The organism is Legionella septentrionalis (assembly GCF_003989745.1).
GTDB classification, from domain to species: Bacteria; Pseudomonadota; Gammaproteobacteria; order Legionellales; family Legionellaceae; genus Legionella_A; species Legionella_A septentrionalis.
Genome location: NZ_RZGS01000015.1, coordinates 1 through 55,468 on the forward strand (window position 1 = coordinate 1; position 55,468 = coordinate 55,468).

Genomic DNA, 55,468 nt, shown 5'->3' on the forward strand with positions numbered 1-55,468 from the left:
CAAAGATATTTATAAAGAACGCAACCTTATCGAACGCATGTTTAATAAACTCAAACATTTTAGAAGAGTGGCAACACGATATGATAAACTTGCTCAATCTTTTTTATCGTTCATTTATATTCCTGCAACCGCCCTTTGGTTAAGATAAATGTCGACAGAACCTAAATTTTTTCTAAATTCATCAAAACATATTGGTTGAGCCATTTGCTTATGCTTGGTGGCAGAGCATAATGTGATGCTCTAGAGTGCTCTTTTAGCCCATCTATACCTGATTCTTCAAATTGGCTTCACCTCCTGATAGCCGTCTTTCTACTGAGTCCATAAAACACATGGATATGTAAATTAATAAAGCTCTTTTCCATAATAATTAGATATAAACTTATTTTCTCTCACAGATACCCCATATTCCTTTTGAGGTATGCGTAATTACCAGGTCGACCATTTTAAAGCTAATAGCGCAGAAGAAGCAGCGAAGTGAATAAAACTCTATTCTCAATTCTTGCTTAAGTACTACTTATAAAAATTAAGGACCTTTGCTAGGTTTTGGCAGGTGGATAAGAAATTTAATCGGTTGGAAACTTTGAATTTACATAAACTTAGATCAGAGACTTACTCTCGAACTGCTGCAAATACCACGGCATGCATAAGCAAGGCAAAATTACCGCTATAAATCCTGCATCCTGTGGTTTGCTCACAGAATGCAGGGCTCACAATCTTTAGACACCAAGTCAGATGCCTGAAGCCTTTACCCTAAATAAGGCGACCATGCAGGTTCCTGAACATCACCATCGCGTGATGGCAGCCGCGTGCGTGCGCGCCCATCCACAGACACCATGGCTAGCACGCCTTTATCCTGGTAACGAGTTGCATACAATATTAAACGGCCATTGGGAGCTATGGATGGAGATTCGTCCATGGGTGAAAAAGTAAGTTTGGTGACTTGCCCTGTATCCATATTCTGCACACCAATATTAAAATGTCCATCTTCACGATGCAGCATCACCATTTGCCGTTGATTGGGTGTATAAGACGCCCGGGCGTTGTAGTTACCTGTAAATGTCATTCGGCTTATTTTCCCATCCGCTAAAGAGAGACGGTACACTTGCGGGGAACCACCGCGACCAGAGGTAAATAATAAAGAACGCCCGTCAGGTGAATAGCGAGGTTCGGTGTCGATCGCTTCCCCAAAAGTCAATTGCTTCATCGCCCCCGAAGACAAATCAACTGTATATATCTTGGGCGTGCCCGCTTTCGACAATACAACTGCTAACTCCCGTCCGTCTGGCGACCAAGCTGGGGCACCATTAATACCCGGAAAATCCGTCACTAAACGTCTTTTGCCCGTTTCCACTGAAACCGTAAAAATTTGCGCGCGCTTCTTTTCAAAAGAAACATAAGCAATTTGCCGGCCGTCTGGCGACCAGCTTGGCGACATGATCGGCTCAGAAGAAACCAATAAACTTTGCGGATTGTGTCCATCTACATCAGCAACTTCCAAAAAGTAGCGGGCATTTTTGCCATTCCGTTGCACCAGTACGTAGGCAATGCGGGTTGAGAAAACTCCCCGCTCCCCAGTCAGTTTTTGATAAACTTCATCGCTGATGTGATGAGCCAAAGCACGTAAGTCCTCGCTTCTTACCTGGTAACTTTTGCTAAGAAGCAACCTGCCATGAGCCGCTGCATCTGCCAATTCATAGTTGACATCATAATAATTGGAACCAATTTGATTCATGCGCGCCGATAAGACACTATCGGCTCCTGCCTCGCGCCACATGGCAACTGGGGCCGGATTACTGGTACCTGGCGTCTGGATGATTTTAAATTGTCCTGAAAAACGCAGATCTCCCTCAATAATGTCTTGCAACTGCGCAACCTGCTGCGCGCCTGAGAATGCATTGATCCCTATTGGCAAGGCGGCATTTACACCCTGCGTCAATTCAAGATCAACGGCTGCCAATGCAATTTGCGTGCATAAAAATAAAAATAAGCCACATAGTCGTTTAATCACAATCACCCCCTAACGTTCTCGGGTCTTACCGTTAAACTAATTTCTCGGAATACATTAAATGTATCAGGATCACTAGGCACAGGTAATGGCGAAGCTTTATAGATGGCAGATTGAGCCGATCGGTCCAGAACAGGATCACCACTACTGCGGGTCAAACTGACTTCAAGTACCGCACCGTTTGGAGCCAAACGGATACGAAATTGACTGGATAAACTGCTGTCTACATTTTCCGGTAAAATCCATTGTCGGCTGATTGCATTAATTATTAAAGCCTTATATTTATCAACCTCACCAGCAATCCGCGCATTTCTTTCAGCTTCCATCGCCGCCTGTTGTTGTGCAGCAAGACGTTTCTGTTCAGCTTCGGCACGAGCTTTTTCTTCCTGTTCTTTTTTCATGCGCGCCGCTTCGGCTGCTTTTTGTTTTTGCAATTCTGCTAATTTGGCTGCTTCTTCTTTTTGCTGCTTTTCCAATTGCAGCTGCTTCTTTTTCATCTCAGCCAATCTTTTTTCTTCCTCTTCCTTTTGTTTTGCCAGTTGCTTAAGGCGTTTTTGCTCCTCAGCAAGTTGCTTTTCACGCGCCAAAGCAAGTTTAGCAGCTTCATTTTTTAAGCGCTCTAAACGCTGCTGTTCCTCTATGCGGCGTTTGCGAGCGGCTTCCGCTTGTTGCGCAAGAGCACGCTGTCTGTTTTCTTCCGCCTGTTTTTCACGCAACCGCTCTGCTTTAAGTTGATTCACTGCCTTCGTTACTTCTTGTTGGTCAACACTTACGGCTTTTATAGCCTGCTCTTCCGGCTTGCTTTCTTGTACTGCAGTCTGGGGTAATGCAACTTCATTCTTGGCAGAAAGTTCTAATGTGGGTTGGGTGTTAGAGGGTTCTGCCAACAATAAAACGACAATGAGCAGATGCAATAAAATAGCACCGATAAAAGCGCTTTTGTAGCTTTCAAAATTCATCATGCCAAATCCTCCTGCGCCATGCCGGAAGAATCGGTTATTAACCCAACTTGTTCGGCACCTGCCTGTTTCAGCAAACTCATGGCAAGCACCACTTTACCGTAGGGAACCCCCTGATCACCTTTGACTAAAACATGCAGAGCCTGCTTTGCTTCCTGGGCCAATTCAAGCTGCGCCGCTACTTGCACCATCAAAGCCTGTGGCGCAATCGGAGTATTGGGTGTTGCACTGACATTTAGAAAGTATTCTCCATCACGGTTCACCGAGACAATGATCGGTTCACGATCTGCGGATTTAATGGTGTCACTGGCAGCTTTGGGTAAATCAACGGTTACTCCTTGAGTGAGCATGGGGGCGGTAATCATAAAAATTACCAGCAATACCAACATCACATCGATGTAAGGAACCACATTAATTTCAGCCACAGGGGCTGAGCGACGCATATTTTTTTTCATCTTTTATCCTCTTGCAGGCAACACCGTTTGCTGTGCAATCAGAGCAATCAATTCCTCCTGGAATAAATCATAACGATCAAGCAACGTATTGGCCCGCGTGCTAAAACGGTTATACGCAATAACCGCAGGTATGGCGGTAAAAAGACCCAACGCTGTTGCAACCAATGCTTCCGAAATACCTGGCGCCACCATGGCTATAGTAGCTTGCTGAGCATGCCCTAAAGCCTGGAACGAAGTCATAATCCCCCAAACCGTGCCAAATAACCCTACATAAGGAGCAATGGAGCCAATCGATGCAAAGAGGGAAAGATGCTGTTCCAAACGCTCAGCCTCTTTTGCATGACTGATTTGCATGACGCGCTGAATGGGTTCCAGTAATACACTGCCGTGTTTGCGCAAACGCAGGAATTCTTTAAAACCTGAATAAAAGATTGCCGTTAAACCCTGCCGTTCTTCATTGCGATTATCCAAGTCAGAATAAAGCTTGCTTAAATCAGAAGAATCCCAAAAGCGGTTGCTGAATGCCTCGTACTGTTTTTTTATCCGTTTAAAATACCAGGCGCGCTGCAGTATTAATGTCCAGGAAATGATGGACGCTGCCAGCAAGATAAGCATCACCGTTTTGACTACTAATCCTGCTTGAAAAAAATAACCCAATACATTTGCGTTACCCACGTTTTACTCCTCCAATCCACTCTGCAGGGATGCGTTTCGGCTTTAAGGCTTCATTAACGCAAACCACTTGTACCTTTACTTCGCTTAATAAAATACCCGATTGATTGTGCATAACTTGATTAAATTGTAAAACTGCCGCACTTTTAAGTACGCAGCAAGTTTTAATTTCTAGAGAATCCTCAAGACGAGCTGGAGAAAAATATTGTATATGCACATCATGAATGGCGAAATATGTATCATGTCTTGCCATCGTAGTCAAAGATAATCCATGCTCACGCAGCATTTCCGTGCGTGCTCTGTCAAAAAACTCTAAAAAGCGGGCATGATAAACCACTCGCATGAAATCGGTGTCTGCAGCATAAACCCGCAGGTTAAGTGTGTGTTCGCTATTCAAAAGCATGAGTTAACCATTTTCCATGATTAAACCAAAATGCTGGTAAGCCAGCTGCGTTGCAACCCGCCCTCTCGGGGTACGCATTAAAAAGCCTTGTTGAATAAGATAAGGCTCCAAGACATCTTCGATGGTTGTTTTTTCTTCGCCAATGGCTGCGGCAATGCTGTCAATTCCTACCGGACCGCCGCTGAAACGCTCAACGATGGCTAACAATAGCTTTCTATCCATCACGTCAAAACCATTCGCATCGACGTGCAGCATTTCCAGAGCCATCCGGGCAGTTTCCTGACTTATAACCCCATTGCCTTTTACTTCCGCATAATCGCGCACACGGCGCAGCAACCTGTTGGCTATCCGCGGGGTACCGCGTGCACGAATGGCGATTTCGCGCGCACCTGCAGGTTCAGTTTGCACGCCAAGCAGCCTGGCTGAGCGAGTAACGATATACGTTAACGCGTCGACCGTATAAAACTCCAAACGTTGCACAATACCAAAACGATCGCGCAAAGGCGAAGTCAACGATCCAGCCCGGGTCGTTGCACCGATTAATGTGAAAGGCGGCAGCTCAAGTTTAATGGAACGCGCTGCCGGTCCTTCCCCGATCATAATATCCAGTTTGTAATCTTCCATGGCCGGATAAAGTATTTCTTCAATGACTGGGCTTAGACGATGGATTTCATCGATAAATAACACGTCATTTTCTTGCAGGTTGGTAAGAATAGCGGCGATATCACCAGCGCGCTCCAGCACAGGGCCTGAGGTTTGTCTAAGATTAACCCCCATCTCATGAGCGATGATATTAGCCAGGGTGGTTTTCCCTAAGCCTGGCGGCCCAAAAATGAGTACGTGATCCAACGCATCGCGCCGCTTTAGCGCGGCGTCAATGAAAATCCGCATTTGGGTACGCACTTCATCCTGACCAATGTACTCGTCAAGATTTAAAGGCCTAATCGCTCTATCGATAGCTTCCTCAGAAGCAGCGGCTTGCATGCTGATTAAACGGTCACTTTCCAGCATAAGAATATGGGATTTGAAGATGATAAGAGATTTTAACATAGCTTTTGTGGAATGGCTGCACAAAAGTAGTGAGGCAAAACGTAAGAGGTAGGCAGTAGACTGTCAGTGCGAGAAACCAGAACTTACTCATCGTTTAATCTTGCTTATAATTTTTAAAGTTTTCGCCTCAGTTTTTTGTAATTGATCGTTAAAAACAAGCACAGTTTTTCTCATGTTGGCCGCAGGCGTTGAGAAAACCAGCAACATAAAGAATTGTCCATCTACCCGCAAACTCACCTGCTCAAATTGATAGGGTTCACCAGAATAATTTTCCAGAAGCCATTGTTTGCCGCGATAAGAAATTTTGTGGATATTCGGCATGGCGGTACCAAGTTTTGCACAACACAAAAAAATCAGCACCAGCATGAGGAACACACAATAAATAAAAGGCAGCATAGACTGCCACAAGGAAATGAGTGCACCCAGATGGATAAGAAAAAAAAGCTTGTAAAAATCCTTAGAGGGGTTAAGGGTTACTGTGAAATCGGATGAGGGAAACAATTTCGCTGAACTCCTCTGCAGGCTGCATTTGTCCCATCAGGCATGCATACAATTCGGGATCAGAATAATTAAGTAATTGCTCAAATAAATCTACTTGCTCTTCAGTTAAGCGATCAAATCCGTTTGCCAGAAAGCGGGTCAATAACAAATCCAATTCCAGCATGCCACGCCGGCAATTCCAACTGATTTTAGCTTTTCTAAACGACGTTTTCATGAAACTCCAAACATCTAACTCATTTGCTCATAATGACTAACTCTCATAAAGCAGGTAATGCTACACTAACTATTTTTGAACAGCAAACGGTGGCTTTCGCTATGGTTTACATCAACAATCGTGCACTGACTGTTTTTTCCCCCCTTGCAGAGGAACTGAAGTTTTCCCCGGGTAAAAACTATCTATTTGATTTGTCTTATTTACACATCATGAAGGTCAATGGCATCCAGGCAGAGACATTCCTGCAGGGACAATTGACGTGCGATGTACGCCAAGTAACTGCCCAACAAATGCAGCCAGGGGCATCATGTGATTTGAAAGGTCGTGTTGTGGCCTTACTGGATGTAGTAAACTGGCATGGATTACATTTAATCCTGCCAGCTGATCTTTTTAAAACAGTGCAGGGGGCATTAGCTAAAGTTGCCTTGTTTTCCAAGGTTAATTTAGAAGATGCCGAGCTTATGCATGCCTTTGGTTTTTATCATCAAAACCCGGCGGATCCCATTCCTTTTAACATACAGTTGCCCGGTGAACGGCTGCATATGACACAAACAGAATCTTATTGCTGTTACTCGCTAGGGAATGGTTTATATATTTTTTTACTAAATCATAATGAAGCTGAGTTAATTTCTTCTTTATTCAAGGCACAGCACCAATGGCGAGGCTCATTAGCATGGCACTTCTTACAATTGCAGCATCGACAATTTGAAATTTATCCCGAATCGAGCGGTCTCTTCCTGCCACAACGCCTGGGCTTACAACATTCAGGACACATCAGTTTTAATAAAGGCTGTTACAAGGGACAGGAAATCATTGCACGCATGCACTACCGCAGTAAACCTAAACATGAAATGAAGCTGTTTCAAATTACTGTGGATCCCTCATTGTTACAGTCCGGAAAAAAACTATGGACAGAAGATGGTAAAAGCGAAATCGGAGAAATTGTCGATTTTTGCCCTACAGCAGATGGTAAATTCTTAGTATTAGGCAGTGTTGTCTTTGAGCACCCGGACATGGTTTTGCTTGCCGAAACACAAATCAGCATGCGCCTGCTTCCCTATGATGAAACTTAAGTTTCTTTAGATACAGATTTTTTCCAGCACCACAGCATCTTCAATGCCTTGTTCATCACAGTAATAGGCTGTTTTTGTTCCAACTTTCTCAAAGCCCATTTTTTGATATAAACTAAGGGCTGCCGTGTTGCTGGGCCTTACCTCCAGCACTACCTTACTGACTTCAATTTCATTCAGTGATTTGATGAGTTGCCCCAATAAGAAGCGCCCATAATGTTTGCCTTGCTGAGCAGGAGTTATGCATAAATTTAATACATGACATACATTGCCATGATAACGGGCGATAATGTACCCAACAATTTCTTTTCGTTCTGTAGCAAGCAACTCAAGTACACGACAATCATACCCTACCAGAACGCAGTCGCTCAGGATATTACGGCTCCAAGGAGCCCGATGTGCCATGAGCTCAATCGCATACACTTCGTCAATATCGTCAGTTTGCATGGGACGCACATGGGGTCGCATATCTTATCCTTTGACAGTGGCGCATCAAAACGCAACCGGCACCTAGTATCCTTGGATAAAGCGGGCGTGTAGCAGGCAGGCGTGATTCGTGCAGCACTAACCACGCTTACCTATTGCCACCGCCATCCAAGGCAGCACATTAATCCTTTTTCTTCTTTTTAGGCATGTACAGATCGGTAATAGAACCTTCAAATATTTCCGCTGCTTGTGCAATGGTTTCTGAAAGAGTCGGATGCGGATGGATGGTTAACGCAATATCTTCTACATCACAACCCATTTCAATAGCCAATGCAGCCTCGGAAATAAGATCGCCCGCATTAATGCCCACGATTCCAGCTCCGAGAATGCGACGGGTTTCAGGACAAAACAACAGTTTGGTTATTCCCTCTTCACGTCCCATACTTAAAGCACGGCCACTGGCCATCCATGGGAAAGATGCTTTCTCAAATGAAATGTTTTGCGCTTTAGCTTCTTTTTCAGTCAAACCTACCCAGGCAATTTCCGGATCAGTATAAGCCACGCTGGCAATGCATTTCGGATCAAAGTAATGTTTTTTGCCCGCGATGACTTCTGCAGCAACTTTTCCTTCTGGGATGGCTTTATGTGCCAGCATGGGTTGACCGACCACATCGCCAATAGCAAAAATATGCGAAACATTGGTGCGCATTTGCTTGTCAACAGGAATAAATCCGCGCTCATCGACCTTCACGCCAGCCTCTTCAGCTGCAATGGTGTGGCCATTGGGTTTACGGCCAACCGCAACTAAAACCTGCTGGAAACATAACGGTTTGCCGGTAGCATGCTCGCCTTCCATAGAAACATAAATACCATCTTGTTTGGCATCAATTTGGGTCACTTTTGTTTTGAGCAGGAATTTAACACCTTTTTTGCTCATGCGTTTTTGCAAGACATGAACGAGATCAGCATCTGCACCTGGAATAAGCTGATCCATAAACTCAACGACAGTGACTTCTACACCCAAGGCCGAGTATACGGTTGCCATTTCCAAACCGATAATACCGCCACCTAAAACGAGCATATTTCCCTTAATATCTGCCAATTCCAAAGCACCTGTTGAACTGAATATGCGCTTATCTTTCGGAATAAATGGCAGATTTACTGATTCGCTTCCCACAGCAATAATAGCGTGTTCAAAAGCGATTTTAACATTACCTTCTTTACCTTCTACGCTTAACTCATGAGTACCTGAGAATTTTGCATTTCCAGTGACTACCTGAACTTTACGTTGTTTAGCCAAAGCGTTTAAACCACCTGTTAACTTGCCAACAACCGAGTTTTTCCAAGCCACCAGCTTTTCACTATCAAACTCAGGTTTGCCCAAATTCACACCTAATTCTGCCATTTCATGCGCTTCATCCACTACTTTCGCAACATGTAATAAAGCTTTGGAGGGTATGCAACCAACATTCAAGCAAACGCCTCCCAACGTATCAAAACGCTCGACCAAAACCACACTTTTTCCCAAATCCGCAGCACGGAAGGCTGCCGTATAGCCTCCTGGACCACTTCCAATTACCACTACATCAGTTTTAATCTGTTCTGTCATGTTAAAGCCTCATAGCACTACTACAATAAAATTTTGCGGATATCGCCCAAACTGTCGCTGATGAAGCGGGTAAACCGCGCAGCCTCAGCCCCGTCAATGACCCGATGATCATAAGATAGGGATAATGGCAGCATCAATCGAGGCTTGAACTCACCATCCAGATACACCGGTTTAATGCTTGCGCGGGATAAGCCAAGAATTGCGACCTCAGGACTGTTTACAATAGGTGTAAATGCCGTGCCCCCAATACCCCCCAGGCTTGAAATCGTAAAACAACCACCACTCATATCCGCTGGCATTAATCCTTTCTCCCTGGCTTTGCTGCTTAACCGCCCCATTTCTTTGGCAATTTCAATCACAGACAAGGTATCCACTTGTTTAATCACAGGAACAACCAAGCCATTCGGCGTTTCAACCGCGACACCGATATTGAAATATTGTTTGTAAATTAAATTTTCACCACTCGCATCCAAAGAGGCATTAAATTGCGGATACATCGTTAATGCTTTGCTTACGACTTTGCATACGAAAGCCAATATCGTCAATTTAACATCAGCATGCTTGCTATTGTTTATTTCGGATTTACGGAAAGCTTCCAACTCAGTGATATCAGCTTCGTCAAATTGCGTCACATGCGGGATGGTGATCCATGAGCGATGCACGTTAGCACCGGTTAAGCGTTTAATTTTATTTAGAGGTTTAACCTCAATGCTACCGAACTTAGCAAAATCAATGCTTGCCGCGGGTGGAAGCGTAAAACCACCGGTAGATTTTTCTTGTAATTTGGTTTTGACAAATTGCTGTACATCTTCTTTAGTAATGCGAGACTTGCGTCCACTGCCTGCAACTTGCTGTAAATCCACCCCTAATTCTCGCGCCAAACGACGCACTGCAGGACCTGCCGCAATGGAGCCGCCATTTTCGGCAGCAGCTTCGCCATCTACGCCTTCACTTTGTTTTTTATCTTCAGTTTGAGGTGCTGCTGGTGAAGCTGCTTCAGTTGGGGCAGTTTCCTGCGCCTGTTCTCTGGCAGGAGCTTTCTTAGGCTCTGCTTCTTGCTCCGCTTCTTCTTTTTCAGTCGGTTCAGCTTCAGCAGAAGTTAGCGTCAAGATAACATCGCCCTCGGACACTTTATCACCCACCTTAATGCGTAATGCTTTAACCACGCCAGCTGCGGGTGAAGGGATTTCCATACTTGCCTTGTCTGACTCCAAGGTAACCAAAGAAGTATCGACGCTGATTTCATCGCCTTCTTTGACCAATACTTCAATTACATCGACATTGGCGGCACCCCCAATGTCCGGGATTTTTATTTCTTTTTCGTTCGCCATACATTTCCTCATCTCATTGCGTACCTGTAGCACGCATCAGCTTCCAGGTCTTAACCGCTGGATGACTAATGAATCATCCAGATTGAAGCCTTGTTATTTAATTTAAGGTAAATAACCCTGCAAGTTAACTGATTGCCGGATCTATTTTCTCTGCATCGATGCCATAACGTTTTTGTGCCTCTGCCACTACAGATTTGGGCAACTCGCCTTGCTCAGCCAAAGCATCCAGTGCAGCCAGGGCAATAAACTTGGCATCTACTTCAAAAAAGTGCCGTAATTTTGCACGGGTATCACTGCGCCCATAACCATCTGTTCCCAATGTAACGTAGTGATTTTGCACAAAAGGTCTGATTTGATCAGCGTATAAACGCATATAATCCGTCGCAGCAATGATTGGACCCTTGCGGCCGTCTAATAATTGATTGACATAGCTTTGCTTTGGAGCTTGTTCAGGATGCATGCGGTTATAGCGCTCAACTGCTAATCCATCACGGCGCAGCTCTGTGAAACTGGTAACGCTCCAGATGTCAGAAGAAATGGAAAAATCCTTTTCCAACATTTCGGCTGCTGCAATCACTTCACGCAAGATCGTACCGCTGCCCAAGAGTTGAATATGCTGTTTTTTAGGTGCTGAAGTTTCTTTCAAGAGGTACATGCCTTTTATGATCCCTTCTTCCACACCTTCCGGCATATCCGGGTGATGGTAATTTTCATTCATAAGGGTAATGTAATAAAATACATTTTCCTGTTTTTCATACATACGGCGTAAGCCATCCTGAATGATTACTGCCACTTCATAGGCATAAGTTGGGTCGTAAGCCACGCAGTTAGGTATCGTTGAAGCCAATAACAGGCTATGCCCGTCCTGGTGTTGCAGACCTTCCCCGGCCAACGTAGTACGGCCGGCAGTACCACCTAATAAAAAGCCGCGCGCACGCATGTCGCCAGCTGCCCAAGCCAAGTCCCCAATGCGCTGGAAACCAAACATGGAATAATAAATGTAAAAAGGGATCATTGGCAGTTTGTTTGTGCTGTAGGAAGTGGCTGCTGCTATCCAAGAACAGAAAGCACCTGCTTCATTAATCCCCTCTTCCAAAATTTGCCCATCGCGTGCTTCGCGGTAATACATCACTTGCTCGCGGTCAACAGGAGTGTATAGTTGTCCCACTGGTGAATAAATACCAATCTGCCGAAATAAACCTTCCATGCCAAAAGTACGGCATTCATCAGGAATAATGGGCACGATGCGTTGGCCAATTTCCTTATCTTTTAATAACGCCGTTAAAAGACGCACAAAAGCCATGGTGGTAGAAATTTCACGCTCCCCTGAGCTTTTGGTTATCACGGAAAAAGCAGACAAATCCGGAATTTGCAGAGATTCGCATTCCGTATTGCGTGCCGGCAAATATCCGCCTAATGCCTCGCGCTGTTTGCGTAAAAATTGCACTTCCGGGCTGTCTTCACTGGGTCGATAAAACGGGATTTGCGTGATTTCCTCATCCGAGATGGGGATGCTAAAACGATCGCGAAAAGCACGCAGTTGTTCAATGCTCATTTTCTTTTGTTGATGGGTAATGTTCATCCCTTCGCCGGCAGCCCCCATCCCATAACCTTTAATGGTTTTAGCTAAAATAACAGTGGGATTGCCTTTATGCTCAACTGCTTGGGCATAGGCAGCATAAACCTTCTGGGCATCATGGCCACCGCGATTCAAGCGCCATATTTCTTCATCAGACAGGTGTTCAACCATTTTTTTCAATTCGGGATATTGGCCAAAGAAATGCTCGCGAACATAAGCTCCATCGTTGGCTTTATAACTTTGATAATCCCCGTCCACGCATTCTTCCATGCGTTTTTGCATGATGCCATTTTTATCGCGTGCAAATAAAGGATCCCAGCGTCCGCCCCAAATAACTTTAATGACATTCCAGCCCGCACCACGGAATAAACCTTCTAATTCCTGAATAATTTTACCATTGCCACGCACAGGTCCATCCAAACGCTGGAGGTTACAGTTCACCACAAAAATAAGGTTATCTAATTTCTCCCGGGCAGCTATGGACAAAGCTCCTACGGATTCTGGCTCATCCATTTCCCCATCGCCTAAGAAAGCCCAAACTTTCCGCCCTTCTGCCTTGATTAGACCACGATTTTCCAAATACTTCAGGAAACGAGCTTGATAAATAGCTTGTAAAGGCCCTAATCCCATGGACACCGTTGGAAACTGCCAGAAATCTTTCATTAGCCAAGGATGCGGGTAAGATGACAAACCATTTACTTCCACTTCCTGCCTAAAATGATCAAGTTGTTGCTCAGATAATCTGCCTTCCAAAAAAGCACGCGCGTAAATACCAGGAGAAGAATGCCCCTGTATGTACACTAAATCGCCGCCATTTTTATGCGGGCCTTTAAAGAAGTAGTTAAAACCGACTTCATAAAGGGTGGACGCGGAAGCATAAGTGGCAATATGCCCGCCTAACTCCGGCTCATATTTGCCAGCACGAAGCACCATGGCTACTGCATTCCAACGGATTAAAGCATTAATACGTTTAACTATGCCTTCATCCGGCGGCATTTGTTTTTCTTCATAAGTTTTAATGGTGTTACGGTAAGGCGTATGGATGGTCGTACTTCCGAGTTGAACTCCCTCTGCCATTGCCTTATTTAATAATTCTTTTAATAAAAAAGTTGCGCGTTCATTGCCATCCTGAGCAAGCACATCCTGCAGGGCATCCAGCCACTCTTTTGTTTGGATAGGATCAATATCGTTTATTTTTTCATTTGCCATTGGACTTTCCCCGCCTCTACAGACTCTAACAGCAAGCCGGTGCAACTTGCAGACGTTTATGAATAACTCCAGAGCATGCTTTTAAGCATACTCGATAATCCGCACCGCATTCACAGGTCGTTTTGCGGCATTGTAGTGGATCGCGGTAGGATTTCAACTCGCGCGTGATAATGCCGCCCCGCAAACATTCTTCTTTTTTGTATTGGTTATAACTCCTTTCGGCAGCCCGATTTGCGCGTGCTGCACATTGTCGGCAACTATTATCGCATACTTGTTGACAGATACTAAGGCGCTCCAGGCAAGCGTTTTTACAAGCAACAGGAACTTGCACATGACGGGATGCATTGCATCCCGTCATGAAAATAAACATAAGACAAACAAGAAAACGGGTAATAGGCATCATAACTCTTCTCAGGGGGTTAATAATGGATTATAGCCAAGCGACCAAAGTAAAAAAGGCCAAAAAAACCAATAGCACGATAACCGCATGCTCCACCAGCATTTCGGCATGTGGCATTGGTGTCTGCTCATTCTTTTCAAAACCCACAGCCTGCAAGCCACAACCGCTTAACATGGTTTGATTTTTCTCAGGAGAAGCAAAAAATAGCTCGGAAAAACAACTAAAACCCGCTTGAAAATTGCCTACTAACAAATAAAGTAAAGAAGTTAACTTGGCTGGTGCCCAATCTAGGATGCCGGTCAGCCAAGCTGCTTGTCTTTGGACCGTTTCATCTCGCTGGCATAAAGAAATCAAGCGGTAAATCACCACACCCACTGGACCTGAAACAATGTACCAAAAAATGACTGCAAACAATTGTCCATTGACTTGCGCTAAGTAATCGCCTACTTCAATAGAAGTAATTTCTTTTTCCTTTTCCAATCGCTTTGCATAAAAAGGGTTATCTGGGCCAAGGCAATAATAAAATACGAAGATATTCAATATTAACCCAACAAAACCAAATACCTTATCCTCAACCAGATAGAATAGCGCAAAGACTGCAAGCGCGATCGGTAATATGAGACTGGCAAGGATACCCCAGGCATTTATCCCTGTTTTGGATAAATTCAGCTTCATTGCATTTGCGTAACGGCTAAACCAATAAAACCGCGAGTGGGCACTTGCGTGCATTAAATAACGCTCACTTAAAAGACAAAGTACAATAACCAAAAGTTTCATCATGAACCCCTACTAATATTTGCAGCTTCCAATCGCAATCTGTAATTTCTGCAAAAGTTTGCTTGGTTAACAATAGAAGAAATCTGTCTTCTTAATCCTTGCGCATGCCTTCGGATAAAGACATGGGCGTAGGATACTTTAATACCACCACATAGGACGAGACAATAAATGTTAAAATTGTAGTGGCTTGGATTAAATTGGATGCCACCTCGGAAATTAATTTGCTGCTCAACGCAAGACTTGCCACGAGCAGGGAGAATTCGCTTGCTTGCCCTAAGCGGATACCAACTTCCTTGGAAACCTGCTTTTTTTCCCCGGCTTTTACCAATAATAAATAAAATCCCAAAGGCTTTAGGATTAAAATAAGCGCGGCCAGGATACAGGCGGGGATGACTACTTGCGCTGCAAAACCAAAATTGAACGTAGAACCTACCGAAAAGAAAAACATCACCAGGAAAAAATCACGCAAAGGCTTCAGGCTTTCTGCAATAAAAAGTGAAATCGGACTTGCTGCCAAGGCAACTCCAGCGACAAATGCACCAATGTCTTCGGATAAACCCATTTTCTGCCCCAAAATGGACACCCCCAAACACCAACCAATGGATAGCAAGAATACATATTCTTGCGTGCGATCAAATCTTGCCAGCAATTTGACTAAGACATAGCGTTCTGCTGCAAACGAAAAAAATATCAACGCTGGAAGCGCAACTCCTACCAAAATTAAATTGTCCCAAGATAAACCATTGCCTTGCTGTGCCCCATTGATCAAAATTAAAACTACGATAGCAATTAAATCTTGCATCAACAACACACTTATCATTACTTCCCCGGTATGTTGATGATGAAGTATTGTAGTGGGCAATAATTTCAGGCCGATGATGGTACTTGAAAACATCATAGCGGCGCCAAGTATCCAGGATTCTGCCTCTGTTAAACCAAACCATCTTCCGATCAAGTAGGAAATAAAAGCAAAAAATATCGAACTTAATACAGCAACCCAAGTGACTTTTTTAAGCATGTGCAGCAAATTTTGCGGCTGCAGGTGCAAGCCTAGCAAAAATAAAAGAAATACGATTCCCATATCGCCCACTTGCTGAACGGTGCTTAAGTCTGTAATTAATTTTAAACCCCATGGACCTAATGCAGCCCCTAGCAAAATATAAGCCACCAACAAGGATTGTTTGGTGTAGAGCACAACGGTGGAGAAAATGGCAGCGCCAGCAAAAATGAGAAAAATAGTGTAAAAAACCGAACCATCATGCATATAGTCAATACCCCACAATAAATATAGCTCCCTCCATCTTAAGGAAGTCAGCTGCCGCTTAAACAATGGCCATGTATTGTAAAATACAAAAGAAGATACTCGATTCGTATTAAGGAAGAAAGGGAAAAGAGTCACACATCTAAAATAAGAATCTTAGCGCGTTCCTCTCGAATAAAAAATAAACTAATGGTATCCCTCATGTCCCGCTTTTCCCCAAAACACACGATAAGCGTACACAGTATACCCTAATAAAACTGGTAACATAATTACCACGCCAATCAAAATAAAAATAAGTGTGGAATCCGGGGCTGCAGCTTCCCAAATCGTCACTTCATGCGGAATTAAATACGGATAAACACTGATCCCTATACCGGCATAGGCACATAAGAATATAATAATACTGTAAACAAAAGGCTTATGCTCATTCCCGTTAGCAAGATTTCTCCAAACCAAAATGATCATCCAAGCCGTTAATAAAGGCAACGGCATTAAAAAAAATATATTCGGTACGCTATACCAGCGCGCGAATATTTCCGGGTTATGCAAAGGGGTCCAAATACTCACAAACAATAAAAATATACTGACAAGAATTAAAAACCCTTTTGCGAAATGCTTCATCTTTCTTTGCAGCTTCCCTTCACTTTTTATGATCATCCAGGAAGCCCCCAGTAATGCATAACCGCAAACTAAAGCAAGCCCTGTCAGCAAGCTAAATGGGGTCAACCAATCGGAAGTCGATATGCTTAGGGCAGCTTCATCAATGACGAAACCCTGTACAAATGCCCCCAGGATTACCCCTTGCAAAAAAGCAGCCGTAATCGAACTGATGGCAAAAGCCCAATTCCATAAAGGTTTGCTTCGTTCGGCCTTGAAGCGAAATTCAAAACACACCCCCCTGAAAATCAAGGCAAGAAGCATATGCATGATGGGCACGTATAAAGTAGGTAAAAGCAAACCATAAACGATTGGAAAAGCAGCATAAAGCATTGCCCCGCCAAACACTAACCAAGTTTCATTTCCATCCCAGACGGGTGCTATGGAATTCATCATTAAATCACGTTCACGCTCACTATGGGTAAATGGAAATAAAATACCGATGCCTAGATCAAAGCCATCCAAAATCACATACATGATGATGATGAATCCAAGCAGACTTGCGAAAATGAAGGGTAGCATTATGGTTTATCTCCGCGTGGCTCTATCGGGTGTTGATCCGTCATATACTGAAATGTGTGATGTTCCACTTCATCAGCATCCATGATAAGCGGGCCTAGGCGGATCGTCTTAAACAAATAATAAAGATAAAAGCCAAAAACAATGCCATAAGCCAATACCAATAATACAAAAGAAGTAAAAACTTCCTCCTCTCCTACGGCTGAAATCGCCTGTTTGGTACGCAATAAATTGTAAACCACCCAGGGTTGGCGGCCTATTTCAGCAGTTAACCAGCCAGAAATTGCAGCAATAAATCCCATGGGTGACATGATAATGCACCATTGATGAAAGCGTTGGCTAAAATATAATCGACCATCTCGACGCAATAGCAAGGCGAGTAGAGCGGTGAATAACATCAGTAAGCCTATGCCCACCATAACCCGAAAGGAAAAAAAGACTGCAGCAACGGGTGGCTGTTCACTTTTCGGTACTGATTTCAATCCGACAAGTTCTCCATTCCAATCGTGTGTGTTAATCAAACTGGCCATTTTCGGAATAGAAATACTGTATTGGTTTTTTTGCAAAGATTGAGATGGCCAAGCCAGGAGTATGAACGGGGCGCCACGCTGTGTTTCCCAAACTCCTTCGATGGCAGCAGTCTTTAATGGTTGATGATGATGGATATCCAAACCGACTTTATCACCTATTAAAATTTGGGTAGGCACTAAAATAAGCGCTCCCCACATCGCAAGAGATAATGTTTTTTTACCCATTTCCACATATTTTATTTTCAAAAGAAAGTAACTGCCAATGCCAGCAAGCACAAAACAAGTTGTAGTGTACGAAGCCATCAACATATGCAGCAAGCGTGGGATAAAGGATGGATTAAAAACAATCTGCCACCAATCCGCCACTAAATATTTTCCATCGGCCAGGGAATAACCTGTTGGCGTTTGCATCCAGGAATTCGCAGACATGATCCAAAAAGCTGAGATGGTCGTGCCAACGGCCACAAAACAAGTGGCCGTAAAATGGATGCTGCCAGGAACGCGTTGCCAACCAAACAACATAACGCCTAAAAATCCGGCCTCCAGAAAAAATGCGGTCAACGTTTCATAAGCAAACAAGGCACCCAATACATTGCCAAATTGTGCAATAAAAGGACCAAAATTAGTGCCTATCTGGTAGGCTAAAACAATCCCTGACACCACTCCCATTCCAAAGGTAAGGGCAAATATTTTCCCAAAAAATTTGCACATACTCAGATATAACGGGTTTCTGCTCGATAACCACAAGGCTTCTGTCAGCACCAAAAAAGCGGCTAAGCCCAGATTTAAAGTCGGGAATAAAATATGGAATCCGATGCTGAAACCAAACTGTGCCCTTGATAGTAATTCAACCAACGTCAGCTCCTGTGCAATGAAACTATAAACGTAGCACAAGTAAAAAAATATGTTGAAATCTTCAATTTATGCCGAAAACACCCACAATTGAAATACGTCTTAAAGCACTTATACTTTATTTAAGAATTGGAAAAGTAAGTCCACTTATCTGTCTTGAGCAGCTAAAGACAAAAGTCGGCAATGGCTAGAAAGGCTTCATTTTTATGATCAAGACATTACAGGATGCGTTAAATAAAATTTTATTGGGTAAAGATGAGGTCATTAAGCTAGCCATAACCTGTTTACTGGCTAACGGGCATCTACTCCTTGAAGACATCCCGGGGATGGGTAAAACCACCTTAAGCCATGCGCTGGCGCATTTTACTGGAATGAAATATAGAAGGATTCAATTCACCAGCGATCTTTTGCCCAGTGATGTGTTAGGGATTTCTGTATTGGATATAACTAAACAAAAATTTCATTTTCATCCTGGCCCAATTTTTTCTCAACTTATATTAGCGGATGAGATTAATCGTGCGACGCCAAAAACACAAAGTGCCTTGCTGGAAGCCATGGAAGAAAGACAAGTGACCAATGACACCGGCACGCATGCTCTCCCTATTCCTTTTTTTGTCATTGCCACGCAAAATCCAGCACACCAAACGGGTACTTATCCCTTACCTGAATCGCAATTGGATCGGTTCTTAATGCGGCTTTCTATAGGATATCCATCGCCCGATGCGGAGCGACGGTTGCTTATGGACGAAGAAAAACGCCGCTTGTTGGAGCAATATGAGCCCGTAGCCGATACAACACAATTACTGGAATGGCAAAATAAAAGTCAGCAAGTCATCGTTTCCGCACCCATACTCGATTATATTCAGGCTTTTCTGCAAGCCAGCCGCATTCATGACTGGTTTAATCACGGTTTAAGCCCGCGAGCCGGACGCTCGTTGGTTAAAGCTGCACAAGCGTATGCATTCGTAAATGAACGCGACTTTGTGCGGCCAGACGATGTACAAACCATTTTGCCGGCGGTCGTCAATCATCGCTTGGTAGTCAGGAAAACAGTTGATAAGCTTTCGCCTGCAGATAGGTTATTAAATCAGGTCGAGGTGCCTGTTTAATGAAATATCCAACGCTGCGCCGCCTTTTCTTGCGATGGGCAAAAAAACGCATCTCGGCCAAAAATCCTCAACAATTGACAACCAGGACGCTTTACATACTACCTTCTGCTTTTGGCTGCGGTTATGGTTTGGTTGTATTAACAATTGCCATCGGTGCAATTAATTACCAATTAAACTTGGCTTTTCTGCTGGCTTTCTTGCTCATCGTCCTAGGCATCTTAGGGATGTGGGCAAGCCATCAGAATCTGAAAGGTTTATTAGTCCAGTGCTTGCCTATAAACGATACAGAACAAGGACAACCAGCAACGATCAATCTGCTCGTAAAAGGGGAAAATGCGGTGCATTTTAGCTTAATTTTGCAATTTCCACGGGAAGAAAGCCATTATATTGAGAACATTCCCAAAGAAGGCTTGCAAATAACTTTGCCTTTATCCACTGCAAAGCGGGGTGTTTTTTTCTTACCGCAAATAAAAATCTACAGCTATGCGCCGTTGGGGATCTTTCGCGTCTGGGGATATCTAAATTTTCAAATGGAATATTATGTTTACCCAAAGCCTATCTCTCCAGGATATTGGCCGGAAAAAAATCTCGATTTCCCGCACGGCTCGGCAGAACAGCTGGGCGATGAAGATTTATTTGAATTAAAACCAGCAGCCAATCCTTGGATGCAAGCAGGCCGCATTGCCTGGAAAATTTCAGCGCGAAGCCAGGGTTGGTATCTTAAAACCATGACAAGCACTGTTGGGGAAAACTGGATGTTTCGCATGCAGGAAGCATCCTCAACAAACGTAGAAAAAAGTTTGCAACAATTGAGTTACTGGCTGCAGACAGCTGAGGAACAGGGGCAATCTTACGGGCTGGAAATAAAAGATACCTGCACTGAAATAAGCCAGGGAGCCCACCATCTTCAGTATTGTTTACGACTATTGGCAGCTTATTGATGCATACAAAGTTTAATGAACAAGTCCCATTGCCTATTTTGCGCCACACGCTTTGGGTTATGGGGCTTTGTTTTTTAGCAAATGTAACGGTTGCCCCATGGTGGATCATCATGCTTGCCATTACAGCCATCAGTTATCGCTTGTTAACCGGTTATTTTAGCTATCCGCTGCTGCCGCAATGGGCTTTGGCCCTCCTCGTGTTAATTTTCCTTGCCGTGTTGCGGATTTATTATCAAAGTTTTTTATCTGCTGATTTTTTCATTGGCGCCCTGCTTACTTTTTTTTGGTTAAAAATCGTTGAACTGCACCGCATACGCGATGTACGCATTCTTATTTTATGCAGTTTTTATGTTATTTTGGTGGCATTGATATTGCACCAAACCTTATGGATTTTGTTATATCTGCTCGCTGCCATGCTTGCCAACCTCTCGCTGTTGTTGCGATTATACCTCCCTCAGCTAACTCTTAAAGCTTTATTCATTCGCAGCGCAAAATTATTACTCATCGCTATTCCAATAAGTGTTTTGTTATTTTTTCTCTTCCCGCGCACTTCTTCGCCTCTTTGGCGCGTCAATCTCCCTGCTCAGGGTAAAGTAGCTTTTCGGGAAAGCATTAGCCCAGGCGCTTTGTCGTCATTGTTTCCTGATGACAGCACCGTCATGCGCATTACATTTAAGCGTGTGCAATCGATTAAGGATTTTTACTGGCACGGACTGATTTTAAATCATTTTGATGGTGTTAACTGGACATCCAAACCACAACCATACAATTATCTGTCTCCTTTAACCTTATTGCCTACTAAACAGGATGCAGATTATGAAGTTTTATTGGAAGCGCATAACAAAAATTGGCTATTTTATTTGAATAGACCCAAAGCGGGATGGCCCAATTTGCAATTTTCCGAAGCTGTTGGCTTAATGCGTTTGGATCATAGCAAAATTACGCAACGGTTTGCTTATGCATTAACCACACAAAAACCGGCATATAAACCATTAAGCTCGGGGGAGATCCGGCAAAATCTGCAATACCCATCCCATGTGAATCCAAAGCTTAAAACGTGGGCCTTGCAACTTAAACACCAAGTTCATGGCCATACTAAGGCCATGGTGGATCAAATCCTTCTCCACATCCATCAACAACCATTTTGGTACACTTTACATCCGAAACCCATTGGAGACAGCGCTCAGCAATTGGACTATTTTTGGTTTTCCACCCGCGAAGGTTATTGCGAGCATTATGCCAGCGCGGTCGCTTTCATTTTAAGAGCAGCCGGCATCCCGGCCCGCATTGTGGTTGGCTATTATGGAGGCGAATGGAATCCCTATGGCCATTATTTAAATGTAAGGCAAAAAGATGCTCATGCCTGGTTGGAATATTGGCTAGAGGGAGAGGGTTGGAAACGGGTCGACCCTTCTGCCTTTATTGCCAAGCAACGCATAGAAACTGATCTGTTAGGACAAAATAGTCAGGAGCTTGGGTTTTATATTCAAAACAAGCAATATTCGTTAAATCTTCCGCATTGGCAACAATTAAGGCTGACTCTTGAATCAATGCGTTTTTTTTGGGAACGATGGTTAATTTTCTATAATCAGGACCGACAACAGAGTTTGCTGCAATTACTTGGGCTAGGTGCCTGGGACTTTGAGAAATTATTACAACTTTGGCTGCTTGGCTTTTTATTTTTCTTGGCAGGAAGTTGGTGTTGGTATATTTGGTGGCACCCAAAGGATCCTATGCTGCGCGAGTACCATCGTTTGCAGCGCGAATTTAAACGCTTAAAAATCCCAGTCACTCCGTATCAATCCTTAACAAAACAATGGAATGAACTGGGTAAAAAATTTCCCGAACTTACTTCCCTGTTGCAAGATTATCTCGCCCGTTATGAAGCCTTAAGACTACGCCACGCAAACAGCGATGATCCAAAGAACCGCAAAGCTGTGCGACTATTATTGCGTGCACTTAGAAAGCAAGTGCAGAAATTATAATCCTGGTTAGCGGTTATATTCACGCGCCAAAACCACTTGCAATCCAGCCGGCGTTAACGACAGGAAATTATAATGAGGATCTGCTGTTGTTCTTTCCAGCCACTCATTGGCAATACAAATGTCTGCAAGTTTCTCAAGCTTTTCCAAAGTCATATCAACATCGATATTATCTTGCAGATAAGGGATCAACTCTTCGGTTAAGCTTAGGAAAATTTGATTATGGGGTTTTCCTTGTAACCTCATTTCCTGATAGAACAATTCTAATAAATCAATTTCATTCATAATCCGTCCCTGGTATTAGTGGCTTGTCTATTGTAACCAAAAGCCCCCTCCCTAATGCAAGTACGAATCAGCCTCTATTCAATAGTGGTATTCCGTCTAAAACGAACAGAGGCATGAGTTGCACGTGCTACAGCCTCATCCAGGGCTGCTTTGGGACTTTTAAGACCTGCAAAAATCCCCTCTAAAGCTTCATCATTAATTCGCCTTATTTGCATTTGAATTCGTAATGGAGGACGCGGCACTGCAGTGAATTCCATTTGTGCCAATGCAAGAGAGGGATGCTGACTGCCTTGCGCCAGGGATTTATAAACACCGTTTACTCCTAAGGGTAAATAACCGGTGTTATTGTGCCAGGTTTGCTGAACGTCTGGTTTTGCCAAAAACACAAAAAAAGCAGCCACGCCTTGATAAACGGCAGATGAATGCCCCGCAACAGCCCAAAGCGCCGCACCGCCTGTGACATTGTTAAATCGAACGGGACTAATTTTTTGATCAAGCGGTAATGGGGCTATGCCCATAGGAAAAGAAACCATGCTTTTTAAACTATTATAGCCACCCGATGATTGGCTAAACAACGGGCATCTTCCGCTAGTAAATAATATAGTTGGATCATCACCGCGGCCGCCGTACTCAAAATAGTGTGCCTGCTGCCACCTTAATAAGCGCTCTAAATGTTCAATCATGGGCTTTTGATTATAAACCGCCTGGGTATTATCTTCGGTTAACATGGGCAAGCCATGGATGGCTGCAAAGGATTCTATTAATACCCAAGCTGGATGCGCTGAGGTAAATGCACAGGGGTATCCCGCTTTCCGCAGGTCGGCTGCGAGAAGTTCCAATTCTTCCCAGGTTTTGGGGAATGATTGATTAGAATACCCGGCTTTAGCCAATGCATCAGCATTGTAGAAAATTACAGGTACGGATGAATTAAACGGCATGGCTTTAAGATGACCATTTTCGCTGTAGTACGTGCGGATGGCAGGATAAAAGCTTTCCAAGGGTAAGTTCATTTTTTGCTCAGCCATTAATTCATGCAAAGGCTTAATGATGCCTCTTGGCGATAACATGGTCGGCATACCGACTTCAAAAACCTGCACTAATGCCGGAGGTTGTTTAGCCCGAAAAGCAGCTGCAAAGCTGGTGAGCGTTTCAAGGTAATCGCCTTTGTATACAGGTTTAACCTGATATTCTTCCTGGCTCTTGTTAAATCGGCTGACTAGTTGCTGGACTTCATGACCCAGCTGCCCTGCAAATGAATGCCATAGAATAATTTCTACAGGTTTTTCTTTCGCCCAAGTTACAAGTGCTGAAAAACATAACCAGCTTATAAATAGCAAACGAAAGATCATGACAACAGATCAGGATAGTCACTGAACACGGCGTCTACTCCCCAGGCAAAAAGTTTTAAAGCCTGGCGCTTATGGTTTACAGTATAAGCATAAACTTTATAACCCTGTTGCTTAATTTCAGCGACGCGTGCCTTCGTTAAAATGCATTTATTGAGATTAACGGACATGCACTGCAATTCTTTCGCATGCTGTAGCCAATTATCCTGCCATTCATGCAAAAGCAAAGCCAAAGGAATTTCCGGGGCGATGCTCCGGCATAAATACAATGCGTCGCGATCAAAACTTGATAACAAAGGTAATTCCAGATCGGATGGCCAATATTGATTTAAATGCGACAATACGGCAATGGTTACCGGTTCAAACTGACCGGGATGAGGCTTGATTTCTATATTCGCTTGAATTTTTGCCGCACTGAACCATTGCAATGTTTCTTGCAAGCTTGGAATTTTTTCGTTATGAAAGCGCCTGGAAAACCAGGTGCCGGCATCCAGCGAGCGTACCTGTTCGGAACGCATCCTCCCAAACTCGCCACGCCCATTTGTCGTGCGCTCCAGGTTATCGTCATGAAAAATAAAGGGGTCTCCGTCCTCACTTAGCATGACGTCAAACTCAATGAAACGGCTTCCCAAGGATAATGCCTTGTTAAACGCAGCCATCGTATTTTCTGGTGTATAGGCTGAAGCACCGCGATGAGCGATCACACGAGCAATTTCCAACTTTATTCCCCTTGACGATTAGAAGCAGCCTGGACAACAGCCGTCATGGTTAATTCATTACTGACCGAGACGTCCAAAGCGGCAGGCAATGCCATGGTATTAATAGCTTCGCGCGCTTGCATGGCTTTAGGTTGCAAAGGAACTGCATCACCCTCAACGAAGGTCAAGTTATATAGCGTATAATTTTGCCCGGTATATACGCGATTAATGCGTGCCAACTCGGCATAGGTTTGTTGGTATAATTGCTCACGCAGCTGCGTTTTAATTTGCTGTACTTCCTCAAGACTCGGTTTAAATTCAATCATACTGATTTCATAACTTGTACCCGGTTTACTAACCGATTTTGCGTGTTGATATACCTCGGTCAAACTGGTTTGATCCACGCGTGCCTGCGCCTGTACAGTCAATTTTTCAAGGCCTGAATTATCCTGCGAGCGCTCAAACTGGAGTAAATGCCAATCTCCTTTGGCAATTTGGGAAAGATTACCCATGATTTCTGCCCGGGCCTTAGCCAAGTCTGCATGAGTTAAGGTTGCATTCACATTTACCGTCAGCAAAGCCGTTTTGGTGTTTACCCATTGTCTTGCCGTGACTTGAAATGTAACCTTATCCAGTAATACATCCGGCGATTCATCTGCTGCATAACTGGTAGGGGTCAGGGCGAAGAGCGCAAGCAAGCCAGCTATTTTTTTCATAATCATTCTCCGGAAACAAAGCTTCCTAGTGTACGACAGGTTTATCTTTTGTGTCATCCTTGCTGCAAATAAATTGCATTTTTTATACACAAATTAGTTACATAATATACGTTTGGGACGGTAAAAACACACAGCATTCGTATACAAAACTTTTTCAGCCAGTTCATCCCCCAGGGCCTTACGAATCAAATGAATATCCCGCTCAGCAAATGGACGCGCGGCGCGGGTGGATGGTAAGTCTGTGCCAAACAATAAGGCAGCCGGGTCTATCGCGGCTATTTCGGTCAATACATGCGGAATATGCATCGCTAAGCGTCCAAAACCTGTTGCCTTTATCTTTACTCCCTGTTTTACCAATTTCAACAAAGCAGGCAATGCTGTATCTGATAATCCTAGATGATCAATACTTAATGCAGGAAATTGTAACAAAGCCGGCATTAAGGCGTTAAGCTGTGCGGCATTAAGATAAAGTTCAATGTGCCATTGCACGAGCTCATAAATTCTGCGTGCGAATTGTGTCAATTCAGGCATATCTATCTTATGGCCACGAAATAAATTAACACGCACGGCTCTTACGCCGCTTGCATCCAATTTGATGAGGGCAGCATCGCTCACCGTAAAAGGTAATTGGGTGACGCCCACAAATGCAGTACCCAATGCTTGCAGCGCTGCTAAAAGATACGTTTGATCAAACCCCTGGAAAGATGCAGATACCAGGGCCCCGCCTTTTACAGGCAAATTTTTTGTGCGCAGCATATAATCATTCCGGGTAAATTGTTGTGGCAAGTACCCTTGATTCGCAGTGAGCGGAAATCCATAATCAATAATATGAAAGTGCGCATCGAAGATGTTAAGCATGTTTCGGCTAAATAAATTTTAAACAAGTTCCTAGAAGTGTAGTCGAGCCTGTTGATGGATTTATATTTTACTTGCCTTAATTTGTCATTTACTGAAACATATTGTTTTTAAAAAACCAAAATTACACTTCCGGTTCGCAGGCAATGAGCATTGATTTAGAAATGAAATCCGTCTATAACATTACACATTATTGCATTTAGGAGTTTTACCCATGATTTCCGTCGACTCACTCAAGCCCAGTACCCCCACCCTGGATCTAAATGAAGATTTTTTGGAATATGCTTTATCACGGGGATTTGGTGAGCTCCACTTTAAAGTTGATCGCGAAACAGGAATGAAGGCGATTGTTGCCATCCACAGTACCAAACTTGGCCCCGCTCTGGGAGGATGCCGCTTCATTCACTATCCAGACACTACGGCTGCATTATATGATGCAATGCGTTTAGCGCGCGGGATGAGTTATAAAGCGGCGCTCGTTAACCTGCCATTGGGCGGAGGCAAGGCGGTTATCATTGAGCCCAGCAAGCCTTACGACAGAACCGCTTATTTGCATCGGTTTGGAGAATTTGTTAATGATTTGGGCGGTCGTTATATCACGGCGCTGGACAGCGGTACTCAGTTAAGCGATATGGATATTATTGCAGAGCATACCCCACATGTAGCCAGTTTATCCAGCCATAACGGTGATCCTTCTCCATATACTGCGAAAGGCATCTTACGTGGAATCCAAGCTGCTGTTTTTTTTAAACTAGGCAGAGAAAATTTAAATGGCTTGCACGTTGCCCTGCAAGGTTTAGGCCATGTCGGCTATTTGTTAGCGCAGCATCTTCATGAATTGGGTGTAAACCTCACGGTAGCAGATATTAATCCCGAACGCGTTGAGCAAGCTGTAAAGGAATTTGGCGCTTCTGCAGTTGCCACTGAGAATATCCATAAAATACCTTGCGATGTCTTTTCTCCCTGTGCGCTCGGTGCTGTAATTAATGATATAACCATCAATCAATTGCAAACTGGCATTGTCGCGGGTGCCGCCAACAATCAGCTGGCCCATGCTTATCACGGTCAAAAATTGCATGACAAAGGCATTCTTTATGCTACCGACTATGTAATCAATGCAGGGGGGCTTATTTTTGCTGCCAGTAAATATCTGCATACCCAAGAGAGTCTGGTGAATCAGCAAATTGATGGAATAGGCACGACACTATTGCAAATTTTTGAGCGTTCAGCCAAAGAAAACAGACCGGTAAGCGTAATTACCGATACCCTTGCTCAAGAAAAATTGGCTTGAGGAAGATTAATGAAACATATCAACATGACGCCGGAATTGTACGAGTATCTGCTGCAGACATCAGTGCAAGAACACCCGGTATTGAAGGCATTGCGGGAAGAAACGGCAAAATTACCGCTCGCCAATATGCAAATCGCCCCTGAGCAAGCGCAATTCATGCAATTTCTTTTGCGTATAATCGGTGCTAAAAACGTTCTGGAGCTTGGCACGTTTACGGGCTATAGCTCCTTGGCTATGGCATTAGCATTGCCGGAAGATGGGCATTTGCTAACATGCGATATCAACGAGGAATGGACCGAAAAAGCTTATCCATTCTGGCGCGAAGCACACCAGGATAACAAAATTGAATTACGCCTGGGCAAAGCTTTAGACACGCTGGAAAAACTTGTTGCAACTCATAAGCATGCATTTGATTTTATTTTTATCGATGCCGATAAAACCAACTATGTAAATTATTATGAGTTATCCTTGCAGTTGGTAAAACCGCATGGAATTATCGCGATCGACAATGTATTGTGGAGCGGCAAGGTAGTCGATAAACAAGAAAACAATGGCCAAACTCGGGAAATTCGTAGGTTAAATGAAATCCTCCAGCATGATAAACGGGTATTCACAAGTTTATTGCCTATTGCCGACGGTTTATTTTTAATTCAACCCAAATAGCTGCTGCAACCTATTCATTCAAAGTACAAGGAGTCAGTATGAATCAACAGATGAAGGACAATCCCTGCGGTCTGAATGGCTTCGCGTTTCTGGAATTCTCAGGCCCAGATAAAGACGCTTTACACCGTCAGTTTCATGAAATGGGATTTCACCTTGCGGCAACTTTCGGGGAAGTTGCTCTTTTTAAACAGGGTGACATCCAGTTTATAGTAAATGGCGCAATCAATTGCCAGGCAGCGCAACATGCAAAAACCCATGGCCCTGGAGCTTGCGCTATGGGTTTTCGTGTACATGATGCAAACCATGCCTTTCAGTACGCTATTCAACATGGGGCAACCCCCTTTCAAGACTGTGCCCATGCCGATCACGGCTTACCCGCGATCGAAGCGATTGGCGGCAGTGTGATTTACTTTGTAGACGATTCGCATCAGCCGTTTGCAGGCAAATGGACAAACACCAGTCATGATGAAACGCCTTCAGCCGGACTCAAAGGCATTGATCATTTAACTCATAATGTATTTCGCGGCAACATGGATAAATGGGCTAAGTTTTATGAAACCATTTTTAATTTCAGTGAGATTCGTTATTTCAATATTAAAGGTAAAATGACCGGATTGATTAGCCGAGCTCTGGCCAGCCCGTGCGGAAAAATTAAGATCCCGTTAAATGAATCCAAAGATGATCATTCACAAATTGAAGAATTCCTGCATGAATATAGAGGCGAGGGCATTCAACACGTCGCGCTCAGCACTGAAAATATCTACGAAACAGTGCGCTCTTTAAGAAAACACGGTGTACGTTTCCTGGATGTACCGGATACGTATTATGAAATGATTAACAACCGCATACCATGGCATACCGAACCCATTGCAAACTTAAGACAAGAAAAAATTTTAATCGATGGTGAAGCTGAAGCTGCAGGCGGCCTGTTACTACAAATTTTTACCGAAAACTTATTTGGTCCGGTATTTTTTGAAATCATTCAGCGGCACGGCAACCAGGGTTTTGGCGAAGGTAATTTCCAAGCACTATTTGAAGCGATCGAGCGAGACCAAATAAAACGCGGGACCTTACAAGAAACCAATTAAAGATGGCCCTGTGGTTATTCATATAACCGCAGGTAAAATAATTCCGGTAGAAATAATATGAAATTAGCCACGCTAAAATCAAAACAATCACGTGATGGCACGTTATGTGTCGTCAATAAAACATTAACTTATGCTGTTTGTGTGCCGCAAATCGCTGCAACACTACAGCTTGCGATAGAAAATTGGCAACAAGTTGTAAAACCTCTACAGCAAATTTATCAACAACTTAATGAAAACCTTTTGCGTGAAGCTTTTCCTTTTGACCCAGAACAAATGGCTTCCCCTTTACCGCGTGCGTTTCAATGGGCAGACGGCAGTGCTTATGTAAATCATGTAGAGCTGGTAAGAAAAGCCCGCGGTGCAGAAATGCCTGCTGATTTTTGGGTAAATCCTCTCATGTATCAAGGCGGCTCTGATGATTTTTTAGCCCCTACGGATCCTATTTTAGTCGCTGATGAAGCCTATGGAGTTGATTTTGAGGCAGAAGTAGCCGTTATCACCGATGATGTTCCCATGGGAGTGAGCCCCGGCGACGCACAAAAACACATACGTTTGTTGATGCTGGTCAATGATGTATCTTTGCGTAACCTTATCCCTGCTGAACTTGCCAAGGGCTTCGGTTTTTTTCAATCCAAGCCAGCAAGCAGCTTTTCTCCGATTGCGGTTACCCCTGATGAATTGGGAAGCCACTGGGATGGGCAGCGTCTGCATTTGCCTTTATGCAGTTATCTCAATGATGAGCTATTTGGTGAACCCAATGCCGGAATAGACATGACGTTTTCTTTTCCAGAGTTAATTGCGCATGCTGCAAAAACAAGAAACCTCAGTGCCGGCAGCATCATTGGCTCAGGTACTGTCTCCAATATTGATCGCAGTAGAGGTTCTTCGTGTATAGCAGAAAAGCGCATGCTTGAAATTTTACAGGAAGGAAAGGCTAAAACCCCATTTATGCGTTATGGCGATTCAATCCGTATCGAGATGAGAGATACAGCAGGAAACAGCATTTTTGGCGCCATTAACCAGCAGGTACAGCCCGTGGAAACGCATTCGAAAAATTGCCAAATTGAGGGACATCGTGAAACTTTATGATTATTTTCGCTCATCTGCGAGCTACCGCGTACGCATTGCTTTAAATTATAAAAATATCAGCTATGAACGTATACCTGTACACTTGGTGAATCATGGCGGCGAACAAAACCGGCCCGAGTATCTAGCACTTAACCCGCAAGGTCTTGTTCCTACTTTGGATGAAAATGGCCATATTTTAAGCCAGTCCCTTGCCATTATTGAATACTTGGAAGAAATATCCCCAAAACCTGCCCTCCTCCCGCAAACACCATTAGGACGAGGCTTGGTAAGAAGCCTTGCATACCTGATCGCCTGCGATATACACCCTTTAAATAATTTACGGGTACTGCAAGAGTTACGCCAAAACTTTGCTGCCACAGAAGAGCAAATTCAACAATGGTATCATCTCTGGCTAAAGAAAGGATTTACTGCGTTGGAAGCACGGTTGCAAGCCCTGCCGCGTAAAAATCACGTCTGCTATGGGCAGGAAATTACCTTAGCTGATGTTTGTCTGGTGCCGCAGGTATATAATGCAAAACGCTTTCATTTTTCGATGGACGCTTATCCATTGATTACTGAAATAAATGACTATTGCTCCCACTTGCCTGCATTTGCAGAAGCAGCTCCGGAGGCAGACACCTCCAGAGTGTTAATTGAAAATTAATTACCCTTTAAAATCTTCGGGGCCAATGTAATAGTCTGGATCAACGTAAAAATAGAAGCCTTTTATTAAAAGGATGAGCCCAACTATTAAAACAATGGCAGCAATTACATAATATGTTGGCCCGGAATACATTTTTTTGGAAACACTTACCATGCGCTCGGGAAGAGCAAGCCACAATAATGATTTAATAAGAATAATCCAACCAATTATTGTTACCAAAACGCGTGGTTCCAAAACCCAAATATTATGGGTTACAACGATAAACAACCCCAGAAGAAAGCCAAACGCAGCCGCTACTATCATCTGTGCGCCATCAGGCCTCATTTCTAGAACCAGTGCCTGGAAATAAGTTTTTCTGGATAGCAGAATAATCGCTATAACCGTGAAATACAATCCTAAAACTTGTGCCAACACTACGGAATGAAACATTGGTCCAAACATAGCATACTCCCTGCAGATGTCTCTTTATTAAGTAAAGACTTAAATGCTTTATTTTGCAAATGCTTAAACCTTAAAGCTGGCTGCTAAAACCATGCTTTTTTTATTTTAGCAGGATGCATCCCACCAGTAGTTTCCTGCAACATTTGCCATTCCGCTGAACAGCGCTGCACATGACCGAATAAGCGAGTTTTATTATCACACACATAACGAACCGGCAGACCATCTATTTGCCCGAACGACTGTACAGCCAGGCATTTTTCCCCACTCAAAAGTTCAATAGCCCAGGGAAAAGCAGTAGACATATCCAGGACTTCATTTTGGCTACTATCCAAAGGTTTAGCCAAGGTAACCTGCACTCCTTTGCTTTCCCAGGGAGAAGATAGGCATACCGCCAGCGGGTTTTCAGAAGAATCCTTCGCAAAACAGGGATCATAGGTTTTATCAGCCACCGTGCATTTCCACGCATCTTCTCTTCTGATAAGGTAGGATTGCTCTTTACATTCCCCACTGCTGGCAAGCTCAATTGCAATTGGCAATTCCCTAGCAGCAAACGGCCTGTAATATTGTAATTCGGTATCCTTGGCAAAAATTAACGAAGAACACAAGCTCAAAAACAAAAACACTTCGCGCTGCATACTATTCCCACCTTTATTTTATTTGGTGTATTATTCAATTATATTGTCAGCGATAAAAGCAACCGTTATTTTCGCTAAAGTTGAATCCAGGCGTTTCATCACTCAAGCTTTTGTCATACACGATTACTTCCTGCTACTTCCAGCCAGGATAAAGCAAGGATAAAAAACCTTATTCAACGAGCTGCCTCAGCCTAATGTTTAGGCAAGCAAACGAAAGGCATTCAATTGACTGATTACTTGCCAGGCAGTGGAATATTTTGGAGTATATATGAGCAATGTCTTTACAGTAAAACAGAGTTTGAATGGCGAAATCGATGTTGATAAAACCGTTACGGTGCGTGGATGGGTAAAAACCAGACGGGATTCCAAAGCCGGGCTCTCATTCATAAGCCTCCATGACGGGTCTTGCTTTGCGCCGATACAAATTGTTGTTCCCGAAAATCTTCCTAATTATCAAACGGATGTATTAAAAATAACGACTGGATGTTCCTTGATCGCCACTGGAAAACTTGTCGCCTCGCAAGGCAAAGGCCAATCGTTTGAAATTCAAGCTGAGCAAATTGAAGTAATAGGCTGGGTAGACAATCCGGATACCTATCCAATTCAGGCAAAGCGACACACGCTTGAATTTTTACGTGAAGTAGCGCATCTTCGTCCACGCACCAACACGATTAGCGCGGTCACGCGTGTGCGCAACTCTTTGGCGCAAGCAATACATCGATTCTTCCATGAGCAAGGTTATTTCTGGATCCATACTCCTATCATCACTGCCAGTGATTGTGAAGGTGCAGGTGAACTTTTCCGCGTCAGCACTTTGGATTTATTAAATCTGCCAAAAAATGAGCAAGGCCAGGTGGATTTTTCTAAAGATTTCTTTGGCCGTGAAGCTTTCCTCACCGTGTCTGGTCAGTTAAACGTAGAATCTTATTGTTTGGCCCTGTCTAAGGTTTACACGTTTGGCCCAACCTTTAGAGCGGAAAACTCAAATACCAGTCGTCACCTTGCCGAATTTTGGATGGTTGAGCCGGAGGTAGCATTTGCTACGCTTGCGGATATTAGTCTGCTCAGTCAAAAAATGCTGCAATATGTCTGTAAAACCGTACTGGATGAACAAGCGGACGATATGAATTTCTTTAACCAATTTGTCGATCCGGGGTGTATTGCACGCGCAGAGCATATTGTCAATTCTGATTTTGAAATCATGACTTATACAGATGCCATTCATGCTCTGGAAAAAGCGCCTGTCAAATTTGCTTTTCCGGTGAGCTGGGGGCTGGATTTACAATCAGAACATGAACGCTATCTGGCAGAAGAATTGTGTAAAAAACCGGTCATTCTCACGGATTACCCGAAAGATATTAAAGGCTTTTACATGAAGCTTAATGATGACGGGCGCACTGTTGCCGCGATGGATGTGTTAGCACCCGGCATCGGGGAAATTATTGGCGGCAGTGAGCGTGAATATCGCCTTGAGATGCTTGACAAACGCATGGATGAATGCGGCTTGGATAAGGAACTTTACCAATGGTATAGAGATTTACGACGCTACGGGACTGTTCCGCACGCCGGATTTGGTTTAGGTTTGGAACGGTTAGTAAGCTACATCACCGGGGTTAGCAACATTCGTGATGTAATTCCATTCCCGCGTACACCGGGCCACGCTGAATATTAATCGCCGTCCACAGGATGCCTGTGGATGCGTCATGAGTTGCCGTAGCAGCATACTGCTTTACGTCAGAGGGGGCCCTGCATACGCTTTGACGCAAGCAAACATGAGGCAATGTCCCTGAAGTTGCCTCATGTTGCAATTCCTAATCATTTAACTGCAATAACTGGCCTTCTTGTAAGGTTAGGATTTTGTCCATACGCTTTGCCAACTCCATATCATGCGTAACTATCACCAAAGCGGTGTGTAACCGCTGATTTAAATCAAGCATTAAATCAAAAACTTTCAATGCGGTGGCATGATCCAAATTGCCGGTGGGTTCATCAGCAAACACGCACTGAGGCTTATGCACCAATGCACGTGCAATGGCAACGCGCTGTCTTTCCCCACCCGATAACTGAGAGGGTTTATGTTGTTCTCGTGCAGCCAACCCAACTTCGGCAAGAATCATCCGTGCTTGTGCACGTGCTTTTTCAGTGGGCTCTCCCGCCAGCAATAATGGCATGGCAACATTTTCAAGCGCAGTAAACTCAGGCAGCAAATGATGAAACTGGTAAATAAAACCCAAATTTTTATTTCTGGTCTGACAACGTTGCTTTTCCGATAACGATTGCCAGTCCACACCTTCAATGGATACTTGTCCCCCGCTCGGCTTATCAAGCCCTCCCAAAAGATGGAGCAGCGTGCTTTTCCCGGAGCCCGAAGGTCCTACGATTGCAATGCGGGCACCTTTTTCTACAGAAAAATTAACATCCTGCAGCACCGCTACAGACACCTGACCGTCACGATAGGTTTTACCAAGGTTAGAGGAACAAACAATCATTTTATTCATAATGCAAAGCCTCAGCAATTACCGTTCTTGAAGCGCGCCATGCGGGATATATGGTAGCTAAAAAACTCATCAACAAAGCAGCTATACACACTTGCAATAAATCTTTTAATAAAATTTTGGAAGGTAAATAATCGACAAAATAAATATTAGACGATAATAAATGCACCCCAAATAAAGTTTGTAAGAAATTGACGATTTCTGTGGCATTACTGGCTAAAATCAATCCTCCTATTAACCCAAGTACCGTGCCAACGATACCGACCATCATACCTTGCACGATGAAAATCCAGAGGATCATTCCGGGCGTAGCCCCAATGGTACGTAAAATAGCAATTTCGGCTTGCTTGTCATTCACTACCATGACCAAAGATGACACCAAATTAAATGCCGCCACTGCAATGATTAAAAGAAGAATGAGAAACATCATGGTTTTTTCCATTTTAACAGCTTGGAAAAAAGCACCGAACTGGTTTGTCCAATTACCAACCTCATATTCCTCACCCAGTTTAACGGCCAATTGTTCGGAAAGGCTGGGCGCCTGGTATACATCGGCTATTTTCATTTTAATGCCGGTCACTTCATCACTACTCAACTGCAATAGCTTTTGTGCATCCGCTATGTTGATGAAAGCAAGTTTGGTATCAAAATTAAATCCAGAGCCTGCTGAAAATACCCCTTTCACCGTAAAACGCTTGAAACGAGGAACCATACCGGCTGGGGTTACCGTTGCTTGCGGGATCATGATGGTAACCTTATCCCCTATCATGACCCCCAAATTGTCTGCCAGCCCGCGTCCAAGAATGATGCCGAAATCGTGCAAATCCTTCATGCTGCCGGTAATCATTTTTTCTTCCAAATGATTAACGCGCCCTTCATATTCCGGAGAAATGCCGGTTAAAATAATCGCCAATACCTGCCCTTCATGGGTCAATAATCCCTGCTCACCTACATAAGGAGCAATGGCAGTGACCCCGGGATAATGTTCCAATTCTTTTGCCAAGCCCTGCCAATTGCTGATTTTGCCATCCCGGCCCGTCACCGTAATCTCCGGTGCCATGCCAAAAAAACGTTTATGGATTTCCTCATCAAATCCATTCATCACGGAAAGTACGGTAATGAGCACCATGACGCCCATGCCGATACCCAGCATGGAACTTAATGAAATGAATGAAACAAAGTGATTTTTCTTTTTAGCACGCGTGTAACGCATGCCAATATACAACGCCAATGGCTTGAACATAGATGATTTAAGTGGGTTAAAACTTCTATTGTAGTGAAAATAATGCTGACATGATACCTTTAGAAGATATTATAGGCATGCAACTGTGCTCCATTGGTATAGCAAGCTTCCTAAGCAGCGGCAGCTTTGAGAGCTACTTTCGTAACTATAAAATGGGCGTGTAAACCGGATCCTCTTCTTCATCCTTTACCATCGTCAGCGGCCTTGCAGCGGCAATAAAGCTAAAGGGCAGCAATTGGGGAGTAGGCTTATGATCTCGTTTAAGCACTCTCTTTAATTCTTCATTGTATTCTTTAAGCAATAATTCATGGCTGCCGTTTAATGCTTCATAACGAGAATTGTTTTCTTGCAATTGTTTTTTGGCAACCTCCAATTCCTGCTTAAGTAAATTATATTCCTCCGCTTTTTTAATGGATTCCTGCGTGCTCTCCTCTACAAACTTTTTTAATTGGGTAATAAAAATTTCCTGATGCTCTTTATTCTCCAAGCTTGATTCCGTTAAATTGGCTGCAATTTTAAAAAAAGAATGATTAATTTCCTTCAAATTTCCAATTTGCTTTGCAGCCTCGACTTTTAAACTCTCCAATCTCTCGTTTGTCTGCTCATATTTTACTTTTAATTGTGCGAATTCATTTTTAATTCCAAGTAACTCTTTTGTTTCCTGCGATAATAACTGCACTTGTTGGGAAAGCTCATCGATCGAACGCTGTAATTTTTCATTTTCTCCCTTGAAATGCTGGATTTCCTCGGCTAATTGGATTCTAATTTGTTGCAATTGTTCAATAATAATGCTTAAAGTTTCAACTAACCCCAGTACTCCTTGTTTAAGACTCTCCTTGGACATCTCGCTGCTTTCATAATGTTCATCCAAAAGATAACTACTCAATCCATAAATACCTGCAGAAATAACAGTAACTGCTATCAGGGGCAATAAATGCCCGACAATACCCAGGATTAACAATGTTCCAAAAAAACCAATTCCTGTTAAAATTTTTTGCCAAAGCGGCACCTCACCCCAGAAGTTTGCCCATCCGTTCAAAATGCTTGAATTATGATAAATAGAATCAATTACTTCATCGAGGTGCTTTTTTATATCTTGAATCCGCCAACGGACTTCTTCCGTGTCGGTCAATGAAACAGGGGCGATAACTTCAATTTCGGGGCGAACTGTTGGTACCATGTTGCTTCCTAGTGTTCAAAGCAAATTGTCAAAATCACCAATGCGTCATGATTTCCTGGCTTGTAGAGCTTCTTGATGAACTTGTTTTATTTGTTGTTGCAACGTATCTAAAACCTGTTTTATTTGTGCTTGTGTTTTGGTGTTTACTTGCTGAATCTGCTCTTCCAGTTTTTTTTGCATCTGGCTTAATTGTTTTTGTAGCTGGTCATTCAATGCTTTAATTTGATTTTGTTGATTTTCCTGGATTTTTTGTAATTGAGCTTGGATTTGACTATTCAACAATTGAATTTGATCAGAAGTATTAGCTGCTGCAGCAAAGGTTACATTCCCCAAACTTGCTAATATGAAGGATGAAAATAATGCTAGTCCCAATTTGGTCATGATAACTCCCTTTAAGTGATAGCTTGTCCCTGTTCCTACGGTAATTATATGTGTTATCTATGCGATAGGAAAGATAATAGGCAGCATGCAATAATGCAAACCCAGCGGCTTATTCTCCTGATGCCAAAATAGTTGCAGTAAAACTGCTGCGTAAATAAAAACCTCTGGGTAAAGTTAACACCTTATTTCCTGTTGCATCAAATCCATAGCAAAGCGAGCGACCATTGGCGGCTTTGGGCCTAACCTGCAAATAGCGCCCAATACCAGCATGAATTTCTTCCAGACGGCCCATGCCAATCATAGCGGTTAATTCCAGCCAATCTTCCGCCAAGATGCGTTCTTGTTCAACAGTTGGCGACCATAAAATTGCGCTGCCGATGCGGCGTTGCGGTAAAGGGATATCCCGTTCCCCTTCGATGGGCAGCCACAAAACTTTCTTCAATTTGGAGTAGCATTGTGAAGTAAGCCATTTTTCTTTACCCACAGTCAGCAAGGAAATGGACGTGACGAAAGTGGATTCAGCGGGCTTGCCAAGATGGTTAACGGGCAATGTTTTTAATTCAATTCCTAATGTGTGGAAATCAGGGATGGCTTTACTGCCAGCCGTAGCTCCCAAAAAAATTTCAACGGCCTGCCCCAACCAACCTTTTGCCCTGGATGCATGTATGGGAATATTTAAGCTTAATTCGCAAGCCAATTGCCCGAAACTTAAACCTGCCAGCAATTGGCAACGCTGTAACAATTCTTCTTCATTCATCAATTGTTTTTTTAATGTCACTGTCAGCCTTCTTCAATTCCACACTAAAAGGAGGTATAGGGGGTTTAATACCTGCGGCTTTAAACTGCTCCATAATTGCAAACAAGACTTTGGAGCGAATTTCAAACCGCGTATGCAGCTGTACATTGATGAAATAACGCACTTCAAATTCAATTAATGCATCATCAATTTGTTTTAGAAAAACTTGCGGGGCCGGATCATCCAAAATTTCTGGAATGACAGCAAGTACATCCAGAATTAAATGCTGCACTATCGTGGGATCATCACTGCGGCTGACTTTAATGGGTACTACTGTTCTTACTATGCTGTCCTGATGCGTCCAATTGGTGAATGGCTTATTAAAAGTTTCAGCATTGGGAATTAATACTTCCATATTATCCCAGGAAGATACACGCATGGAGCGAATACCGATGTGAGCCACGCGCCCTTCATATTCCCCTAAAGTAATTAAATCTCCTTCCCGTACCGGGCGCTCGATTAACAACATCAACCCGCCAATAATGTTGCTGGCAAAATCCCGCAGTCCAAATCCCATACCAACTGCCAATCCTCCCAAGATCATGGACATGCCACTAAAATCAAGCCCCAAAACGCGTAAGGTGATGAAACCACCAATTAAGATCACAGCATATTGTGTAAATACGGAAAGACTATTGCGTATGCCTGCATCTTTCGCATTGCTGTATAACCAGCGATAACTGAACTCACGCGTCCATTTTGCAGCCCAAATCACTACGCAGAGTAAAATTAAAAATTCAATGATGCTAACAAAGGTAATATGCACGCCGGAGAGGTTAACTAAGGGATAACGCCCCAATTCCTTTAAACTCATGACCACCCAGGAATCTTTGTGCCACCCGAATAAGTTAAAAAGAATAGCTGTACCACCTAAAAGTAAAAGTACCTGTAAAATTTTGTCTACAGGCTTTAATATCACCTCAATCCACAACCAACCATTTTTTAAATTAAAAATCATCCATTCCGACAATAATTCTAACGCATCGAATATCAAACCGCGTGCTAAAACATAACCGCTAATGACCAGTAAAACATAAATTTGATATTGGCTCATGGTCCAGGCCAAATTGATATAACCGAGTAATCCGATTACGGCAATGGTTAACAAGGTCAAGGGCAAAAGCATGACTAAAACGCCAAGCGCATTGCGTATATAACGTTTTCTGGTTTTAAGAAATGGTCTTAACAAGTGAGGGAAAACATCTTTGCTTCGCCAAATTACGACAGACATGGCGACCAAAAACAGCATGAATAAACGATTAAAAATATCTTGCAACAAAGAAGATAGCGGTAGCTGCGTACTAAATACCATTAAGGCAGTCGACCACTCTCCCATTAGAAATATCCATTTCAGGCGATGATATAAACGAACATCCTTTCCGGATGCGTCACTTATCCTTTCCAGTAAAGTCAGGCGAGCAATCAGGATTAAATTTCGAAATGTAAGCCATACCAAAAATAAGTTCACTAACAATTGATAATTGGCATGCGGAACCTGGTTTTTAACAAATGTTAAAATTAATGCAGCCAGAATTGCCAGATGCGGTATATTTCGCTGCAACAATACTAATAAACCATCGTATAAATGGGCCGTTAAGCGGGAGCGTTTCTTATTTTGAGTGACTTTTTTTAACAAATGGTTTAAGCCGATGGCTATACAGAAAATAGAGCAAAGCTCCAGGAGAAAAATACTTTTTGGCCAAGTATCTTGCCAACGATAATTATCTTTGACTTTGAGCACCAGCACTTTCCCATAATTATAAAAACGGCTGGGCATATCCAACAATTGTTTAAAGATGGCAGGCCAGCTGCCAAGGTTATATTCTGCCAAACTTTGTCGCAAAGAAATTTGCTGTTTTAAATATTGCTGTTTTTTTTCCAAATCTTGATATAACGTTTTTTGCTGCAGCGTTATTTCCAGCAAACGCGTATGGACTGTTTTTTGTAAATTTAAAAATTGTTGTTTTAACCCATGATCCGCTAATAAAACCTGTTCATTTTTAAGCAAATCCGTCATTTTACGCAGAGAATGTTCCATCGTTGATAATTCATCGATGGCCATCTGGTAGGAATCGATAACAAATTGGATGGTTTTCGTATCGCGGTTTCTTAACAATAAATAATCGGCTTTTATCAGCTTTTTGCGAATTTTAAGTTCAGTAATCCTATGCTGGATAAGAATTATAATTTGGTTATTCAACAATAAGCGGGCTTCATGAGAAATATTGGCATTAAACGTGAGGTCGTGTTTTTTTTCCTGTAATTCTATATTTTTTTGATACAAGTCATCGCGTGTTTTATTAAGAATCAAAATTCTCTGGTTTAATTGTTCCAACCGCTCGCGCTCATCAAATTTAGCCTGCCATATTTCCAGATCATGTTTTTGCGCCTGGAGTGTTTTTTCGTAACTGCGTGACAATTCAATATTGCTTAGGATTAATTCGATTATTTTTTGATTCACCTCATTCAGCGTATTAATTTTACTGATGCGCTCCTGTGCCAACATTTCCTCTGATTTATGCAAAGGAGATTGCTGAACTTTTTTTAAACGTTGCGCCAGCTGTTCTTTTTGAATGGTCTGATTAGCCAAAAATCCTTGTAAATACTCCAATTTGGCCCGCGTTAAGGCAAGCATCGCTTCGTTTTCTTTTTTAATTTGATTTAACTGGGCTTGGCTTTGAGGGGGAGTTAATTGTCTGGCTTCATTAATGGTAATAGTAAGGTTATTTTTCTCCTGCAAGAGATATTCTAACAATTTACTGGAACCTTCATTTTTTATTGAAGTTTCGGCATATCCTGTTACAACAAATAAACTAAGGAAAATACTAAACCAGGCAAGCAAGCAGCTGCGACGCCAATGCATCGAGCTGTTGCCGGTGATGGATTTATCGTGCTTGTAAATTGGGAGCAAGACGGATTCCTAATTCATTAAGCTGCGTTTGCCCTACTGCTGCAGGTGCATTGGTCAGTAGGCAAGAAGCCGATTGTGTCTTTGGAAATGCAATAACGTCACGAATGGAGGTTGAATCAGTTAAAAGCATGGCCAATCGATCAATTCCCAAAGCAATGCCTCCATGCGGAGGACAGCCGAATTGTAATGCATCCAGCAAAAAGCCAAATTTTTCTTTAGCTTCTTCCAAGCCGATTCCAAGCAAATCAAAAACCGCTTGTTGCAACTCCGGTTGATGGATACGAATCGAGCCCCCACCAATCTCGTAACCGTTGATGACGATGTCATATGCTTTTGCCAGCATGCCTAATGGATTTTCTTGCAAACGCTCAACAGACAAATGACATGGCGAAGTAAACGGATGATGCATGGCCTGTAATTTATGCGTTTGGGTATCCAGCTCAAACATGGGCCAATCGACGACCCACAAGAGTTGCCAACCTGGTTGAATCAAATTACGATCCTGACCTAATTTGCTACGCAAAGCTCCCATGGCATCGTTTACAACTTTTTCCTTATCCGCACCGAAGAAAATGACATCCCCGGTTTGTGCCTGCACGCGATCTAAAATGGCGTGTACAGTTGAATCGGACAGGAATTTCAGAATAGGCGATTGTAACCCTGCAATCCCCTGACTTTTATCATTGATCTTGATATAAGCCAAACCCTTGGCTCCGTAATTGCCTACGAATAACCCATAATCATCCAATTCCTTACGGCTTAGCTCACAACCATTAGGTAATTTTAAAGCCGCAACCCGCCCTTCGGGATCAGCCGCAGCACCAGCAAACACCTTAAATTCCGATTCCAGAACCAAATCCGCAATGTCCACGAGTTCCAGCGGATTACGTAAATCAGGCTTGTCGCTACCAAAGCGGCGCATGGCTTCCGCATAACTCATACGCGGCAAAGTGTCTGGCAATTGCACACCCAGCAAGGTGGAAAATACATTTTTCAATAAGCCTTCGATGAGCTTTAGTACGTTTTCTGCATCAATAAACGACATTTCAATATCAAGCTGGGTGAATTCTGGCTGTCGATCTGCTCTTAAGTCCTCATCACGGAAACAGCGCACAATTTGATAATATTTTTCAAATCCGGACATCATTAACAATTGTTTAAACAATTGCGGTGATTGCGGCAAGGCATAAAATTGCCCAGGATGCACCCGTGAAGGCACCAGATAATCACGCGCGCCCTCTGGAGTCGCCTTGGTGAGCATTGGCGTTTCAATATCGAGAAATTCTTGTGCATTTAAATATTCGCGTATGCACCGGATTAAGTTATGACGCATAATCAGATTTTGCTGCATTTCAGGACGCCGTAAATCCAAATAACGATATCGATAACGTAAATCCTCATTGACGTTCTGATGTTCATCCGGCAAGAAAGGCGGGGTTTGTGCCTGATTTAAAATATCGAGCTGCATACCAACGATTTCAATGCGGCCTGTGGGCATTTTTTCATTCACCATCCCGCTGGGGCGTGGCCGCACTTGCCCTGAAATTCGCACTACGTATTCATGGCGCAATTTCTCGGCAATCGCAAACACATCTGCCCTTTCTGGTTCATAAACAGCTTGTACAAGGCCGGAACGATCACGGATATCAAGAAAAATAACCCCGCCATGATCGCGGCGATTATGAACCCAGCCGCAAATCGTAACCTGATTACCTATCATTGTTTCATTAATGGCGGCGCAATTGTGTGATCTCATAAGGAAAACTGCCTATTGTGATAATTGTTCTTTTACTGCAAATGCACCCATAGCTACAGGCTGCATAACACCCAGAGAAATTATAAATTTCAATGCTTCATCGATGCTCATAGTGAGTTCAATGACTTCGGTTTTGGGAACCATCATTAAAAAGCCCGATGTAGGGTTAGGTGTGGTGGGGATAAAAATGGAAACCATTTCTGCACCTGTATGGACCTCAAAATTGGAAACTCCAGTTTGGAAGGCTAAACTCCACATGCCTTTGCGCGGATACTCAACCAAAAGCACCTTTCGAAACGATTGCCCGTTAGCACCGAAGATAGCATGAATCACTTGTTTGGCAGCATTGTAAATGGAGCGTACCAAAGGGATACGCTCCAGGACAGATTCACTCCACCATACTAATCTTTGCCCTAAAAAATTTGTGGCCACAATCCCGGTAACCATTAACAAAATTAGGGAAAGCAAGACACCCAAACCCGGCAAATGAAAGCCAAACAACTGCTCAGGTTGATATGCCTTAGGTAAAAGAGCCATGGTTTGATCGAGTAAATCTACAATAAAACGCAAAATCACAAAGGTGACCAAAATAGGCAACCAAACAACGAGACCCGCTAGCAAGTAACTGCGAATTGATTTGCTTTTCAATCAGTTTCACCCTTTTTTGTGCTGGAGGAATCGCTGCTGGATTTACTTCCGGCATCCGATTTTTCAGAAGATGCTGCTGTGCTTTTAGCCGTACCTTTATTTTTAAAATCAGTGACGTACCATCCGGTGCCTTTTAATTGAAAACCGGCGGGCGATACTAACCTTAGCAACTTATCCTCAAAGCACTGAGGACACTTTTTTGCAGGCTCATCTGTAATTTTTTGCATTAAATCAAATTTATGATGACAACCCGCGCATTGATATTCATAAATTGGCATCAATAAATCTCCCTAGACATTACAACTTGTACGAAAATTTCCATTTTGATTATTAACTATATTTTAGCAAAATGGTTAAAGTAAAAACACTAAACTGAGCTGAAATTATAAACGAACAAGCCGGTGATAAACAAGTAACAATCCATGATGCTGCAAGACTTGAGTATGAAAATTATCCCCTAGTCAAGACTGTTTTTTTTATTTTTATTTAGCTAACATGTACACTGCCTTTAGAAAAATCACTTTTCTTCCTGTGGATATCTTTTTTTAATCTCAGCTGAAATCATCACGACTTTCTTGCTGCAAAACCCTATCTTCCAGTAAATACAAAGCCCCTGGCTTTACTATGGATTTTTTTATTCATAAAAGTTATCCCCAAAAACTGTGTATAACTCTGTGCATAGACGCTTAAATACCTTGAAAATGAGTATCTTTTTTTGCTGCACAAGAATTTATCTAAATTCTCGTTACCGGAATTTGCTTCTTGCCTATTTTTAACTAATTATCCCGCCTCATGGGCAAGGCAGTGGCTGCATCGCAAGCTCGAACAATGCCTTGCGTATACACTGTAATTATTCCTTGCTACCAATAGGTGTATAATGGCAGGTAAACGCGAATGGTCGTGGCTCGTTTTGCCTTGTCAGGTGGATATAATATCCATCAGCCTGTAATCGTGTATTCAAATCCAAGCACTGTTCCATCTCGTACAAGTAATCGCGATGCGGGGATTGCCAGGCGGCGATTTGCTGCACTGCTTTCCGTTTTGCCTCGCTTTCATCAGCCGCCACGACAAAAACATTTTGATGCAATTCAGTAAATTGTTTTGCATCGTATCCGCCCAAGTTAACGAAATATAATTTGTTTACATCATCTTCCGGCTTATTTTTTGCGATTTGAATTTGATACCCGTCTGCATAATTTAAAACCCCCCACGCATCTAAATGCAAACTGGCAGGAATACCCCACCAGCTTTTGCGCAAAAAGTCATAGGTATCTTCAATGCAATTCGCTACCACAAAACGCATGTCGTGGAGCTCGATTAGTGAATTGGCATGTGTGCCGCCAATATAAATTACAAATAGGTTCATTGTTAATATAAGTTTTACGACTCCCGCCGATTCTTCCATAAAAAAGGGTTGGCAGGAAGTTAAATCCAGAATAAGTTAACCCAAATATATAAAAGGGTCATGCCAATAACGGGAACAATTACAAAGCCCAGAAAGAGATGGATTTGCACCCGGTTTTCTTTAGAAGCTCTGTAAAACTTTTTAAATTTTTTAAAAATCGACAAAGGCGCATCCTCTTGGTTTGTCTTTTGCAATCGATTTGTACAGTTTATTGAAATTCCTGATACCGACCGTTTTAGATACGATATACCTTCCCATTTTAAAAATCCACAAAGGACATTTTGTGGATAACTTTTTGCCTAGCTCGCTATCTTTTCTTTTCCCCTACTCACTATATGAAAAATCATTATATTATAAGAACTTAATGTTTTTTCATTTAAGTCTTACCATCTACTTATCCACAAAATCTGTTTATAACTCTGTGAGTAGAATGCTAAGAATATGAAAATATAGTCTTTTTTATAATGCATAATATTCTCCCACCCCAACATCTACTTAATAAATGGCTGGCAAAAGTTGTTCCGCCTTCTATGCTTATAAAAAGCAAACTTTGGTCATCATAAAGCCTTAATGCGGGGATAAATGGAGAATATAGGCATTGTCATTAACAGCCAATCAAAAAATGCAGCCTCACTTTCTGGCTATCTAACTGCATTCACCGAACGTAACATCAGCTATACAATATACAAACCATCTCCTGACGAATTGAATGATTCCATTAAAAAAGCACGCAATCGTCATTCCATATTACTCGTGGGAGGGGGGGATGGCACTATTCGTGCAGCAGCACAAGAATGCATATGCTCGCCGGTAATTTTAGGCGTGTTGCCGCTCGGTACGATGAATCATTTTGCAAAAGAATTAAATTTACCTCAAACCCCAGATGAAATAATCAAGGCGATAGAAAATAAAAAAACCGTGCAAATTGATACGGCAGAAGTTAATGGTTCGGTTTTTGTAAATAATTCTTCTATTGGATTTTATCCAAGTTTTGCAAAAAAATTGGATTATTATAAAAAATTTTATAATAAATGGTTATGCTACATCCCCAGCCTGTGGCATGCTCTAAAAAAACACAAAGCGTTTTCTTTAACCTTGCAAAACCGGAAATTAAGCCGATCAATCGATACGTCTTTTTTAATGATAAGTAACAATTTGTATACCTATGAATTCCCGTTTTCTGTCAAAAGAATAAATTTTAGCAACGCTCAACTCGGTATTTATTATTACAAATATGGCAAGATGCAATTGTTGCAATTCATTCATTATTTTTTTAATAAAAAAGAAAGTTTCGAAATACTGTCCTCCAAGCTGCCGATGGAAATTCATATCCATAACCACTCTCAAATTACCTTGTCTCTGGATGGAGAAACCATGGTGAAAAATACGCCTTTGTTATACAAGTCAATCCCGAATTCTTTGACTTTAATTACCAACAACCCATGAAAATACTGCACATTTCAGATTTGCATTTCGGGATGCATAAACCAGACATCCTTGATTTTTTTCTCAAAGATGTAGATGACATAAAACCGGATATAATTTTAGTTTCCGGCGATTGCACACAACGGGCGCTAAAAGAACAATATCAGGAGCTCCTCGCTTTCTTAAGAAATATAAAAACTGAAATCTTGATCGTTCCAGGAAATCATGATGTCCCGCTTTATGATGTATTCGAGCGCTTTTTTTCGCCTTTCAAACCCTTTAACACTCATGTTTCATGCCAGTATGGAACAGAATTTAAAAACGATAAAATAAGAATACTCGGGGTAAACAGCGTAAATCCATATCGGGTGAAGAATGGTAAAATTTCCCAGAAGACGCTACAAAAAATTAAATATTATTTTAAGCAACCGTTTTCTGGATTAAGCATCTTGTTTTTCCATCATAATTTTGATCATTTGTATGACTTGCACAAGCCGCTTAAAAATTACCAGCAGTTAGTAAACTATCTGCCAGAAAGTCACATTGATCTGATCTGTACCGGCCACTTGCATTATGCAAATTTAAGCCTCATAAAAAAAAACAATAATCGCTCCGCCCTGATTTTACATGCAGGCTCCCTTTCATGCGCACGTAAAAAAGACGCACATAACAGTTATTTCTTGATAGAAACCACAAAAAACGGTTGTCGTATTGAGTTGCGTATTTTTGATGAGAGGGGTTTTTTAACACTTCAAGAGTATGATATTGATTTTTCTAAATATTTCTCCCAGTTAAATCATTTACTTTTACCGCCTGTACCACATTCCTGATAAATAGAAAGTTGGTTAACTGAATCCTTTTTTCAATACATACACCATCTGCCTGCTGCCTAGGCTCCAAATTCTTTTTTCACGGGCTCGACGATTTTTTCCCCTGTTGTGGTGGGCCTTGAGGCTGAGAAGAAGCGGCTGTAGAGGAGGATACCTGGGACGATGCCAAGGACGAGTCCGACGAAGACTAGGAGGCCTTTGAAGATATCTTTGCGGATGCTGCTGTGCGGTTTGACCAGTTTTTCCTGATGAGTTGCTGTAGTATAAAATTGCTCTATCTGTAAACAACAACTTGTGTAAAGCCTATGCAAAATCTAGCCTAATTGCATAGCAGCTGTCAGTGCCTTATAAAGAGAATTTGGTTATACTGCCATGAGGCTCGACTGTTGCAAGATGCGGGGCATGAAGCTTATCAAGCAGCGTTCCTATATTTGCCGCGCGCTCTGCCATGGTTTCATCCAGACAATTGGCAATCCATCCTGCACAGGAAATATGTTGTGCTTCTAAAACTGCTGCAGTTAACAATGCATGGTTTAAACACCCAAGCCGCATGCCCACGACCAAAATGACGGGGATTTTACTGATGCGTAAAAAATCAAGCCAGGTTTCGCTGCTGTTTAATGGGACCATTAACCCTCCCGCCCCTTCTATCAGCAAGTAATCCAAATCATTAACATTTTTTTCCAAACAATAGGCAGCGATTTCTTGCGCAGATAATTTTTTCCCATCATGCAATGCCGCCAAATGCGGTGATAAGGGTAAACTTAAAGGCCAAGGACAAATAGTTTCTGTATCACCATTAAACTGCTGCAGGGAATCAATGTCTTCATTTACCAGACAACCGTTTTTTTCCGTATAGCCGCTCGCCACAGGTTTAATGGCCCGTGCGCGTTTACCGCCCTGTTTTAAATGATGCAACAATTGACAGGTTACGTATGTCTTGCCGCATTCCGTGTCTGTGCCGGTGATAAAAAATCGCTTTAACATATGAATTCTTCCAACGCGCTTATAAAAAGCTTCGGGTGAGACAAGAAAGGAGCATGCGCTGCTTTGGGAAATAAAATATAGGAAAATTGGGGGTAGCGTTCCTGCATGTGATCCATGGTTTTATATGAAGTAATTGCATCAAGACGTCCAAATAAATAGCCAACCGGCATCTTTAATTGCTGGAGCTCGGCGCGCAAATCGCAGTGAATTAATAACTCCAATCCTGCCCGTAAAGCTTTTGCTGCAGGCAGTTTTCCAATCTGCACGGATGGGCAATGTTGCCCTTGCAGCTGTAACCGGATGAATTGTTTAAGAACTACTTGCGGTGCATTGAGCAAATTCTCGTAAAAAGTTGCAAAAACTTCACGGGTAATACCGGGCCATCCAGCTTCTTTTACAAACCTGGGTGAACTTGCAATATTGAGCAGATGGGTAACACGCTCCGGTTTCTCAACAGCCAAACGTGTAGCATACAAGCCGCCCATGGACCATCCGGCTATGGCAAAAGAAGAAGGCAGTTTTGCCAGCAAATTGGCTTTAAATGCCGGCCACTCCATGTCTGCGCTGCCTCCAAATCCAGGTAAATCAATTAAAAATAATTGATATTGCCTCTCCAGCATGGGTATTAAAGAATGCCATATTGAATTGTCAAAACCCCAGCCGTGAAACAAAACAAGCGGGTATCCTTTACCGTGGATGGACAAACTAAGACTCATGATCGATGTAAACACTCCAATAAAAAATCAATATGTTCAGGCTCATGGGCATAATTAAGAATAACACGCAAGCCGGTTTGTTGTTTACATACTGTGGGTTCACGCATCGGCAAGCAAACGATACCCTGCTGGCGCAGCATCTCAGCACACTGTAGAGCCTGATGTGGACATCCCAGACGCAACTGCTGGATAGGCGAATAAGAAATTTGCCAATTTAACGGGGAATGCCTTATGGTTTCCCGGAAATAGGCAATCAACCCACTTAACTTTTGCCGACGTGCATCCGCTTTCCGCACAATATCCACAGTTTCCAGCAATCCATAGGCAAATGCGGGGCTCATGCCAGTAGAATAAATGTATGGGCGGGCGTATTGCAGCAGAGCTTCTATCCATAATTTTTGTCCTGCCACAACAGCACCTGCTGCTGCACAAGCTTTCCCGAATGGAATCACCCGCAATGGAACCTGGCCTTGCGACAAATGCTGCTCATGCACGCCGCCTAACCCCTCTTTTCCCAGAATTCCAAACCCGTGTGCTTCATCCACTAACAGCACAGGCGCGCTATTTTGTAGTTCCCGGGCCATCGCGGCAAGCGGTGTAATTTGCCCGCTCATGCTGAAAATGCTTTCGGTAATAACCACCGCACTTTCCGACAATGCACTGGTTTTTGCACGCAAATCACTTAAATTATTATGTAAGTAACGTTGATATGGAGCGCCAGCCAACTGTAAACCATCATAAATGGATGCATGCACACTCTTGTCAATCACAATGGGTATCTTTAGGTTGGCTAATAAAAAAGCCGTGCTTAAATTTGCTGCATAGCCCGAAGCGAATAACAGGCAATCATCAACCTCCAATGCCGAGGCAAGCGTTTGCTCAAGCTCCTTGTGGATAGCATGATAACCGCACACGACCATGGAACCAGCACTCCCTGTGGGATAATGCCTGGCTCCTTTTTCATAAGCTTTCTTTATTTTCGGATGCGAACGCAAAGACAAATAGTCATTACTGCTGAAATTTAGTAACGATTCGTCAGAAACTTGCCGCCTGCGCAGCAACCCTTGCCCTTTAAGGGCATTCGTCACTTGCTGTAATTTATCGAGCAACATGGTTTTAACTGCAGTTAGGGCAGCACTGTTGTTCCAAGTGCCGCTTCCAAGCCAAGTTTTGCAAATAATGCGCTATCGCGCTCAAGCTCAGGATTTCCTTCCGTTAAAAGTTTATCGCCGATAAAAACAGAGCTCGCACCAGCAAAAAAACATAAGGCTTGCAAGGTATCACTCATTTCTGAGCGACCTGCCGTTAACCGAATCACGCTTTTAGGCATTAAGATTCGAGCCGTGGCAATGGTGCGGATCAATTCAAAGTCATCAACGCGTGGTTCGCATCCTAATGGAGTACCTGCAACCGGAATTAAACTATTTATAGGCAAACTCTCTGGATGTGCCTCAAGGTTCGCCAATGTAAATAAAAACTCAATTCTATCGGCACGAGTTTCACCCAAGCCCAAAATGCCGCCGCAGCAAACTTTAATTCCGGCGTTGCGGACATGCTGCAGCGTTTGCAAACGCTCGTTAAAATGGCGGGTAGTCACCACTTTATCGTAATAACTGGGCGATGTATCAATATTATGATTGTAATAATCCAAACCCGCTTCCTTTAACGTTTGTGCCTGTTCGGGTGTTAACATGCCAACGCACATGCAGGTTTCCAAGCCTAATTCCTTAATGGCCCGAATCATAGCCGTTAATTCAGGCATGGCCTTGGCAGGTGGCGAACGCCAAGCACCCCCCATACAAAAACGGGTGGCACCTTTTTCCTTGGACTTAAGCGCGCTTTGCACGACTTGCTCTAATGGCATAAGTTTTTCTTTTTCAACGTGAGTCTGGTAATGCCCACTTTGTGAACAATAACCACAATCCTCCGGGCAAGCGCCTGTTTTAACGCTCAAAATTTTTGCCAATTGCATTTTATTAACCGCATGATGTTGGCGATGAACCGTATGCGCAGCAAATAGCAAATCATGAAAAGATTGTGCATATATTCCAGCGACTTCTTCAACACTCCAAACTTTATTTGCTTCGGACATAAACTTATCCTGTGTTTTTATTTGCCCGATATGATAAATTGGCGGCACTTAATGTCAACCTAAAACTTTAAAAATGGTTAACACAACACAAAAGTTAATTGAACGCGATTTAAACCACATTTGGCATCCATGTACGCAAATGAAAGATTTTGAACATTACCCACCGTTCGTCGTGTATGAGGCGAAAGGCTGTTATTTACACACAGACAAAGGTCCGGTCATCGATGCAATTTCAAGCTGGTGGTGTAAATCTTTAGGGCATGGATATCCATCCGTATTGCAAGCCATTCAAGAGCAATTAAACCGCTTTGAGCATGTCATTGGCGCTAATACCACGCATGGGCAAATTGTGGAATTAGCGGAGGAACTCACTGCAATAAGCAATAAGCAACACGTTTTCTTTGCCAGCGATGGCTCTTCTGCGGTTGAAATTGCCATGAAATTGGCTATTCATGCTGCTGCACTGAAAGGGTACACGAAACGCAACCGATTTGCGGCATTAAAAAATGGCTACCACGGGGAAACCTTGGCGACCCTTTGCATTAGTGATTTGGGGATTTACAAGGAACCATTCAAAAATATGCAACTTCCTTGTCATTTCATCCAGTCGATTCCTTATGTGCCCAACGCCGAGGATCCCTTGTGGCAGGATTGTGGCGAAGCTTGGGAAAAAACCTTGCAAGAACTGGAGCCTATGAAAGATTCATTATGTGCCATTGTTGTGGAACCGATTGTGCAGGGAGCGGGTGGAATGCATTGTTACAGTGCTGATTTTTTAAGACGTCTGGCTTCATTTGCAAAAGAACATGATATTTTTTTAATTGCTGATGAAATCATGACTGGTCTTGGGCGAACTGGGGAATGGTTGGCGAGTGATCATGCAAATATTGAACCGGATTTGATTTGCCTCTCTAAAGGATTGACCTCTGGGGCTCTGCCGCTTAGCTGCGTATTAATCGATCATGCAATTTACGAATTATTTTATGCCGATTATTCAACAGGAAAATCCTTTCTACACTCCCATACCTACAGTGGGAATGCATTGGCAGTCAGTGCGGCACTGGCTACCATAAAAGCCATGAAGGATCTTAATATCCCAGAAAAGGCCCGCGCAATTGGTGCGCTGATGACAGAAGAATTTAATAAAATAGCTCAACAAACCGGAAAATTAGCTAACGTACGCTCCCTGGGAGGATGGGTAGCAGGTGATCTGCTCGCACACCAGAAACCACGCATGGGTTTTCAACTCGCTCAGGAAGCTTGTCGCCGCGGAGCCTTATTAAGGCCATTGGGAAATACCGTATACTGGCTACCGCCGCTTAATGCCGATGTGGCCACGATTCGTAAATTGGCTGAGATCACACTAAACTCAATAGAAGCTGTATATAAAAATCGCGACCCTGGATATCCATGAAAATCAGGAATAAAAAAGAAATAAGAACTTACTTATTTTTAAATTTAATCTGGGGCTCGCTAACGGTTTTACTTCTCTTGTTTATTTTTTATTTCTCCTGGCAAAAAGAACAATTGCAAACCCAAGATATTCTCTACCGCAGCGCAGACGATGTCGCAGATCAGTTGGATCATTTTATCAGTGAGATGGTGCAAATAGCAGTAACTCTGCCCCCTTATCCAGATGCTTCCGCATGTCCCTCAGGCTTATTAAGCCAATTGCAAACGATTGTCGCAGGCAATCCCAGAATCAGCGGATTGATTGTGGAAAATAAAAAAAAACGATGGGCATGCAGTACGTTTAAGCCTCCCCAAGCTCTCCCCATGGCCAAAGCACAAACATCCATTTTATCAGGCCCTATGAGTTTGCCTAAAAAAAAGAAATCTTTTTTTATTTTGCATCAACCTTTAGGTGACTACTTGATCCATATTTATTTTCCACAAGATTTAATTAAAAATAATTTAAAAATATCATCACCTTTCGTTCAAGAAATTGCTTTGTATGATGGAATCCGGCATAAAATTATATTTAAACTGCTGCAGCAAAACGGCAATTGGGAGTGGAGCCATACAGCGGAAAAAGAGAAAGAAACAGAATTTTCTTTAGCAAATTATCCCATACAAATTTATTTGAACAACTTGGAAAAATACCGAATTTTATTAACAACTAATCCCGGCAGCGTCCGGCATTTCACCTGGCATCATGAAATCATCCTGGCACTACTGCTTCTTACCCTTACTGCCTTGATTTGGTATTCCCTTTACAATTTAAAGCAACAACGATTTTCCCTGCACCGGGCATTGCAAAATGCGTTAAAAAGCAATCAATTCTTTCCAGTTTATCAACCTATTTTCAACAACGAATTTTCTATTTGTGCAGGAGCAGAAGTTTTATTACGGTGGTCGAGCACTGACTCAGAAATTATTATGCCGGACTATTTTATTGAAGATGCTGAGCAATCCGGTTTGATCGTGCCCATTACCTTGCAACTTATCGAGAAAGCTTTTCAGGATTGCCAAATTGTTCTCATGGGCAACCCCCAGTTTTATTTAAGTTTCAATGTGTCCGCCGTGCATTTCCGCGATAAATATTTTTTTGCATCTTTTCTTAATTTATGTGAAAAATACCATGTGCCGTCCCGGCAAGTGATGCTGGAAGTAACCGAGCGTAGTTTATTGAACCGGCATGATCTTGCATTAACCAGGCAAATGCTGGATTTACGCCAAAGGGGTTTCTCCCTGGCTGTAGATGATTTTGGTACAGGATATGCTAGCATCTCTTACTTACGGCATCTTCCCTTTAATTACTTGAAAATTGATCAATTGTTTGTAAGAGCAATTGGCACTGGCGCTATCACGGAAACACTCAGCCAATCTATTTTACAGATGGCAAAAAATTTAAATCTGCAAATTATTGCGGAAGGAGTAGAATCTTTGACTCAATTCGAATTCCTAAAAGCACAAGGCGTTGCCTTGATGCAAGGATGGTACTTTGCCAAGGCGATGTCTTGTGAACAATTCATAGCATTTATAAAAGGAGTTCGTTATGCATAACCAGCTGTTGTCTCTTGTTATTACCTTGATTGCGGTTCCAGCATGGGGCGCTACCATCCTTGTGCCGGAAGCGGAAGGCAACTTATGGCAATGTAGTGCTTTCGATCGTGAGGACAAACAATGGGTGGCGAAAGCCCCTTATGAACAAATGGCTTTAAATAAAGCTTTTGAAGCTTGTAAAAAACACAGCCGCGAACCGAGAACTTGTAAAACAGCAAAAGAATATTGTGAGGCAAATATAAAAGGTTTGAACAGCCGCCCCATGTGGCAATGTACGGCTGTGGACAGAATGGCAAAAGCCTGGCTTGGAGACTTTTTTCCGCGAGGCATTGACGCGGCAATGGGAGCAAAAACATTTTGTATACAACACAGTGCAGTCCCTGACACGTGTTACGTGAATTTGGTCACATGTAAAAATACAAACGTTAAATAGCATCATTTAAGGGAAAAAATTGTACTGCATCGGTCTTAGCGGCGGCATCGCCAGCGGCAAATCAACGGTGGCGCGTTATTTTTCAGAACTGGGGGTTCAAGTAATCAGCGCCGATGAAATAGCCAGACAAATTACTGCCCCCAACCAAGCAGCTTACCACAAAATCGTGCAGCATTTCGGCAAGCATATCCTGGATGCCTCTGGCGCATTAAACCGTCGTCAATTGCGCCAGATTATTTTTAATCAAGAATCTCAGCGGCAATGGTTAGAAAATCTTTTGCACCCACTGGTTCGGCAGCAAATTGAAAAAGACGTTGCCTCTTGCCGAAGCGCTTATTGCATCATTGAAATTCCATTATTAATCAACAGAGAAGCTTACCCTTATCTTGATCGAATTTTATTAGTCGAAACAGACAGAAGAGTGCAAATTGCAAGAATTACACAGCGCGACTTGTGCACTCAGGAAGAAGCCCTGGCCATACTGGCGGCGCAAAGCACGCCTGCTCAATATCGAAGCCTTGCTGATGACCTACTCGTTAACCATGGCTCGCTGGAGGAGCTAAAACAGCAAATAACAAAGCTGCACAAAGACTATGTACAGTATGCCATGAAAAAAAGCTCGCTGATATAATTTTAAAAATGGTTATGAATAATATCATGTTTATAAAAGCAGCAAGCACAAAATGTCTTTACGTTACTATAGCGGGATGGTAATCCCTTTCTAAACGCCTGCATGAACTTAATAGTTATCCCCTCATCATTTCGAAATTTGCGGGGGATAACTAGGCAACGTCCCTAAAGTTTTTTAGACAAGATTTCATCTTAAATTGAGCACAAATTTTTCTATTTCACTTCGATCTACCCCCTCTCCCGCGATAGGAGCTTTGATAGTATGATGATGCC

General features: G+C 42.9%; 55 protein-coding genes. 17 read left to right on the forward strand and 38 right to left on the reverse strand.

From position 1 onward, the window contains the following. Positions 1-148, forward strand: a 148-nt coding sequence (locus ELY11_RS06510; RefSeq protein ID WP_148110513.1) for a transposase, incomplete at its 5' end; no start/stop codon positions are given. Between the two features lie 597 nt (positions 149-745). On the opposite strand, the gene tolB is transcribed toward ELY11_RS06510, so the two are convergent. The 8 genes from tolB to ELY11_RS06550 form a co-directional block, all read right to left on the reverse strand. Beyond that, complete coding sequence (gene tolB, locus ELY11_RS06515; RefSeq protein WP_126953892.1) at positions 746-2,008, reverse strand: Tol-Pal system beta propeller repeat protein TolB; 1,263 nt, start codon at positions 2,006-2,008, stop codon at positions 746-748. 2 nt (positions 2,009-2,010) lie between these two features. Further along, positions 2,011-2,967 (reverse strand): cell envelope integrity protein TolA, encoded by a 957-nt coding sequence (gene tolA, locus ELY11_RS06520; RefSeq protein WP_126953893.1) that lies wholly within the window; start codon positions 2,965-2,967, stop codon positions 2,011-2,013. Next, entirely contained in the window at positions 2,964-3,419 is a 456-nt protein-coding gene (tolR, locus tag ELY11_RS06525) for a protein TolR (RefSeq protein ID WP_126953894.1), read from the reverse strand. The genes tolA and tolR overlap by 4 nt, the downstream gene beginning before the upstream one ends. 3 nt (positions 3,420-3,422) lie before the next feature. Beyond that, positions 3,423-4,094 (reverse strand): protein TolQ, encoded by a 672-nt coding sequence (tolQ, locus tag ELY11_RS06530; RefSeq protein ID WP_126953895.1) that lies wholly within the window; start codon positions 4,092-4,094, stop codon positions 3,423-3,425. Next, positions 4,087-4,494, reverse strand: coding sequence for a YbgC/FadM family acyl-CoA thioesterase (locus ELY11_RS06535; protein ID WP_127032728.1), 408 nt, complete (start codon positions 4,492-4,494; stop codon positions 4,087-4,089). The genes tolQ and ELY11_RS06535 overlap by 8 nt, the downstream gene beginning before the upstream one ends. Positions 4,495-4,497: 3 nt before the next feature. Next, positions 4,498-5,505 (reverse strand): Holliday junction branch migration DNA helicase RuvB, encoded by a 1,008-nt coding sequence (gene ruvB / locus ELY11_RS06540; RefSeq protein ID WP_126953948.1) that lies wholly within the window; start codon positions 5,503-5,505, stop codon positions 4,498-4,500. 126 nt (positions 5,506-5,631) lie between these two features. Then, complete coding sequence (locus ELY11_RS06545; RefSeq protein WP_126953897.1) at positions 5,632-5,940, reverse strand: hypothetical protein; 309 nt, start codon at positions 5,938-5,940, stop codon at positions 5,632-5,634. Between the two features lie 70 nt (positions 5,941-6,010). Continuing rightward, positions 6,011-6,259 (reverse strand): FAD assembly factor SdhE, encoded by a 249-nt coding sequence (locus tag ELY11_RS06550; protein ID WP_126953898.1) that lies wholly within the window; start codon positions 6,257-6,259, stop codon positions 6,011-6,013. A 32-nt stretch (positions 6,260-6,291) separates the two neighbouring features. Here ELY11_RS06550 and ygfZ point away from each other — a divergent pair, with 32 nt between their 5' ends. After that, positions 6,292-7,332 carry a CAF17-like 4Fe-4S cluster assembly/insertion protein YgfZ gene (gene ygfZ / locus ELY11_RS12585; protein WP_127032729.1) on the forward strand — a complete coding sequence of 347 codons (1,041 nt, stop codon included), beginning with the start codon at positions 6,292-6,294 and terminating at the stop codon, positions 7,330-7,332. A 6-nt stretch (positions 7,333-7,338) separates the two neighbouring features. Here ygfZ and rimI read toward each other — a convergent pair whose 3' ends face one another. The 9 genes from rimI to ELY11_RS06600 all read right to left on the reverse strand — a co-directional run bounded on the left by rimI (position 7,339) and on the right by ELY11_RS06600 (position 18,488). Next, positions 7,339-7,797, reverse strand: coding sequence for a ribosomal protein S18-alanine N-acetyltransferase (gene rimI / locus ELY11_RS06560; protein ID WP_126953900.1), 459 nt, complete (start codon positions 7,795-7,797; stop codon positions 7,339-7,341). Positions 7,798-7,936: 139 nt separating this feature from the next. Further along, on the reverse strand, positions 7,937-9,364 hold the full coding sequence (gene lpdA, locus ELY11_RS06565) for a dihydrolipoyl dehydrogenase (RefSeq protein WP_126953901.1): 1,428 nt from the start codon (positions 9,362-9,364) through the stop codon (positions 7,937-7,939). A 20-nt stretch (positions 9,365-9,384) separates the two neighbouring features. Beyond that, on the reverse strand, positions 9,385-10,695 hold the full coding sequence (gene aceF / locus ELY11_RS06570) for a dihydrolipoyllysine-residue acetyltransferase (RefSeq protein ID WP_126953902.1): 1,311 nt from the start codon (positions 10,693-10,695) through the stop codon (positions 9,385-9,387). Between the two features lie 124 nt (positions 10,696-10,819). Beyond that, positions 10,820-13,483 (reverse strand): pyruvate dehydrogenase (acetyl-transferring), homodimeric type, encoded by a 2,664-nt coding sequence (gene aceE, locus ELY11_RS06575; protein WP_126953903.1) that lies wholly within the window; start codon positions 13,481-13,483, stop codon positions 10,820-10,822. A 25-nt stretch (positions 13,484-13,508) separates the two neighbouring features. Beyond that, positions 13,509-13,886 (reverse strand): acyltransferase, encoded by a 378-nt coding sequence (locus ELY11_RS06580; RefSeq protein WP_126953904.1) that lies wholly within the window; start codon positions 13,884-13,886, stop codon positions 13,509-13,511. Between the two features lie 27 nt (positions 13,887-13,913). Beyond that, positions 13,914-14,663, reverse strand: coding sequence for a hypothetical protein (locus ELY11_RS06585; protein ID WP_325049357.1), 750 nt, complete (start codon positions 14,661-14,663; stop codon positions 13,914-13,916). 88 nt (positions 14,664-14,751) lie between these two features. Beyond that, entirely contained in the window at positions 14,752-15,924 is a 1,173-nt protein-coding gene (locus ELY11_RS06590; protein WP_127032730.1) for a cation:proton antiporter, read from the reverse strand. A 183-nt stretch (positions 15,925-16,107) separates the two neighbouring features. Further along, complete coding sequence (gene cydB / locus ELY11_RS06595; RefSeq protein ID WP_127032731.1) at positions 16,108-17,100, reverse strand: cytochrome d ubiquinol oxidase subunit II; 993 nt, start codon at positions 17,098-17,100, stop codon at positions 16,108-16,110. Beyond that, positions 17,100-18,488, reverse strand: coding sequence for a cytochrome ubiquinol oxidase subunit I (locus ELY11_RS06600; protein WP_127032750.1), 1,389 nt, complete (start codon positions 18,486-18,488; stop codon positions 17,100-17,102). The genes cydB and ELY11_RS06600 overlap by 1 nt, the downstream gene beginning before the upstream one ends. Positions 18,489-18,685: 197 nt before the next feature. Here ELY11_RS06600 and ELY11_RS06605 point away from each other — a divergent pair, with 197 nt between their 5' ends. From ELY11_RS06605 to ELY11_RS06615, 3 genes are read left to right on the forward strand one after another with little or no spacing between them, the layout of a single operon-like run. Further along, the gene (locus tag ELY11_RS06605) at positions 18,686-19,588 is read left to right on the forward strand and encodes an AAA family ATPase (protein ID WP_127032732.1); all 903 of its coding nucleotides are present in this window, start codon (positions 18,686-18,688) and stop codon (positions 19,586-19,588) included. Further along, a complete protein-coding gene (locus ELY11_RS06610) occupies positions 19,588-20,529 on the forward strand; it encodes a hypothetical protein (protein WP_127032733.1) in 942 nt (313 codons plus the stop codon). The genes ELY11_RS06605 and ELY11_RS06610 overlap by 1 nt, the downstream gene beginning before the upstream one ends. Then, positions 20,529-22,514: a transglutaminase family protein gene (locus ELY11_RS06615; protein ID WP_127032734.1), complete on the forward strand. Its 1,986-nt coding sequence runs from the start codon at positions 20,529-20,531 to the stop codon at positions 22,512-22,514. The genes ELY11_RS06610 and ELY11_RS06615 overlap by 1 nt, the downstream gene beginning before the upstream one ends. 6 nt (positions 22,515-22,520) lie before the next feature. On the opposite strand, the gene ELY11_RS06620 is transcribed toward ELY11_RS06615, so the two are convergent. The 5 genes from ELY11_RS06620 to ELY11_RS06640 form a co-directional block, all read right to left on the reverse strand. Continuing rightward, positions 22,521-22,796, reverse strand: a complete 276-nt coding sequence (locus tag ELY11_RS06620) for a hypothetical protein (RefSeq protein ID WP_127032735.1) — start codon at positions 22,794-22,796, stop codon at positions 22,521-22,523. 74 nt (positions 22,797-22,870) lie between these two features. Further along, positions 22,871-24,145, reverse strand: a complete 1,275-nt coding sequence (locus ELY11_RS06625; RefSeq protein ID WP_127032736.1) for an extracellular solute-binding protein — start codon at positions 24,143-24,145, stop codon at positions 22,871-22,873. After that, a complete protein-coding gene (ugpQ, locus tag ELY11_RS06630; protein ID WP_126953912.1) occupies positions 24,142-24,861 on the reverse strand; it encodes a glycerophosphodiester phosphodiesterase in 720 nt (239 codons plus the stop codon). Before ugpQ ends, ELY11_RS06625 begins: the two co-directional genes overlap by 4 nt. Positions 24,862-24,863: 2 nt before the next feature. Beyond that, entirely contained in the window at positions 24,864-25,556 is a 693-nt protein-coding gene (locus ELY11_RS06635; protein ID WP_126953913.1) for a hypothetical protein, read from the reverse strand. A gap of 93 nt (positions 25,557-25,649) precedes the next feature. Further along, positions 25,650-26,414 carry an amidohydrolase family protein gene (locus ELY11_RS06640; RefSeq protein WP_127032737.1) on the reverse strand — a complete coding sequence of 255 codons (765 nt, stop codon included), beginning with the start codon at positions 26,412-26,414 and terminating at the stop codon, positions 25,650-25,652. A gap of 211 nt (positions 26,415-26,625) precedes the next feature. On the opposite strand from ELY11_RS06640, the gene ELY11_RS06645 reads away from it, so the two are divergent. Genes ELY11_RS06645 through maiA form a run of 5 tightly spaced genes read left to right on the forward strand, consistent with a single transcriptional unit; the run spans position 26,626 to position 31,185 of the window. Next, complete coding sequence (locus ELY11_RS06645) at positions 26,626-27,702, forward strand: Leu/Phe/Val dehydrogenase (RefSeq protein ID WP_127032738.1); 1,077 nt, start codon at positions 26,626-26,628, stop codon at positions 27,700-27,702. 9 nt (positions 27,703-27,711) lie between these two features. Further along, entirely contained in the window at positions 27,712-28,365 is a 654-nt protein-coding gene (locus ELY11_RS06650) for a class I SAM-dependent methyltransferase (protein ID WP_127032739.1), read from the forward strand. A gap of 38 nt (positions 28,366-28,403) precedes the next feature. After that, the gene (gene hppD / locus ELY11_RS06655; protein ID WP_127032740.1) at positions 28,404-29,453 is read left to right on the forward strand and encodes a 4-hydroxyphenylpyruvate dioxygenase; all 1,050 of its coding nucleotides are present in this window, start codon (positions 28,404-28,406) and stop codon (positions 29,451-29,453) included. A gap of 57 nt (positions 29,454-29,510) precedes the next feature. After that, entirely contained in the window at positions 29,511-30,542 is a 1,032-nt protein-coding gene (locus ELY11_RS06660; RefSeq protein ID WP_126953918.1) for a fumarylacetoacetate hydrolase family protein, read from the forward strand. Continuing rightward, complete coding sequence (gene maiA, locus ELY11_RS06665) at positions 30,529-31,185, forward strand: maleylacetoacetate isomerase (protein ID WP_126953919.1); 657 nt, start codon at positions 30,529-30,531, stop codon at positions 31,183-31,185. The genes ELY11_RS06660 and maiA overlap by 14 nt, the downstream gene beginning before the upstream one ends. On the opposite strand, the gene ELY11_RS06670 is transcribed toward maiA, so the two are convergent. Together ELY11_RS06670 and ELY11_RS06675 are read right to left on the reverse strand one after the other, a co-directional pair. Beyond that, positions 31,186-31,626 (reverse strand): hypothetical protein, encoded by a 441-nt coding sequence (locus ELY11_RS06670; RefSeq protein ID WP_126953920.1) that lies wholly within the window; start codon positions 31,624-31,626, stop codon positions 31,186-31,188. Positions 31,627-31,709: 83 nt separating this feature from the next. Beyond that, positions 31,710-32,261, reverse strand: coding sequence for a hypothetical protein (locus tag ELY11_RS06675; RefSeq protein WP_127032741.1), 552 nt, complete (start codon positions 32,259-32,261; stop codon positions 31,710-31,712). A 268-nt stretch (positions 32,262-32,529) separates the two neighbouring features. Between ELY11_RS06675 and asnS the strand changes: the two genes are divergently transcribed. Continuing rightward, complete coding sequence (gene asnS / locus ELY11_RS06680) at positions 32,530-33,933, forward strand: asparagine--tRNA ligase (RefSeq protein WP_127032742.1); 1,404 nt, start codon at positions 32,530-32,532, stop codon at positions 33,931-33,933. A gap of 139 nt (positions 33,934-34,072) precedes the next feature. Here asnS and lolD read toward each other — a convergent pair whose 3' ends face one another. The 10 genes from lolD to ELY11_RS06730 all read right to left on the reverse strand — a co-directional run bounded on the left by lolD (position 34,073) and on the right by ELY11_RS06730 (position 45,037). After that, positions 34,073-34,759 (reverse strand): lipoprotein-releasing ABC transporter ATP-binding protein LolD, encoded by a 687-nt coding sequence (gene lolD / locus ELY11_RS06685; RefSeq protein ID WP_126953923.1) that lies wholly within the window; start codon positions 34,757-34,759, stop codon positions 34,073-34,075. Next, complete coding sequence (locus tag ELY11_RS06690) at positions 34,752-35,999, reverse strand: lipoprotein-releasing ABC transporter permease subunit (protein WP_126953924.1); 1,248 nt, start codon at positions 35,997-35,999, stop codon at positions 34,752-34,754. Before ELY11_RS06690 ends, lolD begins: the two co-directional genes overlap by 8 nt. A 145-nt stretch (positions 36,000-36,144) precedes the next feature. Beyond that, complete coding sequence (locus ELY11_RS06695) at positions 36,145-37,179, reverse strand: hypothetical protein (protein WP_127032743.1); 1,035 nt, start codon at positions 37,177-37,179, stop codon at positions 36,145-36,147. 45 nt (positions 37,180-37,224) lie between these two features. Further along, a complete protein-coding gene (locus ELY11_RS06700; protein WP_126953926.1) occupies positions 37,225-37,560 on the reverse strand; it encodes a hypothetical protein in 336 nt (111 codons plus the stop codon). A 109-nt stretch (positions 37,561-37,669) separates the two neighbouring features. Beyond that, positions 37,670-38,344: a DNA mismatch repair endonuclease MutH gene (gene mutH, locus ELY11_RS06705; protein WP_407656434.1), complete on the reverse strand. Its 675-nt coding sequence runs from the start codon at positions 38,342-38,344 to the stop codon at positions 37,670-37,672. Beyond that, entirely contained in the window at positions 38,310-41,267 is a 2,958-nt protein-coding gene (locus ELY11_RS06710; RefSeq protein WP_233579718.1) for a mechanosensitive ion channel domain-containing protein, read from the reverse strand. The genes mutH and ELY11_RS06710 overlap by 35 nt, the downstream gene beginning before the upstream one ends. After that, positions 41,242-43,023: an aspartate--tRNA ligase gene (aspS, locus tag ELY11_RS06715; RefSeq protein WP_126953927.1), complete on the reverse strand. Its 1,782-nt coding sequence runs from the start codon at positions 43,021-43,023 to the stop codon at positions 41,242-41,244. The genes ELY11_RS06710 and aspS overlap by 26 nt, the downstream gene beginning before the upstream one ends. 12 nt (positions 43,024-43,035) lie before the next feature. Further along, complete coding sequence (locus ELY11_RS06720) at positions 43,036-43,671, reverse strand: DUF502 domain-containing protein (protein ID WP_126953928.1); 636 nt, start codon at positions 43,669-43,671, stop codon at positions 43,036-43,038. Further along, positions 43,668-43,949 (reverse strand): FmdB family zinc ribbon protein, encoded by a 282-nt coding sequence (locus ELY11_RS06725; protein ID WP_127032744.1) that lies wholly within the window; start codon positions 43,947-43,949, stop codon positions 43,668-43,670. Before ELY11_RS06725 ends, ELY11_RS06720 begins: the two co-directional genes overlap by 4 nt. A gap of 572 nt (positions 43,950-44,521) precedes the next feature. Then, a complete protein-coding gene (locus tag ELY11_RS06730; RefSeq protein WP_126953930.1) occupies positions 44,522-45,037 on the reverse strand; it encodes a DUF1543 domain-containing protein in 516 nt (171 codons plus the stop codon). Between the two features lie 621 nt (positions 45,038-45,658). Between ELY11_RS06730 and ELY11_RS06735 the strand changes: the two genes are divergently transcribed. Both ELY11_RS06735 and ELY11_RS06740 read left to right on the forward strand, forming a co-directional pair. Then, positions 45,659-46,522: a diacylglycerol/lipid kinase family protein gene (locus tag ELY11_RS06735; RefSeq protein WP_126953931.1), complete on the forward strand. Its 864-nt coding sequence runs from the start codon at positions 45,659-45,661 to the stop codon at positions 46,520-46,522. A 32-nt stretch (positions 46,523-46,554) separates the two neighbouring features. Beyond that, positions 46,555-47,331, forward strand: coding sequence for a metallophosphoesterase family protein (locus ELY11_RS06740; protein ID WP_158615177.1), 777 nt, complete (start codon positions 46,555-46,557; stop codon positions 47,329-47,331). Positions 47,332-47,676: 345 nt separating this feature from the next. Here the strand turns inward: ELY11_RS06740 and bioD are convergent, their stop codons facing one another. Genes bioD through bioB form a run of 4 tightly spaced genes read right to left on the reverse strand, consistent with a single transcriptional unit; the run spans position 47,677 to position 51,126 of the window. Continuing rightward, the gene (gene bioD, locus ELY11_RS06745; RefSeq protein WP_126953934.1) at positions 47,677-48,318 is read right to left on the reverse strand and encodes a dethiobiotin synthase; all 642 of its coding nucleotides are present in this window, start codon (positions 48,316-48,318) and stop codon (positions 47,677-47,679) included. Beyond that, the gene (locus tag ELY11_RS06750; protein WP_126953935.1) at positions 48,312-49,034 is read right to left on the reverse strand and encodes an alpha/beta fold hydrolase; all 723 of its coding nucleotides are present in this window, start codon (positions 49,032-49,034) and stop codon (positions 48,312-48,314) included. Before ELY11_RS06750 ends, bioD begins: the two co-directional genes overlap by 7 nt. Further along, positions 49,031-50,146 carry an aminotransferase class I/II-fold pyridoxal phosphate-dependent enzyme gene (locus ELY11_RS06755; protein WP_127032746.1) on the reverse strand — a complete coding sequence of 372 codons (1,116 nt, stop codon included), beginning with the start codon at positions 50,144-50,146 and terminating at the stop codon, positions 49,031-49,033. Before ELY11_RS06755 ends, ELY11_RS06750 begins: the two co-directional genes overlap by 4 nt. 14 nt (positions 50,147-50,160) lie before the next feature. After that, a complete protein-coding gene (gene bioB / locus ELY11_RS06760) occupies positions 50,161-51,126 on the reverse strand; it encodes a biotin synthase BioB (protein ID WP_126953937.1) in 966 nt (321 codons plus the stop codon). Between the two features lie 73 nt (positions 51,127-51,199). Between bioB and bioA the strand changes: the two genes are divergently transcribed. Genes bioA through coaE form a run of 4 tightly spaced genes read left to right on the forward strand, consistent with a single transcriptional unit; the run spans position 51,200 to position 55,196 of the window. Continuing rightward, positions 51,200-52,540: an adenosylmethionine--8-amino-7-oxononanoate transaminase gene (gene bioA, locus ELY11_RS06765; RefSeq protein WP_126953938.1), complete on the forward strand. Its 1,341-nt coding sequence runs from the start codon at positions 51,200-51,202 to the stop codon at positions 52,538-52,540. Next, complete coding sequence (locus ELY11_RS06770; RefSeq protein WP_127032747.1) at positions 52,537-54,132, forward strand: EAL domain-containing protein; 1,596 nt, start codon at positions 52,537-52,539, stop codon at positions 54,130-54,132. Before bioA ends, ELY11_RS06770 begins: the two co-directional genes overlap by 4 nt. Further along, positions 54,125-54,565 (forward strand): hypothetical protein, encoded by a 441-nt coding sequence (locus ELY11_RS06775; RefSeq protein WP_127032748.1) that lies wholly within the window; start codon positions 54,125-54,127, stop codon positions 54,563-54,565. The genes ELY11_RS06770 and ELY11_RS06775 overlap by 8 nt, the downstream gene beginning before the upstream one ends. Positions 54,566-54,584: 19 nt before the next feature. Beyond that, entirely contained in the window at positions 54,585-55,196 is a 612-nt protein-coding gene (gene coaE / locus ELY11_RS06780) for a dephospho-CoA kinase (RefSeq protein ID WP_127032749.1), read from the forward strand. Positions 55,197-55,468: the final 272 nt, after the last annotated feature.

Bases quoted from the DNA above. Each gene is read 5' to 3' on its own strand.
- tolA (WP_126953893.1), bottom strand. From the start codon at position 2,967: ATGATGAATTTTGAAAGCTACAAAAGCGCTTTTATCGGTGCTATTTTA.
- tolR (WP_126953894.1), bottom strand. From the start codon at position 3,419: ATGAAAAAAAATATGCGTCGCTCAGCCCCTGTGGCTGAAATTAATGTG.
- ELY11_RS06535 (WP_127032728.1), bottom strand. From the start codon at position 4,494: ATGCTTTTGAATAGCGAACACACACTTAACCTGCGGGTTTATGCTGCA.
- ruvB (WP_126953948.1), bottom strand. From the start codon at position 5,505: ATGCTGGAAAGTGACCGTTTAATCAGCATGCAAGCCGCTGCTTCTGAG.
- ELY11_RS06545 (WP_126953897.1), bottom strand. From the start codon at position 5,940: ATGCTGCCTTTTATTTATTGTGTGTTCCTCATGCTGGTGCTGATTTTT.
- ELY11_RS06550 (WP_126953898.1), bottom strand. From the start codon at position 6,259: ATGAAAACGTCGTTTAGAAAAGCTAAAATCAGTTGGAATTGCCGGCGT.
- ygfZ (WP_127032729.1), top strand. From the start codon at position 6,292: ATGACTAACTCTCATAAAGCAGGTAATGCTACACTAACTATTTTTGAA.
- rimI (WP_126953900.1), bottom strand. From the start codon at position 7,797: ATGCGACCCCATGTGCGTCCCATGCAAACTGACGATATTGACGAAGTG.
- lpdA (WP_126953901.1), bottom strand. From the start codon at position 9,364: ATGACAGAACAGATTAAAACTGATGTAGTGGTAATTGGAAGTGGTCCA.
- aceF (WP_126953902.1), bottom strand. From the start codon at position 10,695: ATGGCGAACGAAAAAGAAATAAAAATCCCGGACATTGGGGGTGCCGCC.
- aceE (WP_126953903.1), bottom strand. From the start codon at position 13,483: ATGGCAAATGAAAAAATAAACGATATTGATCCTATCCAAACAAAAGAG.
- ELY11_RS06580 (WP_126953904.1), bottom strand. From the start codon at position 13,886: ATGATGCCTATTACCCGTTTTCTTGTTTGTCTTATGTTTATTTTCATG.
- ELY11_RS06585 (WP_325049357.1), bottom strand. From the start codon at position 14,663: ATGATGAAACTTTTGGTTATTGTACTTTGTCTTTTAAGTGAGCGTTAT.
- ELY11_RS06590 (WP_127032730.1), bottom strand. From the start codon at position 15,924: ATGCATGATGGTTCGGTTTTTTACACTATTTTTCTCATTTTTGCTGGC.
- cydB (WP_127032731.1), bottom strand. From the start codon at position 17,100: ATGCTACCCTTCATTTTCGCAAGTCTGCTTGGATTCATCATCATCATG.
- ELY11_RS06605 (WP_127032732.1), top strand. From the start codon at position 18,686: ATGATCAAGACATTACAGGATGCGTTAAATAAAATTTTATTGGGTAAA.
- ELY11_RS06610 (WP_127032733.1), top strand. From the start codon at position 19,588: ATGAAATATCCAACGCTGCGCCGCCTTTTCTTGCGATGGGCAAAAAAA.
- ELY11_RS06615 (WP_127032734.1), top strand. From the start codon at position 20,529: ATGCATACAAAGTTTAATGAACAAGTCCCATTGCCTATTTTGCGCCAC.
- ELY11_RS06620 (WP_127032735.1), bottom strand. From the start codon at position 22,796: ATGAATGAAATTGATTTATTAGAATTGTTCTATCAGGAAATGAGGTTA.
- ELY11_RS06625 (WP_127032736.1), bottom strand. From the start codon at position 24,145: ATGATCTTTCGTTTGCTATTTATAAGCTGGTTATGTTTTTCAGCACTT.
- ELY11_RS06635 (WP_126953913.1), bottom strand. From the start codon at position 25,556: ATGAAAAAAATAGCTGGCTTGCTTGCGCTCTTCGCCCTGACCCCTACC.
- ELY11_RS06640 (WP_127032737.1), bottom strand. From the start codon at position 26,414: ATGCTTAACATCTTCGATGCGCACTTTCATATTATTGATTATGGATTT.
- ELY11_RS06645 (WP_127032738.1), top strand. From the start codon at position 26,626: ATGATTTCCGTCGACTCACTCAAGCCCAGTACCCCCACCCTGGATCTA.
- ELY11_RS06650 (WP_127032739.1), top strand. From the start codon at position 27,712: ATGAAACATATCAACATGACGCCGGAATTGTACGAGTATCTGCTGCAG.
- hppD (WP_127032740.1), top strand. From the start codon at position 28,404: ATGAATCAACAGATGAAGGACAATCCCTGCGGTCTGAATGGCTTCGCG.
- ELY11_RS06660 (WP_126953918.1), top strand. From the start codon at position 29,511: ATGAAATTAGCCACGCTAAAATCAAAACAATCACGTGATGGCACGTTA.
- ELY11_RS06670 (WP_126953920.1), bottom strand. From the start codon at position 31,626: ATGTTTGGACCAATGTTTCATTCCGTAGTGTTGGCACAAGTTTTAGGA.
- ELY11_RS06675 (WP_127032741.1), bottom strand. From the start codon at position 32,261: ATGCAGCGCGAAGTGTTTTTGTTTTTGAGCTTGTGTTCTTCGTTAATT.
- asnS (WP_127032742.1), top strand. From the start codon at position 32,530: ATGAGCAATGTCTTTACAGTAAAACAGAGTTTGAATGGCGAAATCGAT.
- lolD (WP_126953923.1), bottom strand. From the start codon at position 34,759: ATGAATAAAATGATTGTTTGTTCCTCTAACCTTGGTAAAACCTATCGT.
- ELY11_RS06690 (WP_126953924.1), bottom strand. From the start codon at position 35,999: ATGTTCAAGCCATTGGCGTTGTATATTGGCATGCGTTACACGCGTGCT.
- ELY11_RS06695 (WP_127032743.1), bottom strand. From the start codon at position 37,179: ATGGTACCAACAGTTCGCCCCGAAATTGAAGTTATCGCCCCTGTTTCA.
- ELY11_RS06700 (WP_126953926.1), bottom strand. From the start codon at position 37,560: ATGACCAAATTGGGACTAGCATTATTTTCATCCTTCATATTAGCAAGT.
- aspS (WP_126953927.1), bottom strand. From the start codon at position 43,023: ATGAGATCACACAATTGCGCCGCCATTAATGAAACAATGATAGGTAAT.
- ELY11_RS06725 (WP_127032744.1), bottom strand. From the start codon at position 43,949: ATGCCAATTTATGAATATCAATGCGCGGGTTGTCATCATAAATTTGAT.
- ELY11_RS06730 (WP_126953930.1), bottom strand. From the start codon at position 45,037: ATGAACCTATTTGTAATTTATATTGGCGGCACACATGCCAATTCACTA.
- ELY11_RS06735 (WP_126953931.1), top strand. From the start codon at position 45,659: ATGGAGAATATAGGCATTGTCATTAACAGCCAATCAAAAAATGCAGCC.
- ELY11_RS06740 (WP_158615177.1), top strand. From the start codon at position 46,555: ATGCATAAACCAGACATCCTTGATTTTTTTCTCAAAGATGTAGATGAC.
- bioD (WP_126953934.1), bottom strand. From the start codon at position 48,318: ATGTTAAAGCGATTTTTTATCACCGGCACAGACACGGAATGCGGCAAG.
- ELY11_RS06750 (WP_126953935.1), bottom strand. From the start codon at position 49,034: ATGAGTCTTAGTTTGTCCATCCACGGTAAAGGATACCCGCTTGTTTTG.
- ELY11_RS06755 (WP_127032746.1), bottom strand. From the start codon at position 50,146: ATGTTGCTCGATAAATTACAGCAAGTGACGAATGCCCTTAAAGGGCAA.
- bioB (WP_126953937.1), bottom strand. From the start codon at position 51,126: ATGTCCGAAGCAAATAAAGTTTGGAGTGTTGAAGAAGTCGCTGGAATA.
- bioA (WP_126953938.1), top strand. From the start codon at position 51,200: ATGGTTAACACAACACAAAAGTTAATTGAACGCGATTTAAACCACATT.
- ELY11_RS06770 (WP_127032747.1), top strand. From the start codon at position 52,537: ATGAAAATCAGGAATAAAAAAGAAATAAGAACTTACTTATTTTTAAAT.
- ELY11_RS06775 (WP_127032748.1), top strand. From the start codon at position 54,125: ATGCATAACCAGCTGTTGTCTCTTGTTATTACCTTGATTGCGGTTCCA.